Source organism: Vibrio sp. R-1 (genome assembly GCF_035615595.1).
Lineage (GTDB): Bacteria > Pseudomonadota > Gammaproteobacteria > Enterobacterales > Vibrionaceae > Vibrio > Vibrio cholerae.
The window spans coordinates 1-56,146 of the sequence record NZ_WPDC01000003.1 but is presented as its reverse complement, the minus strand read 5'-3'; the positions used below and the strand labels follow the sequence as shown (position 1 = coordinate 56,146).

64 protein-coding genes (1 of these 64 cut by a window edge) are annotated in these 56,146 nt (G+C 48.4%); 50 read left to right on the top strand and 14 right to left on the bottom strand.

Annotation, left to right across the window (positions count from 1 at the left end; translation table 11 throughout):
• On the top strand, positions 1-3,980 hold the 3' portion of the coding sequence (locus tag GOU96_RS01250) for a non-ribosomal peptide synthetase (protein ID WP_267781310.1). 3,277 nt of this gene lie to the left of the window's left edge; the window shows 3,980 of its 7,257 coding nt (coding positions 3,278-7,257); its start codon lies off the left edge, out of view; its stop codon occupies positions 3,978-3,980.
• A gap of 129 nt (positions 3,981-4,109) precedes the next feature.
• On the opposite strand, the gene GOU96_RS01245 is transcribed toward GOU96_RS01250, so the two are convergent.
• Complete coding sequence (locus GOU96_RS01245) at positions 4,110-5,243, bottom strand: flagellar assembly protein FlgT (RefSeq protein WP_000739493.1); 1,134 nt, start codon at positions 5,241-5,243, stop codon at positions 4,110-4,112.
• A 160-nt stretch (positions 5,244-5,403) separates the two neighbouring features.
• Here GOU96_RS01245 and GOU96_RS01240 point away from each other — a divergent pair, with 160 nt between their 5' ends.
• The gene (locus tag GOU96_RS01240; RefSeq protein WP_000759070.1) at positions 5,404-6,039 is read left to right on the top strand and encodes a FlgO family outer membrane protein; all 636 of its coding nucleotides are present in this window, start codon (positions 5,404-5,406) and stop codon (positions 6,037-6,039) included.
• 7 nt (positions 6,040-6,046) lie between these two features.
• On the top strand, positions 6,047-6,484 hold the full coding sequence (flgP, locus tag GOU96_RS01235) for a flagellar assembly lipoprotein FlgP (RefSeq protein WP_001885771.1): 438 nt from the start codon (positions 6,047-6,049) through the stop codon (positions 6,482-6,484).
• Positions 6,485-6,593: 109 nt separating this feature from the next.
• Here flgP and GOU96_RS01230 read toward each other — a convergent pair whose 3' ends face one another.
• The 3 genes from GOU96_RS01230 to flgA form a co-directional block, all read right to left on the bottom strand.
• Positions 6,594-7,019, bottom strand: a complete 426-nt coding sequence (locus GOU96_RS01230) for a flagella synthesis protein FlgN (RefSeq protein WP_000729365.1) — start codon at positions 7,017-7,019, stop codon at positions 6,594-6,596.
• Positions 7,020-7,122: 103 nt separating this feature from the next.
• A complete protein-coding gene (gene flgM, locus GOU96_RS01225) occupies positions 7,123-7,446 on the bottom strand; it encodes a flagellar biosynthesis anti-sigma factor FlgM (RefSeq protein WP_000907265.1) in 324 nt (107 codons plus the stop codon).
• Between the two features lie 130 nt (positions 7,447-7,576).
• The gene (flgA, locus tag GOU96_RS01220; protein WP_080285246.1) at positions 7,577-8,344 is read right to left on the bottom strand and encodes a flagellar basal body P-ring formation chaperone FlgA; all 768 of its coding nucleotides are present in this window, start codon (positions 8,342-8,344) and stop codon (positions 7,577-7,579) included.
• Positions 8,345-8,400: 56 nt separating this feature from the next.
• Between flgA and GOU96_RS01215 the strand changes: the two genes are divergently transcribed.
• The 14 genes from GOU96_RS01215 to GOU96_RS01150 all read left to right on the top strand — a co-directional run bounded on the left by GOU96_RS01215 (position 8,401) and on the right by GOU96_RS01150 (position 22,730).
• Positions 8,401-9,327 (top strand): chemotaxis protein CheV, encoded by a 927-nt coding sequence (locus tag GOU96_RS01215; RefSeq protein WP_000145787.1) that lies wholly within the window; start codon positions 8,401-8,403, stop codon positions 9,325-9,327.
• A gap of 10 nt (positions 9,328-9,337) precedes the next feature.
• Entirely contained in the window at positions 9,338-10,165 is an 828-nt protein-coding gene (locus tag GOU96_RS01210; RefSeq protein WP_000125387.1) for a protein-glutamate O-methyltransferase, read from the top strand.
• 219 nt (positions 10,166-10,384) lie between these two features.
• Positions 10,385-10,780: a flagellar basal body rod protein FlgB gene (flgB, locus tag GOU96_RS01205; protein WP_001007983.1), complete on the top strand. Its 396-nt coding sequence runs from the start codon at positions 10,385-10,387 to the stop codon at positions 10,778-10,780.
• Between the two features lie 4 nt (positions 10,781-10,784).
• Positions 10,785-11,201, top strand: coding sequence for a flagellar basal body rod protein FlgC (gene flgC, locus GOU96_RS01200; RefSeq protein WP_000051919.1), 417 nt, complete (start codon positions 10,785-10,787; stop codon positions 11,199-11,201).
• A 17-nt stretch (positions 11,202-11,218) separates the two neighbouring features.
• The gene (gene flgD, locus GOU96_RS01195) at positions 11,219-11,926 is read left to right on the top strand and encodes a flagellar hook assembly protein FlgD (protein WP_000929365.1); all 708 of its coding nucleotides are present in this window, start codon (positions 11,219-11,221) and stop codon (positions 11,924-11,926) included.
• Positions 11,927-11,954: 28 nt separating this feature from the next.
• A complete protein-coding gene (gene flgE / locus GOU96_RS01190; protein ID WP_000122824.1) occupies positions 11,955-13,259 on the top strand; it encodes a flagellar hook protein FlgE in 1,305 nt (434 codons plus the stop codon).
• A 182-nt stretch (positions 13,260-13,441) separates the two neighbouring features.
• Entirely contained in the window at positions 13,442-14,191 is a 750-nt protein-coding gene (flgF, locus tag GOU96_RS01185; RefSeq protein ID WP_000373284.1) for a flagellar basal-body rod protein FlgF, read from the top strand.
• Between the two features lie 19 nt (positions 14,192-14,210).
• Complete coding sequence (gene flgG / locus GOU96_RS01180; protein WP_001182097.1) at positions 14,211-14,999, top strand: flagellar basal-body rod protein FlgG; 789 nt, start codon at positions 14,211-14,213, stop codon at positions 14,997-14,999.
• Between the two features lie 23 nt (positions 15,000-15,022).
• Positions 15,023-15,799, top strand: coding sequence for a flagellar basal body L-ring protein FlgH (gene flgH, locus GOU96_RS01175; protein ID WP_001911822.1), 777 nt, complete (start codon positions 15,023-15,025; stop codon positions 15,797-15,799).
• A 90-nt stretch (positions 15,800-15,889) separates the two neighbouring features.
• Positions 15,890-16,975, top strand: coding sequence for a flagellar basal body P-ring protein FlgI (locus tag GOU96_RS01170; protein WP_001225052.1), 1,086 nt, complete (start codon positions 15,890-15,892; stop codon positions 16,973-16,975).
• 10 nt (positions 16,976-16,985) lie between these two features.
• A complete protein-coding gene (gene flgJ, locus GOU96_RS01165; RefSeq protein ID WP_000609502.1) occupies positions 16,986-17,924 on the top strand; it encodes a flagellar assembly peptidoglycan hydrolase FlgJ in 939 nt (312 codons plus the stop codon).
• Positions 17,925-18,102: 178 nt separating this feature from the next.
• Positions 18,103-19,977: a flagellar hook-associated protein FlgK gene (gene flgK / locus GOU96_RS01160; protein ID WP_000135479.1), complete on the top strand. Its 1,875-nt coding sequence runs from the start codon at positions 18,103-18,105 to the stop codon at positions 19,975-19,977.
• A 12-nt stretch (positions 19,978-19,989) separates the two neighbouring features.
• Positions 19,990-21,183, top strand: a complete 1,194-nt coding sequence (flgL, locus tag GOU96_RS01155; RefSeq protein WP_001897485.1) for a flagellar hook-associated protein FlgL — start codon at positions 19,990-19,992, stop codon at positions 21,181-21,183.
• A 407-nt stretch (positions 21,184-21,590) separates the two neighbouring features.
• Positions 21,591-22,730 carry a flagellin gene (locus GOU96_RS01150; RefSeq protein ID WP_000154828.1) on the top strand — a complete coding sequence of 380 codons (1,140 nt, stop codon included), beginning with the start codon at positions 21,591-21,593 and terminating at the stop codon, positions 22,728-22,730.
• Between the two features lie 448 nt (positions 22,731-23,178).
• Here GOU96_RS01150 and GOU96_RS01145 read toward each other — a convergent pair whose 3' ends face one another.
• The 3 genes from GOU96_RS01145 to GOU96_RS01135 are packed head-to-tail and all read right to left on the bottom strand — an operon-like array spanning position 23,179 to position 25,433.
• Positions 23,179-24,216, bottom strand: a complete 1,038-nt coding sequence (locus GOU96_RS01145) for a site-specific integrase (RefSeq protein WP_219639897.1) — start codon at positions 24,214-24,216, stop codon at positions 23,179-23,181.
• Complete coding sequence (locus GOU96_RS01140) at positions 24,216-24,752, bottom strand: hypothetical protein (protein ID WP_033928147.1); 537 nt, start codon at positions 24,750-24,752, stop codon at positions 24,216-24,218. The genes GOU96_RS01145 and GOU96_RS01140 overlap by 1 nt, the downstream gene beginning before the upstream one ends.
• Positions 24,753-24,779: 27 nt before the next feature.
• Complete coding sequence (locus GOU96_RS01135; RefSeq protein ID WP_267781303.1) at positions 24,780-25,433, bottom strand: phage repressor protein CI; 654 nt, start codon at positions 25,431-25,433, stop codon at positions 24,780-24,782.
• Positions 25,434-25,600: 167 nt separating this feature from the next.
• Between GOU96_RS01135 and GOU96_RS01130 the strand changes: the two genes are divergently transcribed.
• From GOU96_RS01130 to GOU96_RS01110, 5 genes are all read left to right on the top strand, one after another.
• Positions 25,601-25,813 carry a hypothetical protein gene (locus tag GOU96_RS01130; protein ID WP_000959091.1) on the top strand — a complete coding sequence of 71 codons (213 nt, stop codon included), beginning with the start codon at positions 25,601-25,603 and terminating at the stop codon, positions 25,811-25,813.
• A gap of 110 nt (positions 25,814-25,923) precedes the next feature.
• Positions 25,924-26,463, top strand: coding sequence for a phage regulatory CII family protein (locus tag GOU96_RS01125; RefSeq protein ID WP_267781301.1), 540 nt, complete (start codon positions 25,924-25,926; stop codon positions 26,461-26,463).
• Positions 26,464-26,475: 12 nt separating this feature from the next.
• On the top strand, positions 26,476-26,910 hold the full coding sequence (locus GOU96_RS01120) for a hypothetical protein (protein ID WP_267781299.1): 435 nt from the start codon (positions 26,476-26,478) through the stop codon (positions 26,908-26,910).
• Between the two features lie 81 nt (positions 26,911-26,991).
• On the top strand, positions 26,992-27,510 hold the full coding sequence (locus GOU96_RS01115) for a hypothetical protein (RefSeq protein ID WP_149519765.1): 519 nt from the start codon (positions 26,992-26,994) through the stop codon (positions 27,508-27,510).
• The gene (locus GOU96_RS01110; protein ID WP_001198812.1) at positions 27,510-27,737 is read left to right on the top strand and encodes a hypothetical protein; all 228 of its coding nucleotides are present in this window, start codon (positions 27,510-27,512) and stop codon (positions 27,735-27,737) included. Before GOU96_RS01115 ends, GOU96_RS01110 begins: the two co-directional genes overlap by 1 nt.
• A 198-nt stretch (positions 27,738-27,935) precedes the next feature.
• On the opposite strand, the gene GOU96_RS01105 is transcribed toward GOU96_RS01110, so the two are convergent.
• Entirely contained in the window at positions 27,936-28,223 is a 288-nt protein-coding gene (locus tag GOU96_RS01105; protein ID WP_172884722.1) for a hypothetical protein, read from the bottom strand.
• Positions 28,224-28,261: 38 nt separating this feature from the next.
• Between GOU96_RS01105 and GOU96_RS01100 the strand changes: the two genes are divergently transcribed.
• Both GOU96_RS01100 and GOU96_RS01095 read left to right on the top strand, forming a co-directional pair.
• Entirely contained in the window at positions 28,262-30,847 is a 2,586-nt protein-coding gene (locus GOU96_RS01100; protein ID WP_267781295.1) for a replication endonuclease, read from the top strand.
• Between the two features lie 12 nt (positions 30,848-30,859).
• Entirely contained in the window at positions 30,860-31,102 is a 243-nt protein-coding gene (locus GOU96_RS01095) for a hypothetical protein (RefSeq protein ID WP_267781294.1), read from the top strand.
• A gap of 26 nt (positions 31,103-31,128) precedes the next feature.
• Here GOU96_RS01095 and GOU96_RS01090 read toward each other — a convergent pair whose 3' ends face one another.
• The gene (locus GOU96_RS01090; protein WP_142736864.1) at positions 31,129-31,467 is read right to left on the bottom strand and encodes a helix-turn-helix domain-containing protein; all 339 of its coding nucleotides are present in this window, start codon (positions 31,465-31,467) and stop codon (positions 31,129-31,131) included.
• Positions 31,468-31,704: 237 nt separating this feature from the next.
• Between GOU96_RS01090 and GOU96_RS01085 the strand changes: the two genes are divergently transcribed.
• Positions 31,705-31,950 carry a hypothetical protein gene (locus tag GOU96_RS01085; RefSeq protein ID WP_267781291.1) on the top strand — a complete coding sequence of 82 codons (246 nt, stop codon included), beginning with the start codon at positions 31,705-31,707 and terminating at the stop codon, positions 31,948-31,950.
• Here GOU96_RS01085 and GOU96_RS01080 read toward each other — a convergent pair whose 3' ends face one another.
• The 5 genes from GOU96_RS01080 to GOU96_RS01060 all read right to left on the bottom strand — a co-directional run bounded on the left by GOU96_RS01080 (position 31,951) and on the right by GOU96_RS01060 (position 36,103).
• A complete protein-coding gene (locus GOU96_RS01080) occupies positions 31,951-32,202 on the bottom strand; it encodes an ogr/Delta-like zinc finger family protein (RefSeq protein ID WP_001263192.1) in 252 nt (83 codons plus the stop codon).
• A 69-nt stretch (positions 32,203-32,271) separates the two neighbouring features.
• Positions 32,272-32,487: a hypothetical protein gene (locus GOU96_RS01075; RefSeq protein WP_267781288.1), complete on the bottom strand. Its 216-nt coding sequence runs from the start codon at positions 32,485-32,487 to the stop codon at positions 32,272-32,274.
• Positions 32,471-33,517: a phage portal protein gene (locus tag GOU96_RS01070; RefSeq protein WP_033928151.1), complete on the bottom strand. Its 1,047-nt coding sequence runs from the start codon at positions 33,515-33,517 to the stop codon at positions 32,471-32,473. The genes GOU96_RS01075 and GOU96_RS01070 overlap by 17 nt, the downstream gene beginning before the upstream one ends.
• Positions 33,518-33,521: 4 nt before the next feature.
• On the bottom strand, positions 33,522-34,301 hold the full coding sequence (locus GOU96_RS01065) for a terminase large subunit domain-containing protein (RefSeq protein ID WP_267781286.1): 780 nt from the start codon (positions 34,299-34,301) through the stop codon (positions 33,522-33,524).
• Positions 34,283-36,103 (bottom strand): terminase ATPase subunit family protein, encoded by a 1,821-nt coding sequence (locus GOU96_RS01060; protein ID WP_267781284.1) that lies wholly within the window; start codon positions 36,101-36,103, stop codon positions 34,283-34,285. Before GOU96_RS01060 ends, GOU96_RS01065 begins: the two co-directional genes overlap by 19 nt.
• 173 nt (positions 36,104-36,276) lie before the next feature.
• Here GOU96_RS01060 and GOU96_RS01055 point away from each other — a divergent pair, with 173 nt between their 5' ends.
• The 25 genes from GOU96_RS01055 to GOU96_RS00935 all read left to right on the top strand — a co-directional run bounded on the left by GOU96_RS01055 (position 36,277) and on the right by GOU96_RS00935 (position 55,864).
• Complete coding sequence (locus GOU96_RS01055; protein WP_267781282.1) at positions 36,277-37,167, top strand: GPO family capsid scaffolding protein; 891 nt, start codon at positions 36,277-36,279, stop codon at positions 37,165-37,167.
• 36 nt (positions 37,168-37,203) lie between these two features.
• Positions 37,204-38,226, top strand: coding sequence for a phage major capsid protein, P2 family (locus tag GOU96_RS01050; RefSeq protein ID WP_267781280.1), 1,023 nt, complete (start codon positions 37,204-37,206; stop codon positions 38,224-38,226).
• A 3-nt stretch (positions 38,227-38,229) separates the two neighbouring features.
• Positions 38,230-38,946: a terminase endonuclease subunit gene (locus GOU96_RS01045; RefSeq protein WP_114793009.1), complete on the top strand. Its 717-nt coding sequence runs from the start codon at positions 38,230-38,232 to the stop codon at positions 38,944-38,946.
• 106 nt (positions 38,947-39,052) lie between these two features.
• Complete coding sequence (locus GOU96_RS01040; protein ID WP_267781277.1) at positions 39,053-39,514, top strand: head completion/stabilization protein; 462 nt, start codon at positions 39,053-39,055, stop codon at positions 39,512-39,514.
• Complete coding sequence (locus GOU96_RS01035) at positions 39,511-39,999, top strand: phage tail protein (protein ID WP_267781275.1); 489 nt, start codon at positions 39,511-39,513, stop codon at positions 39,997-39,999. Before GOU96_RS01040 ends, GOU96_RS01035 begins: the two co-directional genes overlap by 4 nt.
• Positions 39,986-40,645, top strand: a complete 660-nt coding sequence (locus GOU96_RS01030; RefSeq protein WP_267781272.1) for a phage virion morphogenesis protein — start codon at positions 39,986-39,988, stop codon at positions 40,643-40,645. Before GOU96_RS01035 ends, GOU96_RS01030 begins: the two co-directional genes overlap by 14 nt.
• Position 40,646: 1 nt before the next feature.
• Positions 40,647-41,756, top strand: coding sequence for a DUF2586 domain-containing protein (locus GOU96_RS01025; RefSeq protein WP_267781270.1), 1,110 nt, complete (start codon positions 40,647-40,649; stop codon positions 41,754-41,756).
• Positions 41,756-42,214, top strand: a complete 459-nt coding sequence (locus GOU96_RS01020) for a phage protein (RefSeq protein ID WP_000063626.1) — start codon at positions 41,756-41,758, stop codon at positions 42,212-42,214. Before GOU96_RS01025 ends, GOU96_RS01020 begins: the two co-directional genes overlap by 1 nt.
• Positions 42,215-42,228: 14 nt before the next feature.
• Positions 42,229-42,438 (top strand): TraR/DksA family transcriptional regulator, encoded by a 210-nt coding sequence (locus GOU96_RS01015; RefSeq protein ID WP_033928130.1) that lies wholly within the window; start codon positions 42,229-42,231, stop codon positions 42,436-42,438.
• Positions 42,435-42,662, top strand: coding sequence for a hypothetical protein (locus GOU96_RS01010; protein ID WP_001077689.1), 228 nt, complete (start codon positions 42,435-42,437; stop codon positions 42,660-42,662). Before GOU96_RS01015 ends, GOU96_RS01010 begins: the two co-directional genes overlap by 4 nt.
• Positions 42,649-43,236 carry a lysozyme gene (locus GOU96_RS01005; protein ID WP_267781267.1) on the top strand — a complete coding sequence of 196 codons (588 nt, stop codon included), beginning with the start codon at positions 42,649-42,651 and terminating at the stop codon, positions 43,234-43,236. Before GOU96_RS01010 ends, GOU96_RS01005 begins: the two co-directional genes overlap by 14 nt.
• The gene (locus GOU96_RS01000) at positions 43,211-43,552 is read left to right on the top strand and encodes a hypothetical protein (protein ID WP_114813176.1); all 342 of its coding nucleotides are present in this window, start codon (positions 43,211-43,213) and stop codon (positions 43,550-43,552) included. Before GOU96_RS01005 ends, GOU96_RS01000 begins: the two co-directional genes overlap by 26 nt.
• Entirely contained in the window at positions 43,461-43,763 is a 303-nt protein-coding gene (gene lysC, locus GOU96_RS00995) for a hypothetical protein (RefSeq protein WP_248351877.1), read from the top strand. Before GOU96_RS01000 ends, lysC begins: the two co-directional genes overlap by 92 nt.
• Positions 43,760-44,041 (top strand): putative phage tail assembly chaperone, encoded by a 282-nt coding sequence (locus tag GOU96_RS00990; protein WP_000165784.1) that lies wholly within the window; start codon positions 43,760-43,762, stop codon positions 44,039-44,041. The genes lysC and GOU96_RS00990 overlap by 4 nt, the downstream gene beginning before the upstream one ends.
• Positions 44,042-44,091: 50 nt before the next feature.
• Positions 44,092-44,226, top strand: a complete 135-nt coding sequence (locus GOU96_RS00985) for a DUF6890 family protein (RefSeq protein WP_267781264.1) — start codon at positions 44,092-44,094, stop codon at positions 44,224-44,226.
• A gap of 11 nt (positions 44,227-44,237) precedes the next feature.
• Positions 44,238-46,055, top strand: a complete 1,818-nt coding sequence (locus GOU96_RS00980) for a phage tail tape measure protein (protein WP_267781262.1) — start codon at positions 44,238-44,240, stop codon at positions 46,053-46,055.
• Entirely contained in the window at positions 46,045-46,377 is a 333-nt protein-coding gene (locus GOU96_RS00975) for a DUF2590 family protein (protein ID WP_001113003.1), read from the top strand. Before GOU96_RS00980 ends, GOU96_RS00975 begins: the two co-directional genes overlap by 11 nt.
• Complete coding sequence (locus tag GOU96_RS00970; protein ID WP_267781260.1) at positions 46,374-47,573, top strand: baseplate J/gp47 family protein; 1,200 nt, start codon at positions 46,374-46,376, stop codon at positions 47,571-47,573. Before GOU96_RS00975 ends, GOU96_RS00970 begins: the two co-directional genes overlap by 4 nt.
• On the top strand, positions 47,570-48,229 hold the full coding sequence (locus GOU96_RS00965) for a phage tail protein (protein WP_158163035.1): 660 nt from the start codon (positions 47,570-47,572) through the stop codon (positions 48,227-48,229). Before GOU96_RS00970 ends, GOU96_RS00965 begins: the two co-directional genes overlap by 4 nt.
• Positions 48,226-50,220: a phage tail protein gene (locus GOU96_RS00960; RefSeq protein ID WP_267781256.1), complete on the top strand. Its 1,995-nt coding sequence runs from the start codon at positions 48,226-48,228 to the stop codon at positions 50,218-50,220. Before GOU96_RS00965 ends, GOU96_RS00960 begins: the two co-directional genes overlap by 4 nt.
• The gene (locus tag GOU96_RS00955) at positions 50,220-50,723 is read left to right on the top strand and encodes a phage tail protein (RefSeq protein ID WP_267781254.1); all 504 of its coding nucleotides are present in this window, start codon (positions 50,220-50,222) and stop codon (positions 50,721-50,723) included. Before GOU96_RS00960 ends, GOU96_RS00955 begins: the two co-directional genes overlap by 1 nt.
• Positions 50,724-50,725: 2 nt before the next feature.
• Entirely contained in the window at positions 50,726-51,619 is an 894-nt protein-coding gene (locus GOU96_RS00950; protein WP_267781252.1) for a hypothetical protein, read from the top strand.
• Positions 51,607-52,080: a hypothetical protein gene (locus GOU96_RS00945; protein WP_000457681.1), complete on the top strand. Its 474-nt coding sequence runs from the start codon at positions 51,607-51,609 to the stop codon at positions 52,078-52,080. The genes GOU96_RS00950 and GOU96_RS00945 overlap by 13 nt, the downstream gene beginning before the upstream one ends.
• The gene (locus tag GOU96_RS00940; protein WP_267781250.1) at positions 52,077-53,708 is read left to right on the top strand and encodes a hypothetical protein; all 1,632 of its coding nucleotides are present in this window, start codon (positions 52,077-52,079) and stop codon (positions 53,706-53,708) included. The genes GOU96_RS00945 and GOU96_RS00940 overlap by 4 nt, the downstream gene beginning before the upstream one ends.
• A 1,022-nt stretch (positions 53,709-54,730) precedes the next feature.
• Entirely contained in the window at positions 54,731-55,864 is a 1,134-nt protein-coding gene (locus GOU96_RS00935; RefSeq protein ID WP_000290378.1) for a flagellin, read from the top strand.
• The last annotated feature ends 282 nt before the right edge of the window (positions 55,865-56,146 follow it).

Below are 56,146 nucleotides of genomic sequence, written 5' to 3'. Positions count from 1 at the left end.
TGCATCATGACATGTCGGTGTTTGATCTCTTTGCCACCTTGAGCTTCGGAGCGACGTTAGTGCTTCCCGCTGTGCATCAAGAAAAAGATGCGTTGCAATGGAATCGCTTAATTGAGCAGCATCAAGTGACGATTTGGGTCTCTGTCCCCGCTATTTTGGAGATGTTGCTCTCTTGCACTCAAGCTGGGCAACTACACTCGCTTCGTCTGGTTGCCCAAGGGGGCGATTACATCAAACCTGCCACCATCGCCCAATTACGCGCTGGTTCAAATCCGCCGCGGTTGATCTCTTTGGGCGGTCCTACCGAGACGACGATTTGGAGCATCTGGCATGAGCTGACGGAGGATGATGTTAGCGTGATCCCATATGGTCGGCCGTTGGCGGGAAACCGTTATTTCATTATGGATGAGATACAACGCCATGTACCGCAAGGTGTGGTCGGCCGTATCTTCACTTCTGGAGTCAATTTAGCGCAAGGTTATCTTGAAGACGGCGAACTGAAACAAACCGATTTTGTCACCGTATTGGATGAGCATGGCCACCCTGTGCGCGCGTTTCGAACGGGCGATCAAGGCTACTACCGCGCGGACGGCAATATCATTTTTGCTAGCCGCATCAATGGTTATGTGAAAGTTCGTGGGGTACGAGTGTCACTGCCGGATATCGAAAAGCAGCTGCAAACTCATCCGGCGCTCGCGAGCGTGGTGGTGGTCGATTATACCGATGTCAATGGCGATACCGCTTTAGCTGCATTATTTAGCGTTAAACCTCAGCAATCAGCATCGAGTCAGGCGTTACGAGAGTTTGCCAAACAATCGCTACCGTCTTCGCATATTCCGAGTCGGTTTATTGCTTTAGAGGCTTTACCGCTTTCTGCGAATGGCAAAGTGGATCGCAAACAGTGCCAAGCGTATGTTCAGCGACAATCGATCTCTGTTGAACCAGTACGTCAACCGAATCAAAGTCAACCTCTCTCACCACCTACCTTGTCATCGGCTTCCTTGAGTGAGTTTGAACAGCGAGTCTGGCGAGAGCATCAACGACATGGTAACGGACGCAATCAATATGCGACTGCTTATCGATTGAGCGGAAAAGTGCATATCGCGCGCTTAATCACAGCGCTCAGCCAGTTGCCGAATCATTTTCCAGTGTTAAACCGACGCTATGTGCTTGATGAGGCATCCGGCTTAACCTTGTACTCGGTGAAGCCAACTCCGCTCGAGATCCATTTTGAGCATGTTGAGTCAATGGATGAGGCGTTTGAACATCTTGTGCGATGGCAAAATCAGCCGATGGATTTAGCCAAGCAAGCTGCGCTAAGTTTTTGCTTGTTGAGTTTGGGGAGCGAAGAGCGAGTGCTTGGGGTGATAACCCACCAAATAATCAGCGAGCAGTGGGATTGGCGGCGCGTATTTGAGTGCGTAACCCATGGGTATAACCAAATCACCTGTGATATCGATCCTGTGATGGAGGGGGAGGATCTTTCCCTCGGCTTTACCCCAGTGATGCCGCAAACGCCATTATCCCAAGCGTTGTTGCCTTGGTTACAGCCTGCGAGTCACGCTACATTAATTGAGCAGAGCTTACCGAGCGCAAATAGCGCCATCAATACGCTTTGCAGTCGTAAATATCGGATTGCCCTACACTGCGGTGTACTGGCGGAGCATGGTTTAGCGCAGCCGGATAAGCAGGAAGTGCTTGCACTCATCGCCGCGCTATTTGCGCGCTACCTTGCCGCAAGTGCGAAACTTGGCCAATTTGAGCTTTACGTTCCGCATGATGTGGAGCGCAAAACGCGCGAGCTGAATGGTTCTATGATTGAAACCCAGTTAGTGCATATCGCCCTTAAAGGCTTTGAGCGTCCGCTTTCGCAACTGAGCCAAGAGATCTTGGATTCGATGCGCCAGCCGTTAATGAGGGGAGGAGTCGCTAGCGAAACTCACGCCTCTGCCGCAGCCTTGGTGACTTGGTTAGTGGATCCTTCAGTGCATCTACAATTGGAGGGTTTGCGCTGCGAAAAAATGCTTTTTGCAGCCATGCACCCCAAATTTGAAGTCGCGTTGGGGGTTGGGCTTAATTGCCAAGGCGCTCTAGTACTTGAGCTGGCGTTAGATGCCTCGGTTTCCCCTCATGTCGGAGCCTACTTGCTTGAGCAATTTGTCGCTGCGATAGGTGGGCGAACAATGCCTTCTTCGACAACCTCATCTTCTCATGTCTCAGCCATTGAGTTGACGTCAAACAATCCGCCGAAAGCAAACGATGTGCATGTGACGCTGGCAGAGCCTGAGCTTGAATTGAGCGCTGTAAATTCCTCTGCGGTTGAAGAGTGCATTTTGGCTGAGTTTCGCTCAGCACTTGGTGTTGCCGAGATGACGGCAGAGGATGATTTCTTTGATTTTGGCGGACATTCCCTGATCGCAACGCGAGTCATTGGTCGCTTGTTGAGCGAGCAAGGTATTGAACTGCATATCAATGATATGTTTAGTTTCCCTAATGCCAAGCAACTGGCGCAGCAAGCCGTACTTCACCGTAAACCCACCAGCACATCATTCGCAGTGAGTGAGGTGGTAGAGTCGTCCAAAGCGCCTTTGTCGTTAGCACAAGCCTCTTTATGGAAGGCGATGAGCAAATACGCCAAGTTTGGTTTGACCCACATCTTCAATCTTCCGTTTGCGCTTAAATTTTTAGATGAGGTCGATGAGCAAGCATTTGGTGAGGCTTTTCACTGGCTTTTACTGCGTCATGCTGGGTTACGAACCCACTTTGGTCTAGAAGATGGGCAGCCTTACCAGCAAGTGATCGAGGCCAGCCATATTGAAGATTACCAGTGGTTCTGGACGTCTAAAGATAACGCAGCCCAATCCGTGGGCAGACTACTGGTGCAAGAGGCCGAGCACACCTTTGACCTGAGCCAAGAATTGCCACTTCGACTCAATTTCGTACGTGATGAACAGACGGGGACGCAATATCTTTCACTTCTGTTCCACCATATTGTGTTGGATGAGTGGTCGATCAATATTTTGATGGATGAATTAGCACAGGCGTATCAACACAGTGTGCAAGGTACTCGTCCACAGTGGCAAACGGAACCTTTACCTTTCCATGAGTTTGCTCGCAAGCAGCGTTCTTCGGCATTCAATCAAACGCATCTTAACTATTGGTTAACCAAGTTTGCCGGTGTGCCTTGGGCACAGCCTCTGTTTGCTGCGGATCATCCTTTAAGTAACAGCACTGGAGTCGATCTTGGAGAAGGCGGCTGGGTCGAAATAAAATTGCCGAAATCAACCATGGTATCGCTGTATCAATTGGCTAAAGCACGCCATGCTTCGTTGTTTAACGTGATGTATGCGGCGATTTCTGCGTCGGTACATTGTCTCGGCGCACCAGAAAAGCTGCTGGTTGGCACACCTGCTTCCGGTCGGCTGGATGCCGAGTTTTTCGACACAGTCGGTTATTTCACTACCATGGGCGTTCAGTTGGTGGATTTCACGAAAGTACAAACGGTGTGGCAACTCATCGAGCAAGTGAAAAACAGCATTAACCAGTCGATGCCATACACAGATATTCCGATCGATCTGATTGAAGAAGGGCTCAAAGGTGTTGAGCATGAGACGGAAGGTCACATGTTTGAGGTCTTTATACAACTGCATGCAAAAAATAAGCTGCATGGAGAGCTACCGTTGACAGAAGGGCATGCGATCCGCTTCCAACAAGTCGATCCCGATAAAAGTGAATCCGGCTTAGGTTTACAGTTTGAAATTTTAGAAGAGAGGATCGAGCAAGAGCAGACGTTGAGAGTCATGATGAGTTATATGTCGAAACACTATAGCCCAGCTCAAGTCGCTCTGTTGACCAAGGTGACCAGTGGCATGTTTGAGCGGTTTGCCGATGGTATTGCACAAGATATTGCACTGCCGACGCTGAAAAAGCAGGTGAGGCAGCTTGAAGATGAAGCTTGTCGCTCTCAGTCCATGGGGTAGTGTTTTTGTGTCGTGACTCGATATCGTAGTGGTAGGGAATAGGGGGCGAAGGGCGATATTGGCTCCCCCTTTATGACAAGCCCTGAAGTGCCAGTCGTGGCAGTTCAGGGCTTGAACTTGATGATTGAGCTACATCTGCTTGTGCATCACATCGCCGATTTGAATACTGTAGGCGAGCTCAGGTTGATCCACGGTTAATTCCGCTTCGTGTTCATATACACGAGACACGGTAAGCGTAATCTCACTTTGGGTGACTTTGTTACGCGGCAACCCTTGTTGGTCGATAAAGGCTCCGGTGTGCCAGAGGCTGAGCTTGTCACCTTGTTTAACACCGTGAATACGACCAAGATCCATGGTGGCTGTGGTTCCAAATTTCGCCACAATTTGCGGTAACGTGATCTTACAAGAAATTTCCGATTCAAGATCGAGCATAATGTTGCGGCTCACACGCAGCATCATTTCACCATAAGTCGATGCCCAGAAACGTGCACTACGCGTATCAATTTGGCTGGTTTTAGGAAACGGCCAGCGTGCAACTTCACGGTAAGTGCGTGTCATCACTTCATTGCCTGTTTTGCCATCAAACACACTGATTTCCATCGCAAACTGGCGATTGATGATGTCATCTTGCAGCGTTTTTTGCTCTATGGTGGCGGTTAAATCAGTGATCATGCCGCCCATGATGTACTGCGCTCCAGCATCTTGCGCGATCATCTTGATCCGCTCCGGTGCTTTAGGGTCAATATCGTATTGGGTTGTGCCGACCGAGACAAAGCTGCGAGATTCTTGCTCTAAGCGACGATTAATCACCTGCGCAAAATCATCACCGACCTGATAGATCTGTCCCATCACTGCTTGCTGAGGGGAGGCCAGATCAATATTGCCGATCAACATGGTTTTTTTGTATTGCTCAACGTGGCAAGCCGTTGCCGATGGGTAAATATCAATGCGGGTGCGCACGTACATCACATTGTTAATCGCTTTGCGTTCTTCAATCAGGATGTAGCGTACCTCATGGTTAGCAAACAGGTATTCTCGACGATCAGACTCCAAGAGCGGCATCAAATTGCTAATGCTGCCAATATCTGCCCCGGCAAAATTTACCGCTTTATACAGCGCATCTTCTAAGGCGTGTAAGCGGGCGACCTCTTCGGAAGAAACAATAGCGGCAGAGCCTGTCACTTCATACCAAGCTGCATGAGCCGATGGAAGTTGAAGCATCATCCAAAGTGCTGAAATGATAGATAAAATATTTTTTTTCATCGTAAGGTCCCAAGTGGGTATAAATTTTGCTTTTCAAATCCTAACTGATGTAGGCATTGCAATTCTGAATCAATAACCGTTTAAGAAAAGCAAGGAGCGTTCCAGTTTAATCGAGTGAGAAGCTGAAATGCGCGCCATAGTATATCTGGAGATGAAGAGAATGAAAAAATGGCTTTCCTTAGTACCCGTCGTTTTACTGACTTCGTGTGCATACGCCCCGATTTATAACGGCAAAGAGCCATACAATGGTTCACAGTTTATGTTGATGGAGAGTCCTCGTCACACATTGGATTTCTTTGTTGAGAGCATGACGGAAGATTTGATGCTCTCGAATACCAGTATTACTGCTCGTACGCCAATTGCGGTGACTTCGTTTGTCGATCTGCAAAATATGGATACCACTAACTGGCTCGGTAACTCGGTCTCGGAAGGATTCATTCACCAGTTTCAGCGTCGTGGATTTAAAGTGGTGGATTTTAAAACCACAGGTTCAATCCAAGTGACGCAGCAGGGCGATTTTGCCTTTAGCCGCGACTGGAAAAACCTTTCTTCAGAGCAAGAAGTCCAGTACGTACTGACAGGAACTATGCTGCGCCAAGAAGGCGGGGTGATAGTGAATGCTCGTGTAGTTGGCATGCACTCACGAATTGTTGTGGCCACGGCACAAGGTTTCTTGCCTGCCGATCGTATCGGCCGAGATTTGGATACGCTCAACAGTATTCGTACCCAAGATGGAGTGTTGATCCGCTCAGATCCAACCATCACTCAGCCGTACACCGTGATTTTACGTCCATAGGAGAACGATGATGAAATCTAGCTTACTACTCCTAGTGGCAGCCTTAGTGATGACGGGATGCCAACCCTTGCAAAGCATGCGCCCTGATGATTGGTTAACGGCGGTTGGCTATGCCAATATCAGCGAGCAGAGAGGGCGTGATGAGGCCGAGAAGCAAGTGCGTGCGATGCGTGCTTCTAAAATTGATGCTTACCGCGAGCTTGCTGAGCAGGTGTATGGTATGCGCATCAGTGGTCGTGCTGAGTTACAAGATCAACGTCTTGGTACAGAGTTGACGGCAGGTGCGGTCGATGGTGTGATTCGCGGTGCTGAAGTGGTACGCAGTTATAAGGTTGGGGACAGCTATGTCACTGAACTGAGGCTTGATATTCGCAAGATGGACAAGATGCGTGATTACGGAGAAGTTCAACAAGTTCCCGAAAAACGACAAATGACCCTATTCTAGCGCTCACCTCTTCATCTCCCAGAACGTAAAAAGCGGCAATGATTGCCGCTTTTTTGCTTGTTAAGTCTTACTGATTTGTTTGAGTGCTTCGCTTTAAGAGACTCTCTCATCATGCTTTGATATTGGTACCCAAGGTTGAAATAGTATGGGTTTTCCCGGTCGCGCTGTAAGTCATACCAATCTTGCCATGACTTTGTTGCATCAGGTTATTGAGTTTATTGAAGCTCAATTGCGCGCGGGCCAAAGCATCGCCATTAATCAGGTTGGCTTGCTGGCAATCCATGATGATACTGCGGATTTGACTCACCAACTCATTGAGATAAGCATCTTCAGTCAGGCTCGCGACATGCGGATGTTTCGCAATGCGTTGGTCAGTTTGCTGTAATTGATTGACTAAGGTGAGTTTCTGTTTAGCAATGGATTCGATATCGACAGAGATTCGGCTGGTGATCGCAACTTTCTCCGCTTCGAGTACGGTCACGAGTTCTTGCGCATTTTTCAGTTGAAACTCAACCAAGTCTTTTAATGCTGCCATCGCCAAATCGCCTATACATTACAGTGGGATCATCACTCTTTGTTCGTCACTTTTTCGTTATAACAACATACTCATCGGTGACGCACGCTGGGGACACGTTAGGTTAGAAGCCGCCCAGTTCTTTTTCGAATTTGATCATGTTATCGGCCAGTTTTTCAGGGTCAACCACATAAGAGCCGTTAGCAATCGCTTCTTTGATTGCGGCGACTTTTGCGCTGTCAAAACTGGGTCTTGAAGCCATTTCACTATGCATTTCGCCAATGGCTTTACTTTGTGAGCTCAGCGATACCGCATCTTGACCACTTGCCGATGAGCGTGATACCGCCCCGGATTGAGTGGAAGAGTTGCTGGCATCAGAAGAACGCACATTGGTGCGGCTGGTCGTGTTTAACGACTGTCCTGCGCGTATGTTATCAATACCTGCCATAAATGAGCCTTTTCAATAAACTTTAACGTGTACTGTCAATATCGACCACACAGGTCGAAACTTTAGCGACTTTTTTAACCAAACAGAAAATCACTTGGCACCAGTTTTTCTGATAAGCAAGGTAGAGCTATCAAAACGCGACGGTGACCTCACCAACACCACTGACTTGCGCATCAATTATACGGTTAGATTTGTCATTTTTCACTTTTATCTGCTCTCCCACGACACCATCGGACATCGCCGTCCCTTTGGTTGTGATCGACATACCAGATTTTCCCGCTCGGATGACAACACTTTCATTTCGACACACGATGCACACATCGTTCAGTTCAATCACATCACCCACACGAATATTTTTTTTGATTTTTGCACCAATCACGTTTTCAGGAGTGGAAAAACCTTGCCGCCGGAAACGCAGCAGGTCTACCATACTTAACGTAACATCTTGTGCGGAAATCATTTGTCCCCGACTTAATGGGGTTGCCGCAGTGATAAGTGGGATAGTGATCGTCAGACGAACCGGCACATAAACACGCCAGTTATCCGGTTTACACTCCACCAATACGGTGATGTTGGCCGCAGAACCATTGCTGGATGATGAATTTGTTGTGAGAGGTTCCGGACAATCGGTCGCGAATAGACGATCGTCTATATTGGCAGCATTGACCACCAACTCACCGCCAGCAGGCATATCCACCGTGCTCAGCACATGATTTTCGGCGGCTTCTTTGATCATTGAAAGCTGTTCCGGCGTGGCTCCATTGGCCGCTAGACTAAAGAAAAATAATAAAAAGCCGATAAAGCTATAAAATATTTCACAGAAAGCTCTACACTTAGTTATGAAATGCGAATGGAGATCGATCTTCGGATGCATTTTTCGTTTCTCTGGTTTCTTCATAGCCTGTAGTAGACTATCACTTTTTTTGGATAAAAGTTTGAGATGGAGATGAGCTTATGACGGGTATTCTTGATTCTGTGAATCAGCGTACGCAACTCGTCGGTCAAAACCGATTAGAACTATTAACTTTCCGTCTTAACGGCCGTCAACGATACGGTATTAACGTTTTCAAAGTTAAAGAAGTCCTGCAATGTCCTAAATTGACCTCAATGCCTAATTTGCACCGCTTAGTAAAAGGGGTTGCTCATATTCGTGGCCAAACGGTCTCTGTGATTGACATGAGCCTTGCCGTTGGTGGTCGTCCGACGACGGACGTGGATAAAAGTTTCGTGGTCATCGCGGAATTTAACCGTACTATTCAAGCATTTCTGGTGAGCTCGGTTGAGCGTATCATTAACATGCGTTGGGAAGCGATATTACCGCCTCCGAATGGGACAGGGAAAAGTAACTATTTGACGGCTGTAACCAATATCGATAATGAATTGGTTGAGATCATCGACGTTGAAAAGATCTTGGCTGAAATCACGCCAGTTAACGAAGATATGGACAGCTCAATCGGTGAACAAATAGCCCAAGTTGAGCAGGAAAAAGAGTTTGTTCGTCGCATTTTGATTGCGGACGACTCCAGCGTGGCACGTAAACAGGTGCAACGTGCGATTGAGTCCCTAGGGTTTGAAGTTATCTCGACACAAGATGGTAAAGTTGCATACGATAAGCTAGTTGAGATGTTGAACGATGGGCCAATTAGTAATCAGATTTCTTTGGTTATCTCCGATATTGAAATGCCAGAGATGGATGGCTATACCTTGACTGCGGAAATCCGTCGTCATAACGAGCTCAAAGATCTTTATGTTATTTTGCACTCTTCATTGAGTGGCGTGTTCAACCAAGCCATGGTTGAGAGAGTTGGGGCAAATGCGTTTATTGCGAAATTTAACCCTGATGAGCTTGGTAATGCGGTGAAAGCTGCGCTAGTTAAATAAAGAGAATTGAATGACTGCTATAACGATTAGCGACCAAGAGTATCGCGACTTTTGCCGATTTCTGGAATCTCAGTGCGGAATTGTACTGGGTGACAGCAAGCAGTATTTGGTGCGAAGTCGTCTAAGTCCACTCGTCACCAAATTCAAGTTAAGTTCGTTGTCTGACTTGTTGCGGGATGTCGTGACAGGACGAAATCGCGATCTGCGCGTAGCAGCGGTTGACGCCATGACAACCAACGAAACCTTATGGTTTCGAGATTCCTACCCATTTACGGTTTTAGCTGACAAATTATTGCCAGAAATGGCGGCAAATAAACGACCGATAAAAATCTGGTCGGCGGCCAGTTCATCAGGCCAAGAGCCGTACTCCATGGCGATGACGATTTTAGAAGTGCAGCAAAAACGTCCGGGATTGTTGCCGAGCGTGTCAATTACTGCCACAGATATTTCAGCCAGTATGTTAGATATGTGCCGAGCCGGGATTTATGACAACTTAGCTTTAGGCCGTGGTTTATCTCCTGAGCGTCGTCGAGTGTTTTTCGAAGATGCTGGGGATGGCCGGATGAAGGTGAAGGATAACGTAAAACGTTTAGTGAACTTCCGTCCGCAAAACTTAATGGAAAGTTACTCCTTGCTGGGTAAGTTTGACATCATTTTTTGCCGTAACGTGCTGATCTATTTCTCGCCAGATATGAAATCTAAAGTGCTTAATCAGATGGCGGCAAGTTTGAACCCCGGCGGCTATTTACTGTTAGGGGCATCCGAATCCCTGACAGGGCTGACGGATAAGTTTGAAATGGTACGTTGTAACCCCGGTATCATCTATAAACTCAAATAAAGAAATCAATCCATCTCATTTTGCCCGGTTTCTACCGGGCTTTTTCTTTTCTTTCAGACTCTAATGAACAGGAACGCCTTTTTCTTGCAAGGAATCGGTTTGGCGTGGAGTTTGCTAAATATTATCCATCTTGCTGCTAATCGTTCCTGTTTTGAAAGTTGGTACGCTAATTGCAAATAATTTCAGCAGTAACGGTCAGTTCTTATCGAAGAGGTAAACATGGCTATTTCTTTTGACAGAGCCCTAGGTATTCACCAACACACGGTGGGCGTACGTGAGCGCAACTCTGAGGTGATTGCCACCAATATTGCGCAGGCCAATACGCCGGGATTTAAGGCAAAAGGAATGGACTTCCAGAAGGCATTGCAAGCGGCAAGTTCGGGGGCAAGCATTAGTCTTAGCCGTACCGATAGTCGGCATATTCCTGCCTCTTCAACGGTGAGTGGGGAAATTCTTTACCGCGTACCGACACAGCCGGATACCGGTGATGGCAATACGGTGGATGTAGACTTGGAGCGTAACTTGTTTATGCAAAACCAAATCCGTCACCAAGCGTCACTGGATTTTCTCGGCAGTAAATTTAAGAACTTAACCAAGTCGCTTAAAGGGGAGTAGATAGATGAGCTTATTCAGCGTATTTAATGTCACAGGTTCTGCGATGAGCGCCGAGTCGGTTCGTCTCAATACGACCTCAAGTAATCTGGCCAATGCCGATAGTATTAGTAGTTCAGCGAAAGATACTTACAAAGCTCGTCACGCAGTATTTGGTGCAGAGTTGAGTAAAGCGCGTTTCAACCGCGATCCCAATGTGCCGGTGAAGGTTTTGGGGATTGTGGAAAGTGATAAACCGCTGGTCGCTGAATTTAATCCAGAACATCCACTTGCCAATGATGAAGGCTATATCTACAAGCCCAACGTCAATGTGATGGAAGAGATGGCCAATATGATTTCTGCCTCTCGTTCTTATCAAACCAACGTGCAGGTGGCGGATGCCAGTAAACAGATGCTGCTGCGTACGCTGCAGATGGGTCAATAAGGATAAGGAGTTAACGTATGGCCGGAGTCAATAATGTTGGTCAAAGCGGCTTGTCCTATATTGATCAGCTTAAAGCTCTTCAAGAGCAGAAAAAGCCGGATGAAACCACAGGGCAGAAATCCCTGAAACAAGAAGACTTTCTTTCTTTGCTGACCAAGCAGTTAGCACAGCAAGATCCGTTCAAACCCGTGAGTAACGATCAGATGATTGCGCAGATGGCTTCATTTGCGACCGTTGATGGCATTGGCAAGATGAACACTCAGTTTGAGAGTCTCAACTCATCAATGACCTCTAACCAAGCGCTGCAAGCGTCATCACTGGTAGGGCGTGACGTGCTAGTGCCGGGGGCGGCAGGAATGAAAAAGCCTGATGGCGGTATGGCGGCAATGGTGAAACTGCCGCAGTCGATCGATAACTTGTTCATCCGTATTGAGAATGAAGCTGGTCAATTGGTACGAACCTTTGACGTCGGTGCCAAATCTTCTGGTGATAACCGCGTTGAATGGGATGGAAAAGATCAGAACGGTAATCCGTTGCCGGGTGGCAAATACAAAGTGAAAGCGTCTGGCTTGCTGGATGGAGAGAGTAAAGAGTTTGAAGTCTCCACGTATGCGAACGTCAACAGCGTTTTGTTAGGCAAAGGCGATGGTAACGTACTACTCAATCTGGCTGGTTTTGATGCACCAGTTCGACTTGCTGAAGTACTTGAAGTAGGCAAAGCGTGATAGCGCTAGCTAGATAGGAGAATTACTCATGTCATATGTCTCTCTTAGTGGTTTATCCGCCGCGCAGATGGATTTAAATACCACCAGTAACAACATTGCGAACGCCAATACGTTTGGTTTTAAAGAGTCGCGTGCCGAATTTGGTGATGTGTATTCCACCTCACTCTTTACTAACGCGAAGACGACACCAGGGCAAGGTGTGCAAGCGGCCAAAGTGGCACAGCAGTTCCACGAAGGTTCTAGCATCTATACCAATAACCCACTGGATTTGCGTATCGCGGGTACGGGCTTCTTCGCTGTCGCGAAAGATCGCCTAGTTCCACAGCAAAATGAGCTGACTCGTAACGGCGCATTCCACTTGGATAAAAATAGCTTCATGGTCACAGCGAATGATGAGTTCCTGCTGGGTTATGAAGTAAACCCTGATACGGGTGATGTCTTATCTTATGAGCCTAAGCCAATTAATATTCCGCCGCAGTTCGGTAAACCGAAACAGACCGCGAATATTGACTTAGGAGCAAACTTGCCTGCTAACGGTGATCTCAAAGACCCTGCGCTGTTTGATATTACCGACCCTGAGACTTATAACCGTACGACCTCATCGACCATTTACGATTCTATGGGGCAACCTTATAAGTTAACGACGTATTACTTGAAAGATATGAATCAAGCTAATACATGGCAAACGTACTACACCGTCACTGACAAAACCGGTGAAAAGCCGATTAACGTTGTCGGTGGTGATGCGGCAAGTCCAACAGGCCACGTGGGACATACCATGCGTTTTAACAATGATGGTACGTTGGCGAGCCTAAACAACGGTCAACCAATTGTGACTGAGCCACTGGGGGGCGGTGCCAATCCGGTCGACCTGAACGGAGCTGATGTAAATCAAACGTTGTCATTTAAGTTAGATACGGCGACTCAGTTTGCCGCGCCTTTCGAGTTGACCAAGTTTGATCAAGATGGTGCGACGACAGGCTTCCTGACGAAGATCGACTTTGATGAAAATGGTAGCGTACTGGCTACTTACTCAAACGGCATTAACACCACTCTAGGCCGTGTTGCGCTGGTGCGTGTTGCGAACGAGCAAGGACTGGACAAAAAAGGTGGTACTCAGTGGGATGCTACTCAGTTCTCGGGCGCGAAAATCTGGGGTGAATCGAATAAAGGTTCGTTTGGGTCGATCAGTAATGGTTCATTAGAGCAGTCGAACATCGATATGACGCAAGAGCTGGTGGATTTGATTTCCGCTCAGCGTAACTTCCAAGCCAACTCACGTGCTCTAGAAGTACACAACGGTCTGCAACAAAATATCCTGCAGATTCGTTAATCCTCTTCAACCCCATTAAGCGGCGGCAATGCGGCTTAATGGGGTTGCCTCTTTGCCCCCTTGCCGCGGCAAATACGCTTATTTCCCTCAGGTTTCTCATCTATCAGCTTGTTCTATAAGGAATAATTAAGTTGGCATGCTGCTTGCTTTAACTGCTCTAACTAACGATTTGGGAGCAGATTATGGACCGCGCATTGTTTCTTGCCATGAGTGGCGCAAAACAAAACATGCAAGCGATGCAGCTACGGGCAAACAACTTAGCTAACGTCAGCACGACGGGATTTCGTGCCGATTTAGCGCAAGCTCGTTCTATGCAGGCTTACGGTGAAGGGCTCCCAAGTCGCGTCTTCAGTATGACTGAGCGTCCGGGGCATAACTTTGCCCAAGGCAGTGTGATCACGACAGGTCGCGATCTCGATATCACGATTCAAGGTGATGGCTGGATTTCTGTGCTGGATAAAACTGGCAAAGAGGGACTGACTCGTAACGGCAACTTACGAATCGATGAAACGGGGCTGCTGCTTAACGGCAATGGGCATCCGGTTTTAGGCGAAACGGGGGCTCCGATTACCTTGCCTGTGCCGCTAAACAAAGTCGAAATCGGCGGTGATGGTACCATCTCTGTTCGTCCGCAGGGTGCCCCGGCTGATGCGATGGAAGTGGTGGATCGAATCAAGCTGGTTCGCCTCAATGACCAGTCACTGTTTAAAGACGTGAATGGTTTATTTCGCGCGACCGATCCCAACACTCAGTTTGAGGCCGACGCCAGCGTAAAAATTCTCACGGGTGCCCTTGAAGGGAGCAACGTGAATGCGATAGGTGAAATGACCAGCCTTATCGACTTGCAACGTCAGTTCGAAATGCAAGTCAAGATGATGAGCACAGCGGAAGAGATGGACAAAGCTTCCGATTCACTGCTTCGCAGTAGCTAATTTAAGGTAGGAGTTAGGTATGCAACCAGCACTATGGGTCAGTAAGACCGGCTTAGATGCCCAACAAACCAACATTGCAACGATTTCCAACAACCTTGCCAACGCCTCAACCATTGGCTTTAAAAAAGGGCGGGCGGTGTTTGAAGATCTGTTTTACCAAAACATTAACCAGCCGGGAGCACAATCCTCGCAAAACACTCGCTTGCCGAGTGGTTTGATGTTAGGCGCGGGCTCTAAGGTCGTGGCAACCCAAAAGGTACACACGAACGGTAACGTACAAACGACCTCCAACAGTTTGGACATGATGATTGAAGGCGACGGTTTTTTCCAAATTCTGATGCCAGATGGCAACATTGCCTATAGCCGAAATGGTCAGTTCACCTTGGATGATGAAGGCGCGATTGTGACCTCTGGTGCGGGCTACCGTTTACAACCTGAAATCATCATTCCCGAAGACGCTATCTCCATCACGATTGGTAATGATGGTGAAGTGTCGGTTCGTGTCCGTGGGCAGCAGGATAACCAAGTACTGGGGCAGATCACTACGGTTGATTTCATTAACCCCGGCGGTTTAGAGCCGGTTGGACAAAACCTTTACCTACCAACCGGAGCCAGTGGTGAGCCACAAGAAGGGGTTCCGGGCTTGGATGGTTTGGGGGATATTCGTCAATCTATGCTCGAAACCTCGAACGTGAATGTGACGGAAGAGTTGGTCAACATGATTGAAGCGCAGCGTGTGTACGAGATGAACTCTAAAGTTATCTCCGCCGTCGATAAGATGATGAGCTTCGTTAACCAACAACTGTAATTGCTAACTAAGAGATGGCCGCGATGAAACGTCTACTTGCTTCTAGCTTATTGATTCTGCTCTCAGGTTGTAGCTTGATGCAGCCACCGATTGAATCTGCTGAAACCATTCAAGGTACCACGACGGTAGATGCGGTTGAGGGAGACAAATCTGAGAGTAACTCGGGTTTGACCGATGCGCTGCGCAATCGTACTGACCCCGTTGCGGGCGATCCCGCATGGGCACCTATTCATCCGAAAGGTAAGCCTGAGCATTACGCGGCGGAAACGGGCTCGCTGTTTAATTTGGCGAGCAGCAGTAGCATGTATGACGATTCTAAACCACGTGGTGTGGGTGACATCATTACCGTGACTCTCAATGAAAGCACCAAAGCGGCCAAAAGTGCGGATGCGGATCTGAACAAGAAAAATGATGCTTCGATGGATCCGCTGGCAGTCGGCGGCAAAGATTTGACCATCGGGGATTACAATTTCTCTTACGCGCTGAAAAACGACAATAAGTTTTCAGGGAGCGCCGCTGCTAATCAAAGTAACAGTATGTCAGGCTCGATTACGGTGGAAGTGATTGAAGTGTTAGCGAATGGTAACTTAGTGATCCGCGGTGAAAAATGGCTCACTCTGAACACGGGTGATGAGTACATTCGTCTCAGTGGCACAATCCGTCCGGATGATATCGACTTCGACAATACGATTGCTTCTAACCGCATTTCCAATGCGCGAATTCAATATTCTGGCACTGGAACCAACCAAGATATGCAAGAACCCGGATTCTTGGCACGATTTTTTAATGTCTCTTTATAAGTCGAGCCGCTGGGCTAGTTTATTGACAGCATAGTGAACGGTGAGGCCCTTTGGCCTCATTGTTGTTTTAGAGAGTAAGGTACATCCGCCATGAGAAAATTCACGATTTTATTGATGTTGCTGCTGGCTTCCAGTGCGCAAGCTGCACGGATCAAAGATGTCGCGCAGGTTGCGGGCGTTCGTAACAACCAATTGGTCGGATACGGCTTGGTCACCGGTTTGCCGGGGACTGGCGAGTCGACACCTTTTACTGATCAAAGTTTTAACGCCATGCTGCAAAGTTTCGGCATTCAATTGCCTCCCGGCACCAAGCCAAAAACCAAAAACGTTGCCGCTGTGATCGTCACCGCCGATCTGCCCGCGTTTTCTAAGCAAGGTCAAACCATCGATATCACTGTCTCTTCAATTGGATCGGCAAAAAGTTTGCGTGGCGGTACCTTGATGCAAACTTTCCTGAAAGGTTTGGATGGGCAAGTTTACGCGGTGGCACAAGGTAACTTAGTGGTGAGTGGTTTTAGTGCAACCGGTGCGGATGGTTCAAAAATTGTTGGTAACAACCCGACTGTGGGCATGATTTCCAGTGGCGCGATTGTTGAGCGCGAAGTGCCTAACCCATTTGGCCGTGGTGATTACATTACGTTTAACCTGTTTGAATCTGATTTCACGACAGCGCAGCGTTTAGCCGATGCAGTGAACCAGTTCTTGGGCCCCCAAATGGCTTCGGCGGTGGATGCGGCCTCAATCAAGGTACGTGCTCCGCGCGATCTCAGCCAGCGTGTTGCCTTCCTCTCTGCAATTGAGAACCTTGAATTCAATCCTGCAGACAGTGCGGCGAAAATTATCGTTAACTCACGTACGGGCACCATAGTGGTTGGGCAGAATGTACGCCTCAAACCAGCCGCGGTCACTCACGGTGGGATGACGGTAGCGATCAAAGAAAACTTAAGCGTCAGCCAGCCTAATGCACTGGGTGGCGGTCAGACGGTGGTCGTGCCAAACACAGAAATAGAAGTCACTGAAAAACAGGGCAAAATGTTTAAGTTAGAGCCGGGGGTCACTTTAGATGATCTGGTGCGTGCGGTTAACGAAGTGGGTGCAGCCCCTTCCGATTTAATGGCGATTTTGCAAGCGCTGAAACAAGCGGGCGCGATTGAAGGCCAACTGATCATTATTTAAGGAGCCAGCCATGATTAATAATCCCAATGACATTGGCTTTATCCAAGATATCGCCGGACTCGACAAGTTACGCCAAAAGGCGGTGAATGGTGATGAAAATGCCGGACAGTCTGCGCTAACCGCAGCGGCTCGTCAGTTTGAATCGATCTTCACTTCCATGATGCTCAAATCCATGCGTGATGCGAATAGTGACTTTAAATCCGATCTGATGAGTAGCCAGAATGAAGATCTTTATCGCCAGATGCTGGATGAACAGATGGCGAGTGAGTTCAGTTCCTCAGGTTCGCTTGGCTTGGCCGATATGATCGTTGCCCAGCTTTCGACCGGACAAACGGCGAGCGAGCAAAAAGGGGAGGATGGCTTCCAAGAAGCCATGCGCCGTGTGGAACATGCACGTAAAACGGCCAGTGAGCGTAGCAATGAAGACTTGGTGGCGGCGGTGTATCCGCTGCGTAAAACACAAGCGGTTCAATCGACGCAGTTTGACTCTCGCCATTCGTTTGTTACTAAGCTCAAACCTTATGCGGATAAAGCGGCACGCATGCTCGGGGTCGATTCTTCCTTGTTGATTGCTCAAGCGGCACTGGAAACAGGCTGGGGGCAAAAAATGGTCAAAAATGCCCGTGGCAACAGCAATAACCTCTTTAACATCAAAGCCGATCGCAGCTGGCAGGGGGATAAAGTCGCAACCCAAACTTTGGAATATCACAACAATGTTCCAGTGGTGGAGAAAGCGGCATTTCGCTCTTATGCGAGCTTTGATGAAAGCTTTAACGACTATGTTCGCTTCTTGGAAAACAATCCACGTTATACCAATGCGTTGGATCATGGCGGAAACAGTGAACGCTTTATCCACGGTATCCACCGTGCTGGATACGCGACCGACCCGCAATACGCCGACAAGGTGCTGCGCGTAAAAGCGCAAATCGATCAAATGAATCTGTTATAAATCGCCCGCCGGAATATTTCCGGCGGCACTCTTTCACGCCCGCAATCTTTTCAGCTTGCCAATCCTAACTTGCTATTTTTATTAGAGTAAATCGAACCCATTCAATCTGGCATGCATATTGCTATTACTGTTTAGATTCAGTGAATTTTACTGATTAATATCGGTTTTCGGGGGCAGTATGGCGTCTGATCTTCTGAATGTGGGTACGCAAAGCGTACTGACGGCTCAGAGACAACTCAATACCACAGGTCATAACATTTCCAATGTTAATACAGAGGGTTACAGCCGTCAGTCTGTGATCCAAGGGACCAATGCGCCTCGCCAATACGGCGGTGAAACCTATGGTATGGGTGTGCATGTGGAAAATGTTCGCCGCTCGTGGGATCAATTTGCCGTTAAAGAGCTGAATATTGCCTCTACCGATTACGCTTTTAAGCGAGATACCGAAGAAAATCTCGATATGCTGTCTAAGCTGCTTTCCTCTGTGGCTTCGAAGAAAATTCCTGAAAACCTCAATGAGTGGTTTGATTCAGTAAAAAGTTTGGCTGATTCGCCCAATGATCTGGGTGCCCGTAAAGTGGTGCTCGAAAAAGCCAAGCTCATTTCACAAAATCTGAATGACTTTCATGAGACGGTTCGTTTACAAAAAGACATTACCAACAAAGGGTTAGCTCTTGGCGTAGAACGCATCAACCAACTGGCGTTGGAAATTCGTGATTTGCAACGTTTGATGATGCGCGTACCAGGGCCACATAACGATTTGATGGATAAGCATGAAAAGCTGGTATCCGAACTGTCGCAATACACCAAAGTCACGGTCACGCAAAGAAAACATGGTGAAGGTTTCAACATTCATATCGGCAACGGCCACACTTTGGTTTCCGGTACTGAAGCCAGCCAACTGAGAGTGATTGATGGTTTCCCGGATACCCAGCAACACCGTTTAGCCATGGTCGAAGGCAAGGCGCTCAAAGCCATCTCCGCACGTGATATTGGCGGCAAGATGGAAGCTATTTTAGATATGCGTGATGAGCACATTCCGTACTTGATGGATGAAGTCGGTCGTCTCGCACTCTCCTTTTCTCATGAAGTGAATACCTTACAGTCACAAGGTTTAGACCTACGTGGCAATGTGGGTAGCGCTCTGTTTACCGATGTCAATTTGGACGTCATTGCCCGCTCTCGTGTGGTGACCAACAGTAATTCTAAAGCCGATATGGCGGTATTTATTGAAGATGTTAGCCAGCTCAAAGGTGGCGAATACTCCATGCAGTACAACGGCAGTGAATTTGTGGTGACTTTGCCTTCAGGCCAACAAACCGTGTTGCCAGTGGTAAAAGGCAATGTGTATGTCGATGGCTTACGCGTAGAAGTACGTAACCCGCCCCAAGTCGGGGAGCGAATTTTGGTGCGCCCAACTCGTAACGGTGCCGCTGCCATTCGTTTAGCAACTGAAGATGCGACAAAAATTGCCGCACAGAGCTTTGAAGCTTCGACCACTTTTGCCCAAGGCAAAGCGAAATTTAAGATTTTACAAGCGGGGGATGTTCGCGAATTTGAAGTGATTGTCTCGCCAACCGGCGATCAATTCGCGGTGACCGATACCAAAGGCAATATTTTACTTCAGCCTCAGCCTTATCCGCCGACTGGGCCTGTGACCGTATTGGGCACGACCTTTGAGCTGACAGAAGGTGCGTTACCTAATGATAAGTTCACGGCAAACCTTGTCCCTTCAGAAGGGGATAACGGCAACTTGCGTAAAATGATCAACATTCAAACCGCAAAACGGATGAATGATAACGAGTCCACCATCATCGATCTTTACCACAACCTCAACACGGATGTGGGGCTAAAAATGGCCACCATGACGCGTTTGACCGATGTGGCAAGACTGGAGAAAGAGGCGGCGCAATCGCGCATCGCTTCGATTTCCGGTGTGAACCTTGATGAAGAAGCCGCCAACATGATGAAATTTCAGCAAGCTTATATGGCTTCCTCACGCATCATTCAGGCCTCGAACGACACTTTCAACACCATTTTGGCGTTGCGATAGGGAGATGGGTAAATGTTAAACCGAATCTCTAGCTTCCATAACTACCAAGCGGTTCAGAACGACATCCGTCGTCAGGAATCGAAAGTGTTTAATAACCAAGCGCAATTGGCGTCTGGTAAGAAGCTGTTGTCAGCGAGTGATAACCCACTGGCGACCCACTACATCCAAAACGTTGGGCAACAAGAAGAGCAGCTGCGTCAGTACCTAGATGCGATAGTGTTAGTCCGCAACCGTCTTGAGCATCAAGAAGTCATCATTGCTAACACCGAAGAGTTTTCTGACTCCGCAAAGCGCACTGTGATGGAGATGATCAACGGCTCATTGTCACCAGAAGATCGGGTGGCGCGTGCGCGCGTGTTGCAAGAAATGGCCAATAACTTTATTAACCTCGCCAACGTACAAGATGAATCCGGCAACTATATTTTTGCCGGTACCAAACCCAAAAATCAGCCCTTCTTTCGTGATAACCAAGGCAATGTGACCTACGCAGGGGATGATTATCAGCGCAAAATGAAGATCTCCAACAGCTTGGAAATTCCATTTAATAACCCAGGCAGCAAAGTGTTTATGGAGATCCCGAATCCTTTTGGCAGCTATGAGCCCAACTATGCGCTGCAAGAAGGTTCCGAGCTGCTCTTAGAGCGTGCAGTTAACCTCAATCCCGATGATACCGCATCCTATCGCGTAACATTTGTCGATATGCCGGAAGGCAAAAATGGCTATCAGTTAGAGCGCAATGGCAGCGTAGTGCAAGCGGGAGAGTTTGATGCGAAAACTGGCATCCAGTTTGAAGAGCTGAACATTCAGGTCAAAGGACAGATCAGCAAAGGGGATGCGATTGAGCTGACGCCTCGCACCACGTTTAGTGTGTTTGATACTTTCCGTGATGCGATTCGCTACGCCGAAGGGTCGGTATCGGATGCCTCGAATACGGCCAAACTGCATCAGTTAGTTGAAGAATTTCATACCGCCTTTATCCATCTCAATAAAACCAGAACGGATATTGGTGCGCGTTTGAGTACGCTCGATATTCAGGAAGAGCAGCACGAAGATTTCAAAATCAGCCTCGCGAAATCCAAAAGTACCTTTGAGGATCTGGATTACGCAGAAGCCGTGATTGAGTTCAACGAGAACTCGCGAGCCCTTGAGGCATCGCAGAAAGCCTTTGGTAAAACGAAAGATCTCACCCTTTTTAACTACATCTAACCTTCAATGCCTTATGCGCTTAAGCCATATGAGCGAAGTGAGTTGAGTAAAAAGTGGCGCGGAAGTTGCTAATACAACATTGAGCCTTGGTGAAAAGTTGTACAGGGTAACCAAAGCGGCAAGTCAGCGGCAAAATAGATTGCCGCTCACCGAAATCGGCAACTTTGAGTGGCTGATTGAATTAGATAGACAATGTAACTCATTGAAAATAAGCGATGTATATCACTGGGTGTCAAAGAAAATAAAGTTGGCACACTAATTGAATAAAGTACATCAGAGTTGTTGTAACCGGTTTTTAAATCCGCCTTTGGGCCGATTTGGCAAGTTATTCACGGTCAGTGCTTCCAAAAGAGACCAAAGCTGACCGCTTCGCAAATGAGCTTGCGAACTCGATAGGAGAGCAAACTATGACCATTAACGTAAATACCAACGTGTCGGCGATGACCGCACAACGTTATCTGACCAAGGCGACGGGAGAGCTTAACACCTCCATGGAACGCCTCTCATCAGGTAATCGCATTAACAGTGCAAAAGATGACGCGGCAGGCCTGCAGATTTCAAACCGTTTAACGGCGCAATCTCGTGGTTTGGATGTGGCAATGCGTAACGCCAACGATGGTATTTCGATTGCTCAAACCGCAGAAGGTGCGATGAATGAATCGACCAGCATTTTGCAGCGTATGCGTGACCTCGCCTTACAATCGGCGAACGGTACCAACTCGGCGTCAGAGCGTCAGGCTCTGAATGAAGAGTCGGTGGCACTGCAAGATGAACTGAACCGTATCGCTGAAACCACGTCATTTGGTGGTCGTAAGCTACTCAATGGTTCGTTTGGTGAAGCTTCGTTCCAAATCGGTTCTAGCTCGGGTGAAGCGATCATTATGGGACTGACCAGTGTACGTGCTGATGATTTCCGCATGGGTGGCCAATCCTTTATTGCCGAACAACCTAAGACTAAAGAGTGGGGGGTACCACCTACCGCTCGTGACCTGAAGTTTGAATTCACCAAGAAAGACGGTGAGGCAGTGGTGCTTGATATCATGGCCAAAGATGGTGATGACATTGAAGAGCTGGCCACTTACATCAACGGTCAAACGGATCTGTTCAAAGCTTCGGTTGACCAAGAAGGCAAACTGCAGATTTTTGTTGCTGAACCCAATATTGAAGGCAACTTCAATATCTCCGGTGGCTTGGCAACCGAACTTGGCCTCAATGGTGGCCCAGGTGTGAAAACCACAGTTCAAGACATTGATATCACTAGTGTCGGTGGTTCACAGAACGCCGTGGGTATCATCGATGCCGCATTAAAATACGTCGATTCGCAACGAGCAGACCTCGGTGCGAAACAGAACCGACTCAGTCACAGCATCAGTAACCTGTCGAACATTCAGGAGAACGTGGAAGCGTCGAAAAGTCGGATTAAAGATACGGATTTTGCGAAGGAAACAACGCAACTTACCAAATCTCAGATTCTGCAACAGGCGGGGACTTCAATTCTTGCCCAAGCGAAACAGTTGCCAAACTCTGCAATCTCGTTATTGCAGTAGTTCCCGGTACCTTCATTAATGAGCTCAGACGTGGGTATGTAATGAAGGGACTTTGGCAAAGTATGGTTATGGAATGTTAGGCGAGCTCTCTCACTCAAACTGCTCATCTAGCCCCACATAATCATGCGCCCCTAACGGTTAGCCGAAATGTGTTCATTTCTCTTGATCTCCACATTGGCGATGGCTACCACCAAATAGCCCCGGTTCTCTCAAAGGAAAAGGGGCTTTTCTTTTTTCTATCGTTCGTGATTTCCATTATCTGACCGTAAAAACAAACCGCATTAATTTTAAGTTGATGTTTTTGAATGAGAAATATTGATTTGCGCTGCGGTGTAATGAAAGTGTTTTACTGATTTTGGCGGTGGGTTTGTCGCCATAAATGGCGGTTTTAGACGATGGTTAACGAGGAACGCTGACGAATGCCGCCACTTTGCCGCCACGGTTTTAGTTAGTTTTCGAGTGGGTTTAGTTGAACGGCTTGAATCAGGTGATCGGGGGAGAAATGCGCATAAGCCATCGTTTGTTCAATCTTCTGATGGCCGAGTATTCGTTGCAAAATCAGGATGTCGCCACGGTTCATCATAAAGTGAGTGGCAAAAGTATGCCGTAAAACGTGGGTGGCTTGACCTTCCGGTACATAATCGGGCAGAGCCTTTTTAATGTAACGATGCGCCGAGCCGTAGGTGGTTGAGAAAATCTTAGCGCTGCTAGAAGAGGCCAGCATGATCTCTTTGTAAAGATTTTCAGAGATAGGCACAGAGCGAATCCGTTTGCCCTTCGTTTCAACAAACGTCAGCTTAAACTCAGAAATCTGAGAACGTTCAAGCGAAAGCGCCTCACTAATTCGCGCCCCTGTGGCAAGGCAAATTTTTGCAATCAGAACAATTTCTGGAATAGAAACAGAACGCCCCTCGCTTTCAAAACCACCCAAGCGCTGCAGAAAAGGTTGAATATCCGCTTTATCGAGATATGCCAAAGCACGTTGGTTAACTTTTATCGGCTCAATGTCATCAAGCGGGTTTGGCAAGTTCCACTGCTTATACTTAATCAATCGGCTGAACATGCCGCTTAGCAAATTAAGCTGGAAGTTTTGATAAGTAGGAGAAAGTGACTTGTTTTCTTTATTGAAATGGCTAACCCGATTCGCTCTAAAAGCAAGATACTGCTTTGAAGTAAACGTAGAGGCGATAGGGTCGCCCAGTTCCTTAATTGTGAGTGCGGTTTTTCGGTAAACCACTTTACCCGATTTAATCGTATGTCCGTGCACCTGCCACCAAGTTTCAAGCAATTCACTCAGCCGCCTATTATCAGGCTTACTCCCCATCCACGGTTTATCATCCACCTCACGCATGATGAAGTTTTCGTAAGCAGTCGCTTCACCTTTGGTGGCGAATCTTTTACGCACGCGCTTACCTTCGCGGCCTTGCGGGTAACACTCGCAAAGCCACGGTTTTTTGCTGCCATCTTTAAGATTGCGGACGGACATTACTTTATATGGCCTTCGAGAGTTAAAAGCATGACCATAGTTTCAGAGATTTTTTGATTAGAAATTAAATTACCTTCTTTGCTTGAGGCCACTTCATCGACACTTTTAACCAGCCATTGAGCATAAGGTTTTAAATCATCCATCGTTTTGAGTTTTGAGGTGATCGTAGGAGAAAGTTTTTGCTCACCATAGAAATAAGCGTAAACGTTAGCAGCGGTGACAAGCTTTACTTCATAGGTGGCTGAATTCCAGTTAGACAATGTTTGATCTTGAATGCTGGTTCCTTGGTACCACTGTGCTTCACTGCTGATGTTCTGTGTTGATTGAGGATTTTGAACGCTTGAATTGCTGGGCGTTTTATCAGAGCAAGAAGCCATGATAATGCCGAATATAAGCGACAACACAATAAAGCCTAAGCAGCCTTTAGCGTTAGAAACCGTAGGATATTTTTCACCACAATGCGGGCATTTCTTCGCATCCTTCTGAACAGTCTCTTTACATGATTTGCATTTGTAAATTTTCTCGGTTTGTTCCACTTGTATTTTCTCCTAGCCAATTAAAAATCAATCTTTTCTTAGAGTCACCGCGACACGGCCAAGCACTTTAATGTCATGCTCTGATACTTCAATCGTGCTTCCACCAAAGGCTATTGCTAGCTTTTTACCAGGCAAACGCTGGATGTGGTTAATCGATAAACGGCCATCAATATCAATCAAATAGCTTCCAGAAACAGCATCACGCGAAGCGTTATCAACCAGATAAAGAGCCTCATTGGTTTCAACCTCAATCGTGCTTTCAGGTTTTAAGTTGAAGCTATTCATACGACGAACAGGATATGGGATCTCTCCCGTCTCAAGAAGTTTTCCGTTCGTGAGGCAGAAACTTTTTAGCACAACCATCGCGAGCTGCGGATTCTGCAACTCTGTATTTTCAGACGTAACTTTGGGTGAAGTTGCTAGGTTAGGGGATTTTTGAACTCGAGCATTTTGAGGTAATGCGAGCTCTTCTAGAGGAATCCCCATCGCTAAGTGAAGTCTGACCATGAGTTCATGTGACGTTCTGTCGTGTAGATTCCAAGTACTAAATGTTGATTTTGGAATGTTAAGAATCTCAGATACCTCCGCAAAATCCTTACATCCAAGCACGTCTTTAAGCATTTGGGTAAATTCATGCCCTTTCATGTACTCAGGGGCAGGAATTGTTTTCAGTTCACTCATAACATCGCCATGTAATGTGATATAGATCGCTGGTTGGGATTTTAAATTTCAAAAAGAGTTTGATTGAATCCCAAATGGCGATCTATGATTGTCTTGTAACTCGGATGTCACGCCGACCAAAGCAAGCGACAACCGATAAAGATAGATATAAATGCAAGGATATCACCATGTTGACCTATTCGGTACCACCCCGTAGCCCTTATGTGACGATGGAAGAGTATTCAAGACTCTCCGGTTTAGCGATCGGCACAATCAAGCAGTACATCAATGAAGGCCGCATCATCATCAAACCAAAAGACAAGCGCCGTGATAAGCCGCTAGTAAACATGGTTGCGATGCACGAAATCGCAGCGCGTGAAGCTATGCAGGTGCTGGGGTAATCATGCGTTTCTCCTCCCTGATTCCAACTAAAAACTATTGCCCGTTGTGGCTACATCTGTTTGCAGCGTCAGTCATTTGTATACCGCCGTTTATATAAGGATTGTTAAACATGGTTTCTGACATCGCTATGTATGAATTACGTGAACGTAAACAGCAAGCTTACAACGCCGTTTGTAGTGATTTCGTTGTCAATCACAACATTGAGCAGCTCGCCAAACGCATTTCGTTAGACGGGCAATCGCTGCGTAACATGCTTAACCCTGCACAGCCGCACAAACTGAGCCCAGTTGATTTAGTGCTGCTGTGCAAGGCATCAGGGGATTACACCATCATCAATACCTTGTTCAGTGATTGCGGCGTGGTTGCCGTAGCGCTGCCAGAACAAGGGGACGAAAAGAACATCATTGAGCGCGTACTGCTCAACACCTCGCTTTGTGGGGAACTCTCTAGTGATGCAATGCGAATGTGCACCGCAGAGCGTTTACCGCGCAGCCGAAAGCGCAAAACCCTCGCGAAGTGCCAAGCCGCCTTGGGCAACCTGGCATTACTGATCGCCGATTTAGAAAAACGCACAACAGGCCTGCAACCCTTGATTCAAATGGGTTCGGATTTCATGGCTCAAGGTGCGCCAATCCCCGGATTCGCATAAGGAGAAAACACCATGTCAGCCATCGCAGAAACGCGCCAGCAAGTGCAGCGCAACAAACAACAAATGCAAACGGCAGAACACAGTGAAGCCGTGAACCTGCCGCCGCACCAAGCACCTCGCAGCCGCGCAGAGGTAGACGCCTACCTCGCTACACTGCCGCATGTGCCCGCCGCGCACAGTATTGCGATGGCTCACGCCCTGTTTGAAAGCAGCTACAAGCGCAACAAAGTGCGCAAAGCCTATAACGCGCTAACCCTCAAGCAACGCGCCATGTGCTGCATTGCGGGTGATCTTGACCCGAGAACTGCAAACGTCACTTTTGACCAACTAAACGACATCGAGCGCCAAAAGGTGCGCCGTGGCTTGGAAGAGATAAACAAAGTGACCAAACGCTTTGAGTGTGAAGTAGGCAACGTGAGCCAACTGAAAGCGCCCGATTTCCTTTAAACCTAGCCAACCCCGTTGCCCCCGCAGTGTTCCACAAGGAAAGGGGGGCTTTTTTTTCGTCTTAGCGTAGGAGCAATGAAGATGAATAAAGAACTGGAACAAGCCATGGCACTTCGTGAAGAAGCGCGAGAAATGCTGGCTCAATCTCGTGTTATGCACGAAGTCACACTAAGTAACCAACGCCAAGTGACATTGGCCGTAAGTACGCTTTTACCACGTCCGATGATTGTGGAAATGAAGGTAAACCAACAAGAAGGTGAAGCCGAAAAGGTTGCAAACTTCGCGGAAGATATGGCGGCAAGCATTAGAATTCGCGATGTTTACGACATCGTTCACGCCATCAACGTACTGGCTATGGCGAATACGGATGTGTTGCACATCTTTACCCGTTTCGCTGGTCACGTTAACAGCGTTGAAGTTTATGCCCTGAGTGCTGAAACGATTTACTCAGATGGTCACCCTCAAGAGAGACTGCTTAGTGAGCGGGTTCGTCTTGATGAGGATAACGCACTCGAAAGCCTTCTCGCCATTGAAAGCCAACTCACAGAGCTGATCATCGAAGCCCGTGAAGCAGAAGAGATTGTAGAGGAGGGCATCTAATGCAGTACGCCGCAATCTTACTTTGTCCTGATGGCGGAATCATTCGCAACAAGGAAACCCAAGAAGTCGCTAATGTTTTGATTGGCGACTTTGAAACCGAAGAGCAAGCCGTAAAGCAAGCGTGTTTAGACCTGAGCTGTAAGCACCTAAAAAATGGGGTGATTAGCAAGGGTTATGGCAAGGGCGGTTATCTCATCATTAGCACTCAGGAAATGGAGGCTGTATGAACGACACAATTATTTCTTTGGGTTTTTTAATTGAAGAGCTTGAAACTCGCTGCAATCAAAAACATGGAAGGCTAGATATTGCTAAGCGACTCATGAATTCACGATATCCGTGTAAATCGCGTGATGGATGGGCATATTTTGAATGTCTAAAAGCCGCCTTGGTTTCTGACGGCTCTTTAGAAAATGCGGACGTTCGACTTACAGAATGTCTTCATCGGTACGCTCAGAGTAAACCGCATGGTAAGCACCGGCAGGTGGTAGGTAAGCGAGTCTGTCAATCATGTTGAATTCTTGTAATTCATTATCTAAGTCTTCAAGAGCATCCTCACCATAGACAGTAATGTTCCTGTAGTGCTTATTCTCTTTACCCATAATGGCAATTTTATATTCGGTTAAATGCTCTTGAGATTGATAACCCTCAATGAATTCAACGAGTAAGTGATCAAATGGAAGTTTGTATTCAGGTTTAAGTAGTTTGGTTTTCATTTAGAGAACTCCTGTGTATAGATAGTAAGGTTAACATATTGAAATTTCTGAGCGAACCTACTGAGCTCGAACTCTACGACTTCCCTTGGCAAGCGCCGCTGTCACCGATTAACTATGACGTGACAGCGATTGCCGCTTGCCATAAAGTCGCGAACGTTGAGCCCGACGACATGAGCGTGATCGAGCGCCGACTTTACGAAGTCGATGCGCTTTCTCACGAGTGGCGCAAAGCCTTTTTTCAAGACGTGCCACCATACCTTGCGAAATACTTTGCTGAACGCTACATCCGCACTTATGAGAAAAAGGGCTCGCGGGCGGCGAATAGCTTTCTGCGTGAGAAAATGCACCCAGCCAAAGAGCGTGTGCTCAAAGTACTGCAACAATACAAACAACTGCCAAATACCCAGAAAGTTGCTCTATTGTCTAAAGAATTCGAAGACGGTGAAGACCCATTTCACCCCGTGTTCTTTACAGAATATGGCAATCCAGAAGATATAAAATCCAAACAGGTTTCATTTGATTTTGAAAAAGATGAAAAGGATAGAAAGCCAGTAAAACAGCGCCTGCTTGCTGAATTAGAGCAAGACGAACTGCGCGACATGGCATTCCGCATTGCCAAAATTATGGAAGCCTATTTGCAGCTCACGGCCAGCCGCAAACATGCCGACCGCGAAGAAGATGTAGACCAAGCGGTTGTTGATGCTTACGAGGCGCTCGCTCACTTCTGCACCCAAACTTTTGGCATTAAAGCGCCGCGCAAATACAAAGCACAAAACCACCTTTCAGCGTCCAGCGACATCATGCGTATGATCAGTGATTCGTGGTGGCTTGGCCGCTTAGTCAAAGTGCGCAAAATCATGCGTGAACACCTCGCCATTGCCATGGGGCAGGTATCCAACAACGCCTCACCTTATGCGAGCTGGGATTGTGTGCGCGAGCACCAAGAGCAGCAACAACGCAACTATGAAGCCATCAAAAACATGGTGCTGTTCGATGAAGAAACCGAAGAAGAACACGATCTATGGGACATGGTCAAAAAGAGCGTTTCTAACCCTGCGATTCGCCGCCATGAACTCATGGTGCGCTGCCGTGGCTGTGAAGACATCGGCAACGAGCTGGGTTTGCAAGGCTTATTCCTCACTCTCACCACGCCGTCGAAGTACCACAACAGCTACAAAAAAGGCGGCTTTATCGACCACTGGAACGGAGCCAGCCCGCGCGATGCTCAAGCCTACTTAAACAAAAAGTGGCAGCTGATCCGCGCCAAACTGAACCGTGATGAAATTCGTTGGTTTGGTGTGCGAGTGGCCGAGCCGCATCACGATGGCACGCCACACTGGCATTTGCTGATTTGGGTAAGAAAAGAAGACATTTCCGCCGTGCGTGACACCTTCATCACCTACGCGACAGAAGAAGACCGGGGCGAACTGCACCCAGAATTCGAAAAAGAGAAACAAAAGCCATTTCGCAAAGGCGTGTATGTGGGGCCGCTTGATTACCGCCCACGCTGTGATTTTGGCTACATCGACCCAACCAAAGGCACGGCCACTGGTTACATCGCCAAATACATTTCAAAGAACATCGACGGCTACGCGATGGACGGCGACATATCAGACGAAACCGGAAAGCCAGTCAAAGACATGGCACGCAACGTCAGCGCATGGAAAAGCCGCTGGAGTATTCGCCAGTTTCAATTCTTCGGTGGTGCGCCTGTCACTACATACCGCGAACTGCGCCGCCTTGCGAACCAGAATAAAAAAGCCTTCATGGAGTACATCTTCATGCAGGAAAGAGCCGATCTCATCAGCATGTATGAGCTGCTGCACTATCAACTCGTTGGTGCATTCAAGCCAGCGCGAGTGATGACCAATCAAGAACTGGTCGAAGTGATCGCCCAAAGCTACGAAGCCCGCGCCAAAACCGAGATTCCCCATGTAGCCGCAGTGCTGCGCTCTGCCGATGAAGGGCGTTGGCATGGTTACATCATGAATCAAGGTGGCCCCTTCGTGAAACGCAAAGAGCTATTAGTCACCAACGTGTATCAAGAGCTGCCGTTTGCCTCTCCTTACGCCGAAGCCATCCGCAAGCTGGAAGGCATCGCCACACCCGAGCAAGTCATTAAAACCCGTGAAAAGGTTTGGACAATCAAACGCAAGGGCAAGGAAACCACAGAAGGTGAAGCGGTGGGTTTTGGGAGCGAAGCGACTGCCTTTGGCGGCTCTGCCGCCTCTCGGAGTTCTGTCAATAACTGTACGGAGCCCTTTGCCGAACAGGTCAGCACTCAGCTAACCCGTTTGTTACAGCCGGACAGGCTAAAAGGATCACAAAACGATCAGATTGTTGATGAAGTCGCCATCAGCGCCCTGTTTAAAGGCAGCACATTGCGACTCGATGACGAAACAGAACTGAAAATCCGCCCCACGGAGGTAGATGAACACGGAAAAATCAGGCCAGCGCGTTTGGTTGAAGTAAAACGCGAGGTCGATAGCGACATTTGGTGCCGCTTCGAAGGCTGGGAGAAGTTCGAACAGCAAATGGAGAAGCTAAACCAGAAACCACAAGAACATTCACAACCAGATCTATCGTTCTTCCAAGAGTTGGAAGGCGACTGGCCATTAGCGTAGGAGCTAGGCAGCATGCAACTACAAGTCGGAAAAACCTATCAAGTATCTATACCTGCTGAAAAAGGTTTGGTGAATGGTGAGGTTATTTGTTTTAGGGAGCGCAGTTTTACTTTTACAGTGTTGCCCAAGCCTAAAATGGCTAACAGAGAACAACTGACGTCACCAGAATGGTACTGGGTAAAGAAAAGCAATGGTGTAGAATTATGGTTTGACAGAAGGCACGGAAAAATTACCGAGATAACTAAAACAGAATAGCGCCTGCGGGCGCTTTGTTTTCTCCGCTATGCGCTGCGGCTTTGCGCCGCAATTTCATCATTAATCGACTTAATCAACTCAATCAAACAATCACGAATCGGTGCGGGGAGAGAATCTACCTGCTTGCCTTCTGGCGAACTCACCGCCCCGTGCATGATCATATGCCCCACTGAAATCTCAAGCGCCGCACTTAAACGCCGAATCTGGGCAATATCCACCACTCGTTCACCCTGCTCTAACCGCTGCAACATACGCAGCGAAACGCCAGCACGCTCGGCAACCTGCTGCTGAGTTAAGCGCTTACGCAAACGCTCCTGCGTGAAAAACTGCATGATGGGATCAATATCGTGAATCGTTTTTGCCATTCAATAACCTCAGTCGCCAAATTTGGCGGATAAAACAAGCCGTTATGCCAACTGAGGTCAGGCAACCACAAAAACTGATGTAGGTCGCAACGCCGACGAATATTAACTTTTAGAGTACGGCGTCTAATACGCAATAGATTGAGCTATCTATCAGTATAGACAATAAAACCAATAAAAAAATTGAGAGCATAAAATCACTGTATTAATATACAGTAAACGTCAGTAGGAGACAGTCAAATGTCTGAATTAAAACACTTAGGCAATATCAATCACTGTGATGTTGCACTATCAGCACTTGAAATAATTCTGGACGGAGTAGCCAGCAGCGAAAGCACGGAGCGAACGAGACAAGCGGGGGCATACCTCGCACGGCTCGTGATGGCTGATTCACACGGAAGTTTGGATACAGATAAACAAAAGGCCATTCTCAGTATTATTGAGATGGCCTCAGAAGTCGAAAAACCAAGATTTTGCAGTAGTTGATCACAACATAGAAAGCTGATGTTTAAGCCGTTGCCGCGCTTCTGGCGGCAACGCTTTACACAAATCAAACGCCAGTTGGCTAGTTGTTTTGGCAGATGGGCTCAGCGTATGGCTGTAAGAAAGGTTCATCACAAACGTGTGGCCGCATTCGGGGTCACAGCACGCACAATATAAATCCGCAACACCAACGGTAAAGCGGTTCGTCTTCTGAATTCGGGCTTTACCTTCGCACTCAGGGCAGAACACTCTCATAATAACACCTAGCTTTTTTTGACTGACGCGATAATCATACGTCAATAAGCTGTGTTTTTGTACAGTTTATCAATATGAAAACTGTTGGTAATCCCAATCAGAGAGCTGATCGCTAGTGAGAGCAACCAAAGGCAACACCTGAAAAGCATCACCATGCTGAAACAAGTGATCCGTAATCACCGCAAAACCCGCCACCACACAGCGGCCACCATGCTCAGTAATAAAGCCGCCAATTTTCCGCGCCGCTTCATCACTGTAGGATTCAATCTTATACAGCGCTGCCATTGGCCGACTCCACACCAGGATTCAAATTAAACTTAAGCTTCAAATTATCCGGTATTTCTGGGTCATTGTTCACCGCATCCATAAAGCGCTTGCACACTGGAATCACCTCGTAAAAGTCATACACTTGGCTGACTTTAAGCGGGTCCGGCACATTCGCACCCTGCTGCGGTAACATGCCGCCCATGCCCGCTGGGAAGCGATGCCCCACGAAAATATCTTGCGCCGTGATGTTCTTGATCCGCTCAAACTCATCTTTCGTGGCAATATCGCCAACCGGAATCAGTTGAATACCTTTCTCTTTCCCGTTCGGGATGTTCACAAACATGCTTCGAAAATTACCGATCCCCTTAGAACTGGCAATCTTCTCTTTCAGTGCCTTTTCATCGTCATCGCTCAAGTTCGGGTCGGTCGCATAGAAAATAAAGCCCATGTGCGCACCGTTCAGGTAATAGCGGCGGCGAAACAGGGTAGCGTCACGGTTCAATAAACTGCTTTGAATGCTTCCTAGATAATCAGGCAAGCCGTATATCTGCTGCTGCGGGTCATACTGGGGAATAAAAATCACATCCTTCGCTTTAAATACCTTTTGCTCGTTGTTACGCAGCAACTGAACAAAGTCCCCGTTCTTACGCTTACGCATGTGAACCATAGGTAAAGGCTCAAGGGCGATCACATTCTTCATGTAGCTGCGAATCTTCACAAATGCCGACATGCCAAGGCCGAAATAGTCCCAGCACGCAGAGTTCATCTTATACATTGGCAAGCCACCGCCATTCATAAAACGCCCAGCCACATAGTTAGCCCGCGCTTTCAGCAGTGAACCGTGATACCCGTTCGCGTTGGCAATTTCGGCTAACCCTTTTAACGAAATTGGCGGCTCCCAGTAATCATCAAAATCGTTGTAAAACAGCTCACAATAACGAGTCATCCAACTGTTTGTATCAACGGGCTCCGGGTTCGGGTCAAAGCTGTACACAGATTTGCTCTCTGTGCCATCGGTAGTGTGTGAGTGAATAAGTTGCTCTGTCATGCTGTTAACTACCCTTATTTTCAGTATCAAAGGTGCACATAAACAATTTGTTGAAGTCAGTCTCGCTGTACACTTTGCGCAGTTCATCAATATCAATGAGGTCACAGCCACCAATAAAGGCATCCTCAATAGTGATCACATAGCGCCATTGGCGATCAGGGCATAAGCGACCACCATCGCGAAATTCTTCAAAAGTAGGGAACTCAACAGTATTTCGAGTTGTGCGGGAATTGCGCCAACGTTCACCAGTCCACAGCTGAAAGGCGGGGTGGGTATCAAACGAAAGAGAAGAAAAATAAGTTTTACGAAACTTTTTTAAACAAGTTATTGCGCAGATATGTTTATCAACTTTTTCGAATTCATATGAGAAGAAGTGTTCATCAAAATAGGCGCAACCATTACGAGAACTCTTTATATTAAAGTCTGATAAAATATGTATTTCGGCACCATTAGAGAGAATGACAGGATTTCCAGTGATATCTATGCCTAAAAACTCTTTCGCAATAGAGTATAAGTAGCGCTCAAAGGCGTCAGTATTATCGACCGAAGTAATAAAAAACTGATTTTCACCAGTAAGAATCGCTTGTTCTAACGCTTCACCTAAAAAGTAATGGGATAAACCAGAAAGCCTTGATTTAAGAATATGACGAGTGCGCTGATGCAAGTTATTACGAATAGTATGTTGATATCCATATAGTGAGCGATGCCAACGCTCAAAACATTGTTCAGTGATATTACTTACATCATTGATAATTCTTTTTTCTGTCATGCTGCCATCTGCCATGTTGATTTGCGTTGAGTGGAGTGATCGAGGGGTTCATTAATCAGCGCGTGAGAAAGCGCCCAAAAGTCGTCAGCGTGGCCAGCTTGCTCGCTACGTTCGGCCTTAAAGGTCATCATGTTGCCGCTGTTCGTGGCGACACGCTTAATCGCCATAAACGACATTGCCGTTTCTTTCATGCCCGCATCAAACTGCAGGCGGTTGCCGTCAATGATGTCGATCATCTTCATCACCAAGCGGTTTTTATTTTCATTGGAATAGTGAATTGCCACCGTTTCGCGAGGGTGCTTATTGCTCAGCAAATCGTAAACACCTGCGCCAATGCCGGTGATATCAATGCCAAGGTAAGTCACATTGAAGCGTTCAAACACTTTGCTGATCTCAGAGGCCTGATGTTGGAAAGAAAGCCCGCGCCAAGTGTGTTTCTCAAGCACACGGAATTTCTCAGCCGCCACAATCGGGGGCGCGACCACCATCAGCACCGCATTATCACGGGTTCGTGATGGGTCATAGCCTAACCACACCTCACGGCTACCAAATGGGCGATCGGAGCTCGGCTTGAAGTCCTGCCAAATCTCAATATCCACCATGCAGCGTTCAATCTTATTAAATTCAAATATCGAGCTGGCACCATCAACAAACACGCACATAAACAAGTTGTTGAAGTCCGTCTCGCTGTACTCTTCGCGCAGTTCCTCAATATCAAAGAGGTCACAGCCACCCTTAGCGGCATCCTCAATCGTAACCACATAACGCCACTGGCGATCAGGGCACAAGCGACCGCCATCGCGCAGTTCATCAAAGGTCGGGAACTCAATATTTTTCCGAGTGGTTTTATCGCCGCGCCATTTTTCACCCGTCCAGAACGGGTAAGCAGGGTGCATCTTAGAAGAAGGGGTAGAAAAGTAAGTCTTACGCCACTTTTTATGCGTAGCCATCGCCGAGGCGACTTTGTTCAGCTCGTCAAACTTGCCGATCCAGAAATACTCATCAATATAAACGTGGCCGTGGTAACTCTGTGCCGTTTTGCCGTTGGTAGAAAGAAAATGTAACTCAGCGCCGTTAGAAAGTGTCATCGGGTTGCCAGAAAGCTCAAGCCCTAAAAACTCTTTCGCTAACGCGACAATATAGCGGCGGAATACCTCAGACTGAGCGCGAGAGGCTGAGAGAAATATCTGGTTATCGCCCGTAAGAATCGCCTGTTCTAACGCTTCACCTGCAAAGTAATAGGTTGCGCCAATCTGGCGAGATTTGAGAATGTTACGAATCCGCTGATGCAAGTTGTTACGCATAACAACTTGATATTCAAACAGAGAGTCATGCCATAGCTTGAAACACTGCTCGGTGATCTCACTAACATCATTCTTAACTTTCTTGCCACGTTTACCACTGGGGGCAGAGTGTTTACCAGAATCGCCCGTTTGTGTGCCAGATTCGGCCTTAGGTGAACCACTTTTGCTATTTTGTGCACCACTTTGCGCCGAAGCTGTACCCGCTTCATTGGGTTGAGTCGGATGCTCAGTAGCGCGCAGCTTCTTAAGTTTGACGTGATGATTAATCAGCCGATCGAGCATATCCAACTGCGGTTTACTTGGGTTCTCTACCTCAAGCAGCGTTTGAATACGATTCGCGATAGCTTCATCAATCGTTTGTTCACGCAACATATCGCGCCAACCAAACTTATCCGCCCAGTAGTAAATAATTCGGTCACTGTTCAGATTCAATTCGTCGGCGATTTCGCGTGGCGTCCATGCCTTCAAATAGAGGGCTCGGGCGGCTTGTCGGATTTCGGGAGAGTATGCCATGAGCGCATCATACGCCGCGAAAACACCCTGATTCGCCTACAAAAATTCCGCCAATTTCGGATATAACCCCATATCCGAATTCACCCGAACACTGCTTGCTGAAAGCCAACTTTTTACGGCGTATGGTGGCGACACATTAACGAGATTCAGCAATAACCAAGAGTGTTCACCCCATGCCAAAAACCAGTGATTGGGTAGTCATTGCCACCGAAGGCAGCACCGTAGACGGGCGCAAAATCACCAAGTCGTGGATTAACGACATGGCCTCTCTCTACGCCAAAGATGAATACACCGCATTAATCTGGCCAGAGCACTGGCGCAGCTCTTGGGGGCCGTTTGAAGGTAAAAACTGGGGCGTAGTCGAAGAACTCAAAGCCGAAGTGCTAGACGACAAACTCCGCCTATTTGCCAAGTTAACGCCAAACCAATACCTCTTGGACGCAAACCAAGAAGGGCAAAAGCTGTTTACCTCGATTGAACCGAATCCCGATTACAAGGGCGAGGGGCGTTGCTATTTAATGGGCCTAGCTGTGACTGACTCCCCAGCCTCCACGGGTACAACGCAACTCAAATTCTCTCGTCGCCATGGCGAAGAAACCGCGATTGAGTCTGACGCGCTCGAAGAACTCCACCTAGAGAAATGTTTCAGCCGCACTGATCGCCTTTTTTCCGCTTTGCGCACCTTTATCGCTGGCGATGAGCCAGAAACACCCAGTAAACCTCAATCAGAGGACGAAAAACCCATGAACAAAGAACAGTACAGCGCGTTAATGGCCTCAATCGGTGTGATCACCGAAAAGCAAAACGAGCTTGAAAGCCAGTTCAAAAACTTTTCTACCAATAAAACGCCAGAAACCAACGGTGAAGAAATCGAAGGTGATGGCAAGGACAAGGAAACGAACGGCATGACTCCGGAGCAGTTCAGCAAGCTAACAGAAACGCTTGATAGCATCGCTCAAAAGCAAGCCGATCTCGAAACCAAATTCACGCAACTGAGCCAGACGGGGCCTGATGGCCAAGGCGCAGATAAATCAGGTGGCGGCGAAGGCTACATGCCTGTTTAACCGCGAACCCATCACAGTAACTAGGAGCATCGCGTAATGTCGCAGATTCTTACTCAATCCGCCCGTGAATACATGGATAACTTCGCTCAGCAATTGGCGAAAAGCTACGGCGTATCGAACGTAGAAGATCTATTCAATGTATCACCGCAGTTGGAAACCAAACTTCGCGCAGCCATTACCGAGTCTGCCGAGTTTCTGAAAATGATCACCGTGACCACCGTTGACCAAATCGAAGGTCAAGTGGTCGATGTGGGTGTGTCCGGTCTTTACACTGGCCGTAAAGCGGGTGGCCGTTTCACCAAGCAAGTGGGCGTAGGTGGTCACAAATACAAACTCGCGGAAACCGATTCTTGTGCCGCCATCACTTGGGCAATGCTATGCCAGTGGGCGAACCAAGGTGGCCGCGATCAGTTCATGAAGCACCTGACTGAATTCTCTAACCAAATGTTCGCACTCGACATCATGCGTGTGGGCTGGAATGGCGTTGCCGCAGCAGAAACGACCAATCCAGCAGAGTATCCGCTCGGCCAAGATGTCAACGAAGGCTGGATTGCGTATGTGAAAAACCGCAAAGCCTCACAAGTCGTGGATGTCGATGTCTACTTCGATGAAACCAATGGCGACTACCGCACGCTAGACGCGATGGCCTCAGACATCATCAACAACCAAATTCACCCCATGTTCCGCAACGACCCACGCTTAACCGTGTTCGTCGGTTCAGGGCTGATTGGTGCCGCTCAGGCCAAGCTGTACGACAAAGCGGACAAACCTAGCGAACAAATCGCCGCTCAAAAGCTCGATAAAACCATCGCTGGCCGTCCCGCTTACGTGCCGCCATTCCTGCCAGACAACGCCATGGTCGTGACCATTCCGGCAAACCTGCAGGTATTGACTCAGCACGGAACAGTTCAACGTAAAGCGAAACACGAATCTGATCGCAAGCAGTTCGAAAACGCATACTGGCGCATGGAAGGTTACGCAGTGGGTGTGTTGGAAGCGTTCGCCGCTTACAACCCAGAAAAAGTCCACATCGGCCCTAAACCAGAGGCTGGAGCGTAACTGATGAGCTTATCCCCAGCAGCACGCCATAAATTGGCAGTATTAGCCACCCCAGCAGCGGCAGCTCATGCCGCTGCTGCGGAAAGCCTCGACAGCTTGCACCTTCGCTTAGTTGAGTTTGAGCAAGATAAGCAAGTGCTGAAAGGCTTTGTGCAAATTTCGGAAAAGGTCAACCACAAACGTGATGTGCTGATCCCGAAATACAAACCACTGGCTGAAAAATACCTCGCTGCTGGGGAAAGCTATCAAAACCCCATTTTTACAGATCTCATCGTTTGGTTATTCGACATCGGTGATCTGGAAACCGCCGTGGAATGGCTATTCAAAGCCATCGAGCTAAACCTACCCACGCCGGAAAACTTTAAACGCTCAAGCTGGGCAATTGTCTGCGCGGATGAAGTGCTCAAATGGGCAGAGCAACAGCTACCGAACGGCCACTCAATCGAGCCTTACTTCTCCCGTGTATTCGAGAAAATCGACAAAGAGTGGGTATTACCCGAAGTCGTTGAAGCCAAGTGGTACAAGTTCGCGGGTTACGGCCTGCTGATGAACGAAAAAGGCGAACCAAAGCCAAGTTCAATTGGTGATCTAGAGCGGTTGCAAAAGGCCAAAGCCTTACTCATCACCGCCCATGAAAAGCACGACAAAATCGGGGTGAAAACCAAGATTGACCAGATTGATATGCGTATCAACGCGATCAACGAAGGCAAGAATTTGTAAAGCTCCTACGCCGCCGCGCTCGGCTGGCGAGGTTGCAATAACCTGCGTGGTTCATTGCTATACCGTCGACCCAGTGGCTAGAGCGCACCTATTTAGAGAGAAACGCATGTTCACAGCCAGCAGCACCAGCTTTCAGGATACCACCATCGAGAACGATGGATTCTGGCCAAACATCAACGCAGGAGATTTCGAACGCCTGCGTGGAACGCCAGCCGCGCAAGACGATGAGCGCATCGCTCACGCTGTGGTTAACGCCATCGCATCGGTAAACCTGCAACTGAGTGATCTGAAAGCCAAGTACATCGCCGCAGGCCATGCCAGTGCTAAAGACGTGCCAGCGTTCCCAAAAGTGAATGATAAAAACCTCATCGTCATTCAGTACCAAAGCGCCGTGTTTGCTCGGGCAAAAGCCGATTTACTGCCCGATTTCGCCACCGTCAGCCAGAAAAAAGAAGGTGATCACCTCGCTGAGCGATCACAAGAAACCAAAAACGAACTGCTGGCCGAAAGTGAACGCATCATCCGCAATATGCTCGGCAAGAATCGCGCAAGCGTGGAGCTTATATGAGTTATCGCGTGGGCTACAAAATGCAGGCGCTGAAAGCACACATCGAAATGTGTGTCGGCAAACACATTGCCCAGCGACTTGATGCCGAGATGGGCGACATAGCGCTCATTCTAACCCCTAGACATATGGGCAACGGCATCGATATTTGCCAGCAACGTTACCTCGCTGAATTTCAAATCGACCGCTTGCCGTTCAAAAAGTATGACCCAGCGGTACTGTTCGCCAACGTAGCCGCATGGCTAATGGATAAAGATGCAGACCGAGAAGATCAACTCGGCGAACTGAAAGACCCAGTAATTGAAGTTGTTGTAGAAGATGAAGATAGCGCCGAAGTGCTGATTCAAGTCGCATTCGAAGAGCCAATCAAACTCGTTGAAGCCGAGAACGGCAATGTGTTCTGGCAGAACAAGCGCTGGAACATTCAAGAATACCCAGTTTGGGTAGCTGAAAACCTACGGGATGTGGTCGCCAATGTTCGAGATTAAAGCCGAAGACCGCAGTTACCTGCGCGTAATGGAACAACTCGAACTGCTGGGATTAGACAGAAAAACCCGTGACAAAATGCTGCGCAGAATTGGTGCTCAAATTGCCAAAACCACGCGCAAAAACATACGAGCACAGCGTGATCCTGATGGGAGCGCATGGGCAAAACGAAAACGAGGGCGCGGCAAGCTGCTGAAAGGCTTTACTCAAAAGCTCAAACACTTTCAGCGTGATAATAACCGCACCCTAGTGGTGGGCTGGCCTTCCGCCCGTGGTCGAGTCGCTTACGAACATCACCACGGTATCGCGCAAGACAGTGGGCTATCCGCCAGAAAGCGGCAAGCCAAGCAGCAAAATGAGCCGCGAAAAACAGACCCAGCCACCCGAGAGCAAGCCAAAGCGCTGCGCGATCTCGATTACCGCCTCAAGCCTCAGGGGCGACAGAAAAGAGGCAAAAAGCCCACTCTGGCATGGATACGAGAAAACATGACAGTGGGCGAAGCGGCAAAAACCATTCAAGAGCTGGAAAACAAAACCCCAGCACGGGATTGGAAAGTAGGAAGACCGGAACGCCGATTAATCGGAATCAGCCCTAAACGGCTGGCAATCATGATTAAACGGGAACTCAAGCGCAACAGGAGCAAATAACATGGCATGGCCTACCGTTATTATCAAAATCTTAAACCTGATGAATGGCCCGATTGCCGATATCGAGTGCCACTTCCTATTCGTCATCCGTGGTACCGTCAATGGTGACGTTCGCAACCTAATCATGGTCGATTCAACCTCAGACCTTGATGACGTGTTAGCCGAAGCCAGCGCCGAAGGGCTTGCCATTGTCAAAGCCGCCCAGCTTAACGGCAAACAAGCATGGACAGCGGGCGTGATGATCCTCAGCGAAGAAGACAACTGGCAAGACGCTGTCAAAAAAGCCAATGAAGTGTCCAGCTTCGAATTCGTTGTGCTTGGCTTTGATGCCGAAACCAAAGCCATGATCGAAGATGCCATCACCCTGCGCACCGAGCTGAAAAACAGCTTAGGCCGTGAAGTCGGCGTACTGTGCCAACTGCCCGCCATCAACAACGACCCAGCCAACGGCCAAACATGGGCAGAGTGGTTAGCCGACACGGTCGCCATCCCAAAAGATGTGGCGAGTGAATACATTTCCGTTGTGCCGAATGTACATGCAGCAGGTGACACACTCGGCAAATACGCTGGCCGTCTCGCGAATAAAGAAGTTTCCATCGCAGATTCACCGGCACGAGTCATGACTGGCGGGTTAGTAGGTAACACCGAGCTGATGAAAGACAAAGCCGGAAAAGCCCTCGACCTCGCCACCCTAAAAGCGCTGGAGTCAAACCGCATCGCCGTGCCGATGTGGTACCCAGATTACCCCGGTCAATACTGGACAACGGGTCGAACACTCGATGTGCCCGGTGGTGATTACCAAGATATCCGACACATTCGTGTCGCGATGAAAGCCGCCCGCAAAGTGCGTATTCGTGCCATTGCCCGCATTGCTGACCGCACACTCAACTCAACGCCGCAAAGCATCGCCGCTGCAAAGCTCTATTTCACCCAAGATTTGCGAACCATGGCACTCACGGGCGTGCCGGGGGAAATCTACCCACCAGAGGATGAAGACATCCAAATCAAATGGGTAAACAGCACAGATTTAGAAATCTACATGAGCGTTCAGCCCTACGAATGCCCGGTGAAAATCACCATCGCCATTTCCGTTAAACAAGGGGATTACTAATGAGCAACGCACGTTTCTCAGGCCGCAACTTTGACACCACGCTATTTGGCGAATTCGTCCACGTAAAAAGCGCCACAGCAACCATCAACGATGAAAGCGAAGCGGCATTTACTCGCGGCGTCACCGATGGCTATACCGATGGCAAAGTGAGCTGTGATGTTGAAGTAGAACTCGACCTCAACCAGTTCAAAAAAGTACACAAAGCCGCCCGTCGAGCGGGCAGCTATCGCGGGATCAAACCTGACGACATGATGTTTTACGCCAACAACGGCCAAGACGAAGACAAGGTGGAAATCTTCGGCGTCAAGTTCGTGCTGGCAGACATCCTCAGCATTGACCCAGAAAGCAGCGATAAATCCACCCGCAAGCTAAAAGGCTTTGTCACAAGCCCGCTGTTTGTTCGCATTAACGGTGTGCCGTATCTATCGAAAGATGATACTCGCGGCCTGATCAACTAGCGGTAAGGGCGGTTATGGATGTCATCGACGATGCCGCAAAAACGGAAGCCAAATTCCAACAAATGGCGCTGGCTAACCACAGAGCAAGGGCAATGCAAACAGCCCACTTGCCTAGCCGCACCCACTGTTTGGAATGTGACGACCCAATCCCCAAAGAGCGGCAAGAAAAAGTAAAGGGGTGTCAGTATTGCACCCCCTGTCAGGCCGCAAAGGAGCAACGATGAATCAATGGTTACAGAACCAATGGTTTCAAGAGTGGTTTGAAAAGCTCACCTCCTATATCGCTTATCTGATGTCAGGGCTCGGTGTGTTCCTCGGCTTACTCAGTATTGAACAGTGGATATCCATCTTTGTGGGTGTCACTGCCCTAGTCGCCAATATTTGGCATAAACGCGCGATGCAGAAAATCGCCAAAGAACGAGGAATCTACCTCAATGAAAATAACTAAAAAAATTTGGTGCTCAGTCGCCGCCGTGATCAGCCTTATCACGGGCGGGGCGATAGTCGGCCAAGAATACGTACAGCCAGTTGGCGAAGTCGTGATCGAAGGCCAAGCCCTTGGTGAACTACGCATCAGCCCAAAAGGGCTAGAAATGACAGGCAATGCAGAAGGGTGTCGTTTAGACCCGTACACCTGCCCATCCGGTTTAGTGACCAACGGCGTGGGCAACACTCACGGCGTACCCGATAACCCCGTAAGCCTTGAGCAAGTCGCCAAAGATTGGGTGAGGAACCTGCAAGAAGCAGAACGCTGCGTGGAAAGTGTCGAACGCGCCTCAGGCAAACCCATGACACAAGGCCAGTTCGATGCGTTCACCTCCTTTGCATTTAACACCGGATGCCAGCGCTACAAACGCAACAGCAACCGCACAGCAACGCAGATTTATCGGTTAAGCCTTGAGGGGAACTACCCGCAAGCCTGTGCAGAGCTCAAACGCTGGGTGTATGGCGGCGGAGTAAAACAGCCGGGATTAATCATTCGACGGGATATTGAATATGAACGCTGCATGGCACTGGATTAACGCCACCGTCTTAGCGGCATTGCTGATCACCATCCTAGTTTTAGGGTTACAGCTCAAAGCCAGCCAAGCCGAACAAATCACGCTGAGTGAAAAACTCAGCCAAGCGCAGGCAGATAACCAAAGCAATTTAACCACCATCGCCACCCTGAAAGGGGAAGCCGCAGAACACAATGCACTGATGGTGAAAAGGCAGCAGGAACGAAACCAAAGCGAGGCGAAATTAAATGACGACATCGCAAAGCTTAAAGCGCAAATGGCAGGTATTGAATGCCACATTCCTGATGCTGTTACTCAGCGGCTGCGCGAACCGTACTGAAACCGTTTCAACACAGGTGATCTTTCGATTACCTCCGGCGGGAATGCTCGTGCCCTGCAACAAACCGAGCGTGCAAGGCACATGGCCAGAAGTCGTCAGCGAAGACATTCCACGCCTAAAGCAAGCACTCAAAGAGTGCAATCAACAAATTGAAGACTATTTGAACTGGCGCGCAAAGCGCGAACAACCAACAGAGAGAGAAACACCATGACTAAACCTGTTTTCACAACCAAAACCGTCACCGTTGGCATTAATGGTATCGATTTTAATTTCACGCCAAGCGTGGCCGATGCCAACAACTATGTGAACGGGGTATCCGGTGACAACAAAGTTGAGCCAGCCCGCACTTACCTAGAACGCACCGTGGATAAAGAACAAAAAGAAGAACTGGTGGAGCTGATGAACACCGTGCCGGGATTAATCATTGAGCTGTTTGGCAAAGTGTATGAAGCCTCAAAAGGCGGCATCACCATCACCCTAAAAAACTAAAAGAGCGGGTAGAGCGCATCGAAGAGAACGGCATCGAACAAGCGCTCATTTTGCGGCGTCATTACCTACCCAATGAAGATGATGACCCGCAAAACCTCGCCCGCGCACTGTGGCTGGATAAATTAGAGAAAGATCGCACCGAACATGCGGTGATGTCCGCAATATCAAAGCTGTTTAAACTTTAAATGGTAACCGGATGAATGAAAAGCTGATGATGGTAATCGGGTTAGTTGACCAAGTTACCAAGCCACTGCAAGGCATCACCACCGAAATTAATGGAGCCATGAGTGCCGCTGAAAAAGGCATGGAACAGGCTGCAAAGGGTGGTGCTGGCTTGTGGGCGACAGGCGTTGCCATTCAAAATGCGTTGATGCCCGCCATTGAAATTAACCGCAAGATTGGTGAAGTAAAATCACTCAATGTCGCAGCGGATACCCTAGAGCATCTGAAAAATACAGCGCTGGATTTTTCAGGCGAATACGGTAAGTCAGCCACTGAATTTATCGGGGCGGCTTACGATATTCAATCTGCTATCGCAGGGTTAAAAGGCACTGAGCTTTCAGATTTTACCAAAAGCTCGGGCATTCTTGCGGCGGCGACCAAAGCAGACACCGCAACCATTACCAACTACATGGGCACCATGTATGGCATTTTTGAAAAAGATGCCGCAGCACTCGGAAACTCAAACTGGGTAGAACGTGTGACAGGCATGACCGCACAAGCGGTGCAGATGTTTAAAACCGATGGTAATAAAATGTCTCAGGCGTTCAGTTCGCTTGGTTCATCAGCGACCGCCATGGGTGTGGATATGGCCGAGCAAATGGCCGTACTTGGTATGCTCTCCGCCACCATGGGGGGAGGCGAAGCCGCCACGAAATACACCGCCTTCCTTGGCGGCGCAGTAAAAGCACAAGAAAAGCTCGGGCTATCTTTCTTCGACTCATACGGAAAAATGCTACCGATGGCCGATATGTTGGAGTCAATTCAACAGCGTATTGGGCATTTCTCGACAGATGAACAATTTGCCATTCTCTCTGATGCATTCGGTTCGGGAGAGGCGGTAAAACTTATTCAAAACCTGCAAAGCAAAACTGATGAGCTCGCTCAGAAAGTGGTTGAGCTAGATAAAAACTCAACCATGGAAACCGCCATCACTATGGCTAAAGCGATGACAGATCAATCGCAGCGTTTAGAAAACTCATGGTTCGCTATTCGAACCGCAGCATTTGGAATGGTTTTACCAGCCTTCAACGCCGTCACAGGCAGCATCGCCGATGGCCTCATGTGGCTCACATCCATGACTAAAGAGTATCCAACATTAACCACTGCACTGAGTACTGTTTCGATCATTGCTTTATCTTTTGGCGGTGTGGTTGCCTCTCTCTCGCTCGTGATGGGAATAGCCAAAATGATGGCCGGAGGTTGGAAAGTGACCATGCTTGGGCTAACCGGAATATTAAAGCTGTTTAGAATATTAACTTTGGATGCTGCAACGGGAACGTGGGTATTCAACTCAGCATTGTGGGCAAACCCGATAACATGGGTGGTCGCTGGCATTTTGGCGTTAATCGCAGCAGTCGGCGCAATGATTTACTGGTGGGACGAAATCAAAGCCTCTTTTGCGGATACCACTTGGTTCAAAATCATCGCCGCCGCCATAGATGGCGTGATTGAAATGCTCAACATGATCCCCGGCATCAACATCGAGTGGCGTGCCGGAGAACTGCCCGATGTGCCAGTACCAGAAACCCAACCCGCCATCGCAAAAGCCGTTCCTGTACTGCCAGATGTCGCGGCGCTTGAAGCCTCGCGCCCAAGCATGGATAGCACACTCATTGATTACAAACGGCCAGAGAACACACCGCAGCTATCCAAAAACATGGTGAACAACCTCAACAGCAGCGAAAGCCGCACAACCCAAAACGTGCGCCAGTACGGTGATGTTTACATCACGCCACAAGGCGGCATGACACCAGAACAGCTTGCAGAATGGGACGAACTCAATGCCGGATAAACGCTATATCGATATCAAAGTCATCGACGGCGGCTGGAAGATAGACGCCGGAGCGCAGCCAACCCAATGCAGCGACCTTTACAGCATCGCGCAGGACATCAAACACGCGATCATGGAAAGCGGGCTGGCACGTAAATTAGTGGCAGAACGTAACCCCATTTTACGTGCAGACGTACTGCTGCAAATCGAACAAAAAGCCGAGTTGGATAACCGCATTATCCCCGGCACGGCGAAAGCCACCGAAAGCGAAGCAGGAAACATCCTACTCACTGCCAACGCATACGACTACGAGCAACCCATCAGCACCGAGGTGATCGCATGAGCAAAAGACCGCAGGCCGACTTTGTCGAAATACTCTCAGAATCGGGCGTACCCGTTACTGAGGATGCCTTCGAGGCCGCGCTCAAAGCAGACGTGACCGAGTCAGGAAGCCTCTTGTCCAACGATTCGCAAATGTCACCTTTCTGGCGTTGGGTTCGTGCTGCCGTTGTGACACCTGCTGTGTGGCTGATCCGCACACTGCTAGCAGGGCATGTCATGCCCAATATCTTTGTGGGTACGGCGGAACGTTGGGCGCTAGAGCTAAAAGCATGGGAATACAACGTCACGCCCAAAGGCGCAGTGAGCACCCAAGGCTTAATCACCTTCACCAAAGCCAACGCCGCAGATGAAACCAGTATCGAAGCAGGAACCATCATTCAAACGCCAGAGATTGAAGGAAAGGTGTACAAACTCACCGTAATCAAAACCACGGTGATCAAAGCGGGGCAAGCCTCCGGCAAAGTCTTGTGTGAAGCCAGTGAAGCGGGAGCCGCTTACAACCTGCCTGCAGGCTATTTCAGCATTCTGCCGCAGGGCGTATCGGGCATTGTCTCTGTCACCAATGAAGCGAATTGGATAACCCAACTCGGCGCAGACCAAGAAAGCGACGAAGAATTAGCCCTACGCCTACAAAACGCCTTTACCAGTGCGGGCGAATGGCACATCGACGATGTTTACCGCGCAATGATTGCCAGCGTGGCGGGGATCCGTAGTGATAACATCTTCTTTGAAAACACAGGCCACATCACACCGGGTAGCGCCAATGCCTATATCTTGATGGAAGTGGGCGCAACGCCACAGCATGTGCTTGACCAACTCAATAAACACATCATGCAAGACGGCCACCACGGCCACGGTGACGTGCTGACTTGTTTAGCCATTCCAGAGACTCAGCACAGCATCAGTGCGCAGGTGGTCTTTGTCGCGAATCTCGATGAGATGCAGAAAATCAATGAACTGCTGGAAGTAGAAAACCGCATTCGTGCCGCATTCCGTGAAACAGCGGCTTACCCAGAAATGACCAGAGCGAAACCAGAAAGCCGATTCAGCATTTCGCAGCTCGCCCACGAAATTCACAGCAAGATGGAGAACGTCGAATCCGTACTCATCAAAGTAGACGGTGAACCAACCGACATCATCAGCTTGCTCACTCAACCACGCTTACAAACCCTCAACGTCACGGAGCTGGAACAATGAGCGAATGGGATAAACAAGCACCAGAGCTAGAACAAACGCCAACGCCGTGGTGGCAGGATGGCGAAACCACCTCAGAAGAGAAGATAGAACCCTATTTTCTGAGCAATGGTGTGTTTGCATTCATGCGCAAAGTGCGCGGCTGGTTGCTGTTCCCGCTTCAACAGTTTGACGCGCTCACCTGCAGTGAAAAAATTCTGCGCTTGATGGCGTGGGATAGAGACATCAAACAATTCAACGGTGAGCCGTTGTGGCTGTTTCGCAAGCGGGTGAAGTTTGCCACCGTTAACGCAAAAGACGCAGGCAGCGTAGCAGGATTTAAGCGCATCTTTGAACGCTTGGGCATTGCCATTGTGTCATTCAAAGAACGCGAAAGCGCCGTAGAGTGGGATGTTTGCACGATTGAACTGACGGACAGCTCACTCTCACAAAATAGCCGCTTAGTACAAACGCTGATCGAACAATACGGCAGAACCTGCCGCCGCTATCGCTTTCAAGTGACCTATCCAAGCGAAATGAACGTTTATCACGGCGAGTTCAGCCATAGCTTTGCACTCTATCACGCCAAATCGGAAGAAGTGACCCACATCGAATTCAAGCCTCAGCCGATTGAGCACCATCAACAAATCTTTATCGCCACCTTAGGGGGTAACTCATGAGCCAGACGGCCATTCCACTGCAGTTTGAAAAGTACCTGCAAAATCAAATCAGTGTCGGCAAAGCGCCAGACATGAACGAGATGATTTTTGCCTACATCCCAAACCTTGACCCAAGCCAGCCGATTGACCGTAACCAAGGGCTACCAGCCGTATCAACATGGGTGCATCAGCAAAATATTGATCAAGTCGGAAAGCTCGGCGACAACGCGCTGGTCTATTCGGTAGTGATCCCCGGTTCAGTGGCAGCGTTTACCTTCAACGCCATCTATCTGCGTGATAAAAACGTGCCAAACTCCTGCGGTATGGTGGTACACAAAGCCACTGAAACCAAAGAAGCAGGCATGGCAAGCACCAAAAGCCTAATGCAGCAATACACAGGTGCAGCGCAAGTAGCAGGCATTACGGTAGATGCGCAAACGTGGCAAATCGACTACCAAGCCCGCCTGTTAGGTATTGAAGAGGATATGCGCCTCGCGAGCTTGGATAACTACGGGCACACCGCATTCATTCAAGGCTTTGATGTCACCCAGCAAGCAGACCCAGCCAAATACAAAGTAGCACCGGGTGTGGTGTACGTGGGCGGCTTGCGTGCCGAGCTAAAAAACGAAGTCATTCAAACCATCAGCGCCAAGCCCACGGGTTTGTACATCGATGTTGTTCGCACGGGTACCGTGTTATCAAAGTGGCAGAACATCGTCACCGTTCGCGCCTCAGCGACACCGCTCACCGACTACGTTGACCAAAACCAGCAGCAACACTACGTTGCAAGGCTGGCGGGGATTAATGCGAATGGGAGTATCACAGATTGGCGTGTAAAAACAGACAACGCCGATCAAGAGTGGTCGCCATTTATCAATTACGGCATCGGACAAGAAGTCGTTCGCAATAACCTGCGCTATATCGCTCGCGCTGCGTCAGGGCCGGATAATGGTGGTGTCATAGACCCTAGTGCGGATAGTGATTGGAGCCATTGGAAGCCAATCTGGGCATTAAACCAAGTCGAAAACCGCCTGAAAGGAAATCAAAACTGGAATGTTCCTGGCAGGACTGGACACCCTCTGCCCGACGCGACGCCAAGGAATTATCCATCAGGCGCAGAAATTGTTTTGGGTGTTTTTGTAGGACAAGGGTCAACACTTGTTGGAGTGACCCTTGTTGGCGGTGTACTTAGTGCTGCGGGCGGCAATTACACTATTACGAGACAGAGGTTTGGCACCAGTTTTTTTGCTGGGGTAAAGCTTGCAAACGGGACAATAGTACGTGCTAACCCATCACTCTCAGAAACCGGAGTCATGCTAAGTTATCCGAGTGCAAGTGAGCTGAGAATCACTGTAAGCATCGACCTGCTTACATCAAAAATCGGAGTTAATCGAGGTGCTCATAAATTCGCAGGTATTAGTGAGCTACCTGGAGTTTGGGCTGACGTGAGTGATGAAGAATCAGCTAATGCAGTGCTGTACAATAAAGAGTACGCATCCGTGCCGATTGGAGTGCCTTTTCCGCACGTCGGGGAACTTCCACCGATGAATGATCCAAGATTTCGTTACGTTGTGCTTACTGACGCTGACCCGTATAACAATGGAATACTCATTAATAAAGAAGTTGCAGGTGCTGCGCCAAATTTGGTTATTAAGTACAAAGTCAGTATGCAAGGCTCACCATTGAACGACACTAAGATTGAGATGCTCAATACAATGGAAGCATCTTTGAATCCATCAGAGACTAAATCTAAAGTGTTTAACGACACAATTAGAAACATTCAAGCAGGATTTAGCGTTGTTGACTCTAATAACCAGGTTGGGGCACTGGAAAATGGTAGTGGTGCAATATCGCTATCAACGACAACTGGAAAAATACCGAGTTGGTTGAGCGGTTCGCAAGTTGGAACTCGATACACGAATGCGACTTTTAATGCATCCAATGTTGTTCCAACTGGTGACAGGAACCAAACTTTCGCAATCGGCGCTAAATATATAATGAGGATTAAATAATGGGTGGATTTTACGCAATTGATGATAAATTGCTTTGCTATTTCGAAGATGGCTCTATTGAAATCACAGAGCAGCAGCATAGCGATGCATTAACAGCAAAGATGCAGGGACGCAAAACCTTTGTTCGAGATGGTGAGCTAATCATTTTCTCCGGCGTTATGCGCACAATCTGGAACTGCGAAGACTATTCGAGAAAAGAAATCGACGAGCAAGAGTTAATTCCGGATGGTTGGACAGACAAAGAGCGAAAAACCGCTTTTGATCGCTGGATTGATGGCGAATGGGTAACGGACATCAGCGCAAAATACATCGCCGAATTCGACCAAGTTGATAACCTGCGCCGTCACCTGTATTTCATCATGGTTGACCCATTAGTATCAGAGGCCAACATCAAACGCCTGCAGGGAAAAGAAGCGGAAGCCATTGAACTGGAACGCCAAGCGATTGCCGCTCGCGAGAAAATCCAGCTTGATCACCCTTGGCCTGTTAACCCTGAGGCGTAACCATGTGGCAAAACAACGCACTCACATGGCCAGAGTCAGCAGGCTCAATCCAGACCGCGGCGGAAACAGTTACTCAACAAGTCGGCAGCACCATGAGTGCTGCCACTGGCCGACTAACCAACCTGCAAAGTGACGCCAATTTAGGGCGTCACCCTTTAAGCGCTGCAGCAGAGGCGTTACTCAACCTGCGCGGTGAGTTAAACACATTTCTCAATCAAGGCACTGTGCTCAGTGTTACACCCTATCAGTTTCAAGTGGGGGAGAGGTTAGAGTCAGGCTGCTACCTAAGCCCAGCCAACGCCACCAAAACACTCGCTGCTAAACTGCGTGACCTTTCGGATACCCATAGGACAAAAGGTCAGTTGTATGCTGTGGCAATCATGATCAGCACACAAAGCCTTGGCGAGTTTGTCAGTACCTTGTCGGCAGTCACTCGCGTATTTCCGCTACCGGATTGGTGCCAGTGTTACCGCCAAGCCGAAGCCATGAGCAAGCAAGAGGCTGAAAAGCTGCACCAGCCTGCGGGTATCATTCAGCCACGCTTTAAACCTTATGCGCATTTAAATGCCAACCCGTTAAATGACTACTTCGCAGCACAAGGGGCGCAAATCGCCACGCTTGAATCACTGGCCAGTGATGCAAGTCATGTGATCGGCAAGTTGTCAGCGTTGGCACAAAAGCGCGCTAATCAGTTGAGTGAAATCACCGCAACCATCAACGCGCTTAAATCACTGAGCGGCAGCGTGTACAGCATAAAACTCAGCGGAACGCCGGAGAGTATCGCCACCCAATTGGAACAAGCCGCCGCACCAAGCACCTGCCCGCACACCATCGCCAGTGTGTTAATCAGCAGCCAACCGCAGCCATTTTTTGAGGAGTTATTATGTTCGCACTAGATGGACAGACGTTTAACATCAAAAACCTATTGGTGAACTTCTCGCGTGAGTTTAAAGATCAGGATATGAGCGGCATGGCCTCATTAACTGCAACGTCAGAGCAGGGCGACAAAGCCGCAGAGCTAGAAATCTCCGGCCTCATCGCATTTAAAGACCTTGCTCAATTGGCACTGCTGGAAAGCATGAGCAGCGCTAAAGATGAAAGCGGTGATCGCAAGGTTTATCGAGTCGCTAACGATGTGGCCAACGCCTTAAAAATCAAAAATGCCAAATTTACAGGCCACTTTTCCGCCGTACAGCAAGAAAACAAAATGGCGTGGCAGGTGTCATTTAAGCTCAAAGAGCACAACAGCGTAGCCGAGCAGAAAGAGCAACGAGGGCGAGCCAAGAACAAGCCGCAACAAAGAGAAAACACGGCACTGCAACAAGCACTGCAGCAAAATGCGGAGGCGACCAAGTGAAACTGACCAAGCGCCTTTTCATCAGCAATGAAGAATATGAGCTGGCGGATAACAAAGTCAGCTTAAAACTATCGCTGGGCGGCAAAGCCATTTTCATTGTGACGACGACAACACCGCCGGAGCGGTTCGCTTTAGTGCGCTTTGATATTGGCTATGAACAGCAAACCGCCCCATTTTTTGAGGGATTCATTGATAGAGTTGAGCCAGCCAGTAATGGAACCTTTCGGATTACTGTGAAAGAGCTATCGGGGATACTTTCCAACCTATTGCCGATCAGTATCGAGCACCCAACAATGGCGGATATTTTCGCCATCATCACCAAAAAAACAGGGCTGGAATTTCGCTTGCCGGAGGCGGATTACACCAAGAAGGTGATCCCAAACTTTGTTAATCAGGGGGATGGTTATCAGTGCTTGGATAAAATCGGTAAAGCCTTTCAAGTGCCTGATTTCGTCTGGTACCAAGATACCGACCAAGTGATTTACTTTGGCGCATACGAGCACAGCCATTTTTACAACAAGCCGATGAGCATTCCGCACGAGTTCACCTCAAAGCAAAGCAGTAACAGCGTAACGTTCGCCCCATTCCCAATGCTCAGACCGGGGCGAGTAGCCTTTGATAAACGCATTACTAAACTTGAGCTGTTCGGCGATGAAATGACAGCCTTTTGGACGGATGACGCGAAGCCAGCCAAGAAACGTGAACTGGATGACATGCTGCCAGAAGTCGCCGCAGGTTATCACTTGCCCATTTTCGGCAGAGTAGAGGCAGTGCGCGATAGTGCGACCGCAGGCCAAGTCGCTGACCCATTCCGCCCACGCTTCGCCATTGATGTACAGGTACTCAATGAAGACATGCAGCCAGATGAAAACATCCCTGTTTACCGATCGATACCACTGCCGGTTCACATGAGCGGCCATGAATCGGGATTGCTGGCTTATCCGCTTGAAGGAACAATCGTAGAAATCGCTTTCGCTTACGGTCGCAGTGATCTGCCGCTTATCCGTGGCATTTATGGCCGAGATTATGCGCTACCCACCATCGCGCCCGGTGAGCAACTGCAGCAGCAACGTGAAGAAGTAAGCCGCCGCATTGATGCCGCTGGTAACATTACAGACCAAACCGATCAGACTTTTACCAGCAAAGCATTTAAGCAAGTAGATCAGGCACACCAATACACAGGTGAGTTTGGGCAACACCAGTTACTGATCGATGAACATAGCTTAGAGAACATCATAGGCAAAAAGCTCATCGAGGCGTTAGGCGCAATCGAACTACTGGCAGGTGACAACATAGAGCTGGGCAGTTTAGGCAATATGCACGTAGCCACAGCCGGAGAACTGATTGAGGTGATCGGTAAAGTGCGCCGCAGTATCGTTGCTGAACATCAGTGGTTGCAGTCACCCAAAACATGGATTGGTTCGAAGCAAGAGAACGTACTCATTCTGCTATCAGAACTGATGCAAGTGGTAAAAGAATTAGCCGACACACTCGCAAGCCATACCCACGGCGGCGTGATGGCGGGACCTGCAGCCACCGCAGCACCAAACCAAGCGAGTGACATAAGCGATCACGGCTCAGACAGTGCCCAGCTCAAAGAAAGGCTAGACCCGATAACAAAGCAGTAGCCAACCAAGCGCACCACAACGCAGCCTAACCGCTGCGTTTCTTTTTGCCTGCAACGCTCACTTCGCAGCACAACACCCCACCCAAGCCACACCCAAGCGCATACAGCCACGTAATCGACCCTTTGACCCACGGAATCCGCGCTCCTATACACCCGCCCGCGCGGTTTTTGGATCACTTTTTTCGAAATTTTGGTTTAGCGAAAAACACCACACGCCATCGAAACGGCAATAAACCGCAAAACCTTATGCAGCAAGGGGGCTGGACGATACCGCAAACCGCCGAAAGTGCCTTAAAACCGCCTTTTTAAAATTTCGAAAATTGAAATTTTTTTCAGTTAATTGCAAAAATGACGATCAGAAATGATCATGAGATTTTTATTAAGTGATTGAAATATATGAAGCGTTGACGGATTCCGTCACGGTTTTAATGATCATGCGCCAGAAAGTGACGATCATCCGATAGGCTGGCAAAGCCAAGCACAGCAAGGGATAGAGAGGATTTGACAGCAAAAACAGTTTTTCAAAAAATATCAGTGGCGAGAAGCAAATAGGCCACCAAAAAAGTGGCGGCATAAAAGCCACGAAAACAAGGTTTACTTTGGTTTCTGTCGCCACATTATCGCCATTGTGATGATTATTTAAGTGTAAGCTATTGTTTTTAAAGTTTATAAAAATCCAGGTATGAAAAGGGGCTTTTCTTTTTTCTGCGTTTTACCCCCCACCTTTATCTTTTCTACTTTTTCCTATCATCCGCTGAGGAACGGTTCCCGAAGCGTGAGTGGATGCCCCGGCCATTATGGGTAAAACTTGAGCCTATCAGCCTGATATTTATGTTATTTGTGTTATATCTCTCAAGATGCATAGATTCCAGAGGGTTTAGGGTAAAAAAACATCTTTTTGCTACAGGATTTATTCAACGAGTCGCTAATAGAGGTAACTTTGAGAGAACTGCTTGGTTTTCCGAGACGTCGGAGACCGTTTGGGAGTTCCGCTACGTCGGAAAATCAATAGGAGATACCACTATGGCGGTGAATGTAAACACCAACGTGTCAGCAATGACAGCACAACGGTACTTGACGAGTGCAACCAATGCACAGCAATCGTCAATGGAACGTCTATCATCAGGATATAAAATTAACAGCGCAAAAGACGATGCGGCAGGTCTGCAGATCTCTAACCGTTTGAACGTGCAAAGTCGAGGTCTAGATGTTGCCGTTCGTAACGCCAACGATGGTATTTCGATGGCGCAAACCGCGGAAGGGGCAATGAATGAGACCACCAACATCTTACAACGTATGCGTGATCTCTCCTTGCAATCAGCAAACGGTTCTAACTCGAAGTCCGAACGCGTTGCGATTCAAGAAGAAATTACCGCGTTGAATGATGAGCTCAACCGTATTGCAGAAACCACCTCTTTCGGTGGTAACAAGCTGCTCAATGGTACATTCGCAACCAAGTCATTCCAGATTGGTGCGGATAACGGTGAAGCGGTAATGCTTAACATCAAAGATATGCGCAGCGATAACGCTTTGATGGGAGGTAAAACCTATCAAGCGGCTAACGGTAAAGACAAAAACTGGGGCGTGGAAGCGGGTAAAACCGATCTGACCATCACTCTGAAAGACAAACGCGAAGGCGATGTCACCATTTCGATCAATGCGAAAGAAGGGGATGATATCGAAGAGCTGGCCACTTACATCAACGGTCAAACCGACATGATCAAAGCATCGGTGGATGAAGAAGGTAAGTTACAGCTATTCACTGATAACAACCGAATCGATGGTGCTGCGACCTTTGGTGGCGCACTTGCCGGTGAGTTAGGTATCGGTGCTGCGCAAGACGTGACGGTTGATACTCTGGATGTCACTACGGTTGGTGGTGCACAAGAGAGTGTGGCGATTGTCGATGCTGCCTTGAAATATGTGGATAGCCATCGTGCTGAACTCGGTGCATTCCAAAACCGATTCAACCACGCGATCAACAACTTAGATAACATTAACGAAAACGTGAATGCGTCTAAGAGCCGGATCAAAGATACAGACTTTGCCAAAGAAACGACTGCACTGACCAAGGCGCAGATCCTTTCTCAAGCATCAAGTTCTGTTCTCGCACAAGCCAAGCAGGCACCCAACTCAGCACTGGCTCTTCTAGGCTAGTTCGAGTTGATAGGAAAAAACCCAGCTGCAGCTGGGTTTTTTATTGCCTGTTATTTGTTGGTTTTGTGTGGCAGAGAAACCTAAAAAGAAGAACGTAAAAGAGAGAACATCAGCGGCCATCACGCAAAAGAGCGTATAAATGGTGAGCTAATGGTGGCGTTGTGTCTTATCTGAAGGAGCTTAGCTTCCGCCGGAAAGCGGCTTAAGTTATGGATGTGGATGTGATGTCGCTATCAATAAAGCCCAGATAAAACAAAACCTAGCCGAAGCTAGGTTGTTTAT

Excerpts from the sequence above, each read along its gene's own strand:
- GOU96_RS01245 (WP_000739493.1), bottom strand. The coding sequence starts at position 5,243 with ATGAAAAAAAATATTTTATCTATCATTTCAGCACTTTGGATGATGCTT.
- GOU96_RS01240 (WP_000759070.1), top strand. The coding sequence starts at position 5,404 with ATGAAAAAATGGCTTTCCTTAGTACCCGTCGTTTTACTGACTTCGTGT.
- flgP (WP_001885771.1), top strand. The coding sequence starts at position 6,047 with ATGATGAAATCTAGCTTACTACTCCTAGTGGCAGCCTTAGTGATGACG.
- GOU96_RS01230 (WP_000729365.1), bottom strand. The coding sequence starts at position 7,019 with ATGGCAGCATTAAAAGACTTGGTTGAGTTTCAACTGAAAAATGCGCAA.
- flgM (WP_000907265.1), bottom strand. The coding sequence starts at position 7,446 with ATGGCAGGTATTGATAACATACGCGCAGGACAGTCGTTAAACACGACC.
- flgA (WP_080285246.1), bottom strand. The coding sequence starts at position 8,344 with ATGAAGAAACCAGAGAAACGAAAAATGCATCCGAAGATCGATCTCCAT.
- GOU96_RS01215 (WP_000145787.1), top strand. The coding sequence starts at position 8,401 with ATGACGGGTATTCTTGATTCTGTGAATCAGCGTACGCAACTCGTCGGT.
- GOU96_RS01210 (WP_000125387.1), top strand. The coding sequence starts at position 9,338 with ATGACTGCTATAACGATTAGCGACCAAGAGTATCGCGACTTTTGCCGA.
- flgB (WP_001007983.1), top strand. The coding sequence starts at position 10,385 with ATGGCTATTTCTTTTGACAGAGCCCTAGGTATTCACCAACACACGGTG.
- flgC (WP_000051919.1), top strand. The coding sequence starts at position 10,785 with ATGAGCTTATTCAGCGTATTTAATGTCACAGGTTCTGCGATGAGCGCC.
- flgD (WP_000929365.1), top strand. The coding sequence starts at position 11,219 with ATGGCCGGAGTCAATAATGTTGGTCAAAGCGGCTTGTCCTATATTGAT.
- flgE (WP_000122824.1), top strand. The coding sequence starts at position 11,955 with ATGTCATATGTCTCTCTTAGTGGTTTATCCGCCGCGCAGATGGATTTA.
- flgF (WP_000373284.1), top strand. The coding sequence starts at position 13,442 with ATGGACCGCGCATTGTTTCTTGCCATGAGTGGCGCAAAACAAAACATG.
- flgG (WP_001182097.1), top strand. The coding sequence starts at position 14,211 with ATGCAACCAGCACTATGGGTCAGTAAGACCGGCTTAGATGCCCAACAA.
- flgH (WP_001911822.1), top strand. The coding sequence starts at position 15,023 with ATGAAACGTCTACTTGCTTCTAGCTTATTGATTCTGCTCTCAGGTTGT.
- GOU96_RS01170 (WP_001225052.1), top strand. The coding sequence starts at position 15,890 with ATGAGAAAATTCACGATTTTATTGATGTTGCTGCTGGCTTCCAGTGCG.
- flgJ (WP_000609502.1), top strand. The coding sequence starts at position 16,986 with ATGATTAATAATCCCAATGACATTGGCTTTATCCAAGATATCGCCGGA.
- flgK (WP_000135479.1), top strand. The coding sequence starts at position 18,103 with ATGGCGTCTGATCTTCTGAATGTGGGTACGCAAAGCGTACTGACGGCT.
- flgL (WP_001897485.1), top strand. The coding sequence starts at position 19,990 with ATGTTAAACCGAATCTCTAGCTTCCATAACTACCAAGCGGTTCAGAAC.
- GOU96_RS01150 (WP_000154828.1), top strand. The coding sequence starts at position 21,591 with ATGACCATTAACGTAAATACCAACGTGTCGGCGATGACCGCACAACGT.
- GOU96_RS01145 (WP_219639897.1), bottom strand. The coding sequence starts at position 24,216 with ATGTCCGTCCGCAATCTTAAAGATGGCAGCAAAAAACCGTGGCTTTGC.
- GOU96_RS01135 (WP_267781303.1), bottom strand. The coding sequence starts at position 25,433 with ATGAGTGAACTGAAAACAATTCCTGCCCCTGAGTACATGAAAGGGCAT.
- GOU96_RS01130 (WP_000959091.1), top strand. The coding sequence starts at position 25,601 with ATGTTGACCTATTCGGTACCACCCCGTAGCCCTTATGTGACGATGGAA.
- GOU96_RS01125 (WP_267781301.1), top strand. The coding sequence starts at position 25,924 with ATGGTTTCTGACATCGCTATGTATGAATTACGTGAACGTAAACAGCAA.
- GOU96_RS01120 (WP_267781299.1), top strand. The coding sequence starts at position 26,476 with ATGTCAGCCATCGCAGAAACGCGCCAGCAAGTGCAGCGCAACAAACAA.
- GOU96_RS01115 (WP_149519765.1), top strand. The coding sequence starts at position 26,992 with ATGAATAAAGAACTGGAACAAGCCATGGCACTTCGTGAAGAAGCGCGA.
- GOU96_RS01110 (WP_001198812.1), top strand. The coding sequence starts at position 27,510 with ATGCAGTACGCCGCAATCTTACTTTGTCCTGATGGCGGAATCATTCGC.
- GOU96_RS01105 (WP_172884722.1), bottom strand. The coding sequence starts at position 28,223 with ATGAAAACCAAACTACTTAAACCTGAATACAAACTTCCATTTGATCAC.
- GOU96_RS01095 (WP_267781294.1), top strand. The coding sequence starts at position 30,860 with ATGCAACTACAAGTCGGAAAAACCTATCAAGTATCTATACCTGCTGAA.
- GOU96_RS01090 (WP_142736864.1), bottom strand. The coding sequence starts at position 31,467 with ATGGCAAAAACGATTCACGATATTGATCCCATCATGCAGTTTTTCACG.
- GOU96_RS01085 (WP_267781291.1), top strand. The coding sequence starts at position 31,705 with ATGTCTGAATTAAAACACTTAGGCAATATCAATCACTGTGATGTTGCA.
- GOU96_RS01080 (WP_001263192.1), bottom strand. The coding sequence starts at position 32,202 with ATGAGAGTGTTCTGCCCTGAGTGCGAAGGTAAAGCCCGAATTCAGAAG.
- GOU96_RS01075 (WP_267781288.1), bottom strand. The coding sequence starts at position 32,487 with ATGGCAGCGCTGTATAAGATTGAATCCTACAGTGATGAAGCGGCGCGG.
- GOU96_RS01070 (WP_033928151.1), bottom strand. The coding sequence starts at position 33,517 with ATGACAGAGCAACTTATTCACTCACACACTACCGATGGCACAGAGAGC.
- GOU96_RS01065 (WP_267781286.1), bottom strand. The coding sequence starts at position 34,301 with ATGGCAGATGGCAGCATGACAGAAAAAAGAATTATCAATGATGTAAGT.
- GOU96_RS01060 (WP_267781284.1), bottom strand. The coding sequence starts at position 36,103 with ATGGCATACTCTCCCGAAATCCGACAAGCCGCCCGAGCCCTCTATTTG.
- GOU96_RS01055 (WP_267781282.1), top strand. The coding sequence starts at position 36,277 with ATGCCAAAAACCAGTGATTGGGTAGTCATTGCCACCGAAGGCAGCACC.
- GOU96_RS01050 (WP_267781280.1), top strand. The coding sequence starts at position 37,204 with ATGTCGCAGATTCTTACTCAATCCGCCCGTGAATACATGGATAACTTC.
- GOU96_RS01045 (WP_114793009.1), top strand. The coding sequence starts at position 38,230 with ATGAGCTTATCCCCAGCAGCACGCCATAAATTGGCAGTATTAGCCACC.
- GOU96_RS01040 (WP_267781277.1), top strand. The coding sequence starts at position 39,053 with ATGTTCACAGCCAGCAGCACCAGCTTTCAGGATACCACCATCGAGAAC.
- GOU96_RS01035 (WP_267781275.1), top strand. The coding sequence starts at position 39,511 with ATGAGTTATCGCGTGGGCTACAAAATGCAGGCGCTGAAAGCACACATC.
- GOU96_RS01030 (WP_267781272.1), top strand. The coding sequence starts at position 39,986 with ATGTTCGAGATTAAAGCCGAAGACCGCAGTTACCTGCGCGTAATGGAA.
- GOU96_RS01025 (WP_267781270.1), top strand. The coding sequence starts at position 40,647 with ATGGCATGGCCTACCGTTATTATCAAAATCTTAAACCTGATGAATGGC.
- GOU96_RS01020 (WP_000063626.1), top strand. The coding sequence starts at position 41,756 with ATGAGCAACGCACGTTTCTCAGGCCGCAACTTTGACACCACGCTATTT.
- GOU96_RS01015 (WP_033928130.1), top strand. The coding sequence starts at position 42,229 with ATGGATGTCATCGACGATGCCGCAAAAACGGAAGCCAAATTCCAACAA.
- GOU96_RS01010 (WP_001077689.1), top strand. The coding sequence starts at position 42,435 with ATGAATCAATGGTTACAGAACCAATGGTTTCAAGAGTGGTTTGAAAAG.
- GOU96_RS01005 (WP_267781267.1), top strand. The coding sequence starts at position 42,649 with ATGAAAATAACTAAAAAAATTTGGTGCTCAGTCGCCGCCGTGATCAGC.
- GOU96_RS01000 (WP_114813176.1), top strand. The coding sequence starts at position 43,211 with ATGAACGCTGCATGGCACTGGATTAACGCCACCGTCTTAGCGGCATTG.
- lysC (WP_248351877.1), top strand. The coding sequence starts at position 43,461 with ATGACGACATCGCAAAGCTTAAAGCGCAAATGGCAGGTATTGAATGCC.
- GOU96_RS00990 (WP_000165784.1), top strand. The coding sequence starts at position 43,760 with ATGACTAAACCTGTTTTCACAACCAAAACCGTCACCGTTGGCATTAAT.
- GOU96_RS00980 (WP_267781262.1), top strand. The coding sequence starts at position 44,238 with ATGAATGAAAAGCTGATGATGGTAATCGGGTTAGTTGACCAAGTTACC.
- GOU96_RS00975 (WP_001113003.1), top strand. The coding sequence starts at position 46,045 with ATGCCGGATAAACGCTATATCGATATCAAAGTCATCGACGGCGGCTGG.
- GOU96_RS00970 (WP_267781260.1), top strand. The coding sequence starts at position 46,374 with ATGAGCAAAAGACCGCAGGCCGACTTTGTCGAAATACTCTCAGAATCG.
- GOU96_RS00965 (WP_158163035.1), top strand. The coding sequence starts at position 47,570 with ATGAGCGAATGGGATAAACAAGCACCAGAGCTAGAACAAACGCCAACG.
- GOU96_RS00960 (WP_267781256.1), top strand. The coding sequence starts at position 48,226 with ATGAGCCAGACGGCCATTCCACTGCAGTTTGAAAAGTACCTGCAAAAT.
- GOU96_RS00955 (WP_267781254.1), top strand. The coding sequence starts at position 50,220 with ATGGGTGGATTTTACGCAATTGATGATAAATTGCTTTGCTATTTCGAA.
- GOU96_RS00950 (WP_267781252.1), top strand. The coding sequence starts at position 50,726 with ATGTGGCAAAACAACGCACTCACATGGCCAGAGTCAGCAGGCTCAATC.
- GOU96_RS00945 (WP_000457681.1), top strand. The coding sequence starts at position 51,607 with ATGTTCGCACTAGATGGACAGACGTTTAACATCAAAAACCTATTGGTG.
- GOU96_RS00935 (WP_000290378.1), top strand. The coding sequence starts at position 54,731 with ATGGCGGTGAATGTAAACACCAACGTGTCAGCAATGACAGCACAACGG.